We start from the raw sequence: 57,671 nt of genomic DNA, 5'->3' as shown, positions 1-57,671 counted from the left end.
GGAATCAGGCAATCTGAACCTTGTTCTGCATCACAAGAGTCGGGATGAATTCAACTATCTCTATAGGCAATTCAATCGGATGACAGACAGACTAAGAACCCTGATTTACGAGGTATATGAAAAACAGCTGCAAAAGCAGCAGGCAGAATTAAATCAGCTGCAGTCACAGATTAAGCCCCATTTTCTCTATAACAGCCTGTATTTGTTGTATCGCATTACGAAAGATGAAGACTATGAGAACAGCTTGAGGCTTACCAAGTATTTGGGTGATTATTTTCGCTATATTACGAAGGTAGCAGGTGAAGATGTACCGCTTTCCGAAGAATGGCATCACGTGCGCATGTATATGGAGATCCAGAATGTTAGATTTTCCAATCGCTTAAAAGTATCCATTGCCGAGCTGCCCGAAGATAAACACAATCTACTCGTGCCACGATTGATTTTGCAACCGCTGGTCGAGAACGCTTACAACTATGGACTCGAGCATACTTTGGCAAATGGGGAGCTAACCATAACGGTTGAAGCGGGCGAAAAAGTTTTGAAAATCCTAATCGAAGACAACGGAATCGGCATGACGGAGGAAGACATCAAGCTATGGAATCATCGGTTCACTCATCCGACAGGAAATATCGATGTCAGCGGGATCATGAATGTGCACCGGCGGTTGCAATTAAAATTCGGTGATGAATCGGGTATTCAAGTAAGATCGAGGTCAGGTGGAGGCCTATGTGTAATCTTGACGATCCGAATTGATCAGGAGGAGGGGAACCCATGCTGAACTTAATGATTGTGGATGACGAATCTGTCGCGGTCAATTTATTATCCAATGCGCTGGAAGAGTGGGGCAAGTATGAATTAACGATTAATAAAGCCTATTCAGGCAATGAAGCTTTGGAACGGATTCGAGAGCGCCGACTCGATATCTTGCTCACGGATATTCGCATGCCTGGCATGAACGGTCTTGAGTTGGCAGACCATGTGCTGGATTTATGGCCTCGGTGCAAGATTATCTTCCTCTCCGGATACAATGATTTCGAGTACATTCAGAAAGCGATCCGCAAGGGGGGAATGGACTATATTCTGAAAGCCGAAGACGATGAACTCATCTTTCAAGCGATTGAAAAGGCGGCAGAGGAGATTAAGACTGAGCTGCATGAGGGGGGTATTCTTAAGAAGGCCCAGGAGCTTATGCAGCAAGCCTTTCCATCCATGCGGCGCGATTGCTTGATGGAAATGCTGGGCGGGGAGATCGGTTCCGAGGCGGCAAGAGTGAAACGGTTCTCGGAATTAGGTATTCCTTTGGATCCCCTGCAAGATGTGTATCTCGCGGTAGGGAGGGTCGACGACTGGGGAAAGAATCTGTCAACGTCAGATAGAACGCTTTTATCGTACGCTATTCAAAACATTGCAGAGGAGTTTCTGGCAGACAAGTTTCGGTTTGTATTTCTGTTGTACGATCGGTTTCGATTCGTCTGGTTCATTCAACCCAAACAATTTCCACTCTCTCATGGCGAAGAAGCTGAGGTGGCTTGGGAGCGTGTACGGCAATTCGTAAAAGGAACATCTGAATCCATACAAGTGACCTGCAGTCAGCTGTTAAAATTGCCGATTTCTCTCATGCTAAGTTCAAATCCGTGTTCATGGGAGAAGGCGGCAGGTCAATTCGATTCGCTCAAGCTTAATCTTAGCAGCGGATTAATTCGAAGCGTCGAGAAGCTGGTAGTGGAGCCTAGTTCAGACACAGCTGGGCTGGAGCGTTCCAGTAAAACCTTTTTCGCAGAGATGGCAGTGCGCAATCATATGCGGAAACTAGACTTGTTGGAGGCTCATTTGGATAGCGGGGATAAAGCGCAGTTCGTTCAACATTTTCATAAGTTTACTATGCTGAACAACATGGAAGTGTCTGAGATAAAGTTGACATATTTAACCATGGAAATGTTCGCAAATCTATCCTCCTTCTTTCTTTCCTATATGAGTCGGCGAAATCTTATTGAAGAACTTGGTGCTCCAATGAAGTTGGATCAATATGTACAATTCGATAACCACAGCTCTTGGGAGGCTGCATTAGCCTATTTTCGACAGTTAGGAGAGATGGCGGCTGACTACAACGGCAGGCTGCAGCTAGAAAGAACCCATGAAATGATCCGTATTTTACATCAATATGTGCATGATTTTATGAAGGAGGATTTGACACTTACGCGATTGGCCGAGGTCGTCTATCTCAGTCCGCCGTATTTGTCTCGATTGTATAAGCAGCTAACTGGCAATAACCTGACGGATTATGTGACTGAACAACGAATGGTGCGCGCCAAAAAGCTGCTCAAAAATACAAGTATGAAAATCCACGAAATTGCCTACGAAGTTGGCTTTGAATCAGCACCTTATTTTACCCGTGTATTTAAGAAACTGACGAGTTCAACACCAATTGAATATCGCGAAATGAATTAAATGTTTCGTGAATGAACTGCCGCCGGACATGCGAGCCCCCTCGTTGATGTTGATTCGGCGTTTTTTTTTGCGTGAAAGCATAGAGATTTCATGAAGTTCAAGAGAGAAGATAAGGAAGTAGGCAATGTCTCGTATTTTTACATCCCAATACCTTTTATTATGAAAGATAAGCAGGGCATTACGAAGGGGGTGAGAGAAAAGTAATGAATAATCGATGGAATTCCAAGGTATCCTTACATCTTATGGTTTTGCCAGGCATTATAACAGTGCTGATCTTTAGCTATATTCCGTTGTTCGGTTTGGTGATGGCTTTTGAAAAGTATGTGCCCTCGAAGGGAATATTGGGCTCGCATTGGGTAGGATTTGATAATTTTCGTTATGTGATGCATTTGCCCGACTTTTTTCAAGTGATTCTAAATACCATCCTTATTGCTGTTATGAAAATTATAGCGGGGCTTCTGGTACCCATAGCCATTTCGCTGCTCTTAAATGAAATGCGCATTACGTTCATCAAGAGAAGCATTCAAACACTTGTTTATTTACCGCATTTTCTGTCCTGGGTCATCTTGGGAGGCATCCTAGTGGATATCTTGTCCCCATCGGCAGGGGTTGTGAACCAGTTGCTTCAAGCGATTGGCATCGATCCGATATTTTTTCTTGGCGATAATAAGTGGTTTCCTTTTACACTGGTGTTGTCCAACGAATGGAAGGAATTTGGTTTCAGCACGATTGTATATCTAGCGGCTATTGCAGGTATCAATCCTTCGCTCTACGAGTCGGCCGTAATAGATGGCGCCAATCGCTGGAAATGCGCGCTTCATATCACGTTGCCTGGTATTGCGCCGATCATCGTGTTAATGGCTACGTTAAGTATCGGTAGCATCTTGAATGCCGGCTTTGAGCAAGTGTTTAATCTCTACAGTCCAGTTGTCTATCAAAGCGGTGACATTATTGATACGTTTGTATACCGGATAGGCTTGATCGACGCGCAATATGGTGTGGCAACAGCAGTTGGCATGATGAAGTCAGTAGTCTCGCTAGTACTCATCTCCGTGTCCTACTATCTTGCTTACCGGATTGCGAATTATAGAATCTTTTAGAGAGAAGGAAGTTGAACTTGGTAGATCGTTACTCTTGGTCGAGATGGTTGTTCGTTGTGCTCAATTATACGTTTCTGATCCTGCTGGCGGTCTTATGTATCCTTCCGCTGATTCATGTACTCGCTATCTCTCTTAGCTCAAATCTTGCCGTCTCTGCTGGGATGGTCAAGCTTTGGCCGAAAGATTTAACGTTGATATCCTACGAATTTATTCTTAGGAAGTCGGAATTTTTATTGTCTCTGCTTGTTACACTGAAGCGGGTTCTGCTAGGGGTGGCAGTCAATATGTTACTTACGATATTGGCAGCCTATCCACTGTCGAAAGAATCGTCTGAGTTCAAAGGTCGGACTGTGTATGTCTGGATCTTGGTGTTTACGATGCTTTTCTCGGGCGGTCTTATCCCTTTGTATATGACGGTTAAGACGCTAGGCATGCTGGACTCCATTTGGGCGCTGATTCTGCCACATGCCCTTCCAGTTTTTAATGTCGTGCTGCTCCTGAACTTTTTTAGAGGAATTCCTAAAGAGCTAGAGGAAGCGGCTTTCATCGACGGGGCAGGATATATGAGGATCTTATGGAAAGTATATGTTCCGTTATCTATGCCATCCATCGCGACATTAACGCTGTTTGCTACGGTTGGCCATTGGAACGCTTGGTTCGATGGACTTATTTTCATGAATTCGCCGGCCAATTATCCGCTTCAAAGTTATCTGTACACGATCGTCAATAATGTAGATGCGATCATGGGGAACCTGGATCTTGTGAATATCAAGTTATACGAGGAAGTTTCAAGTCGGACGGCCAAAGCAGCACAAATCTTTTTAGGTGCACTTCCCATTTTGCTCTTATATCCATTTCTTCAGCGTTTCTTTATAAAAGGAATTGTTGTAGGCAGTGTAAAAGGTTAAAAGTCGGAGGGGCTATCTACAATTAAATTATTCCCAGGGGGATTGTCCATGAAAATCAAGTATGTTACCGGGCTGAATATGATTCTGATCTCTGCTCTTATGACACTTTCCGCATGCAGCAGCGATACGAATGAACAGGGGAGTCCAAGCCCATCCGAACCAGCGAAAGAAGCTAATTCGCAGTCCGCAGCGCCAACCAATGGTAAGTACACTCCGGCAATCGAAGTATCGACGGTAAGATATACCGATGCCGGGTTTAAATTTAAAGACGGGGAGTCGCTGGATAAGAATATTTGGAACGGTATTTTTGAAGATGAACTTGGCATAAAAGTGAAAAATATGTGGGTTGTGGACAAATCGCAATACAACCAAAAACTAAATGTGACGATTGCTTCGGGCACTTTGCCTGACTTCTTTGAAGTCGACAAGGTGACCATGCAGCGACTCGTAGACGAAGGAGCGCTTGAAGACTTGACCGCTGTCTACGAGAAGTATGCCAGCCCTTTTGCAAAGAAAACGCTTACAGTTGATGGTGGGGCTGCGATTAAAGCCGCGACTGTGAATGGTAAATTGATGGCAATTCCGCATACAGCCTCAAACGGAGGCGTTGCTTCGACTGAAATGATCTGGCTTAGAACCGATTGGCTGAAGAAAGTGAACCTTTCACCGCCTAAGACGATGGATGATGTGATGAAAATTGCAGAAGCATTCAGCAAGATGGATCCGGATGAGAACGGAAAAAACGACACGTACGGTCTGGCAATTAACAAAGAGATGCTGCAAAATTTTGGATCGGTCCGGGGCTTCTTTAACGGGTATCACGCCTATCCAGACTATTGGGTAAAAGACGCATCGGGTAAAATCGTATTCGGTTCGGTGCAGCCAGAAATGAAAGTCGCGTTGCAGAAGCTTCAGGATTTGTATAAAAATGGCGTCCTAGACAAAGAGTTTTCCGTCAAGGACACGAACAAGATTCTGGAAGACGTGAATGCGGAGAAAATCGGCTTAATTTATGGGCATCTTTGGGATCCGCCAGGCAAAACGTATGACATTAATTATCTGAAAGTCAAGGATGCCGCTTATCCGCTTTGGCAGACGTATCCTATCGTCTCCGTAGACTCCGCCCCAGCGAAGGTACAAGCAAATCCAACGGCAGAAACGTTTTTTGTTGTCAGAAAAGGTGCGAAGAACCCGGAAGTTGTTATCAAGCTGCTCAACACTTATTTGAAGAAATATATTGAAACCGATTATTCCGGTTCAGTCAATCCTTTTATTGCGAAAGACGGGATTTTCCCTGCCAAATTTGCTCCGGTGCAACTAGAGTCACCTAATCTTAATCTAGAAGCTTGGTATAAAGTTGTCGACGCGCTCAAGACAGGGGATGGCAGCAAACTTGATTTCCCTGCCTCTGTTCACTTTGACCGTATTTCCAAGTTTAGAAGTGGCGATTACAAGATGTGGTATTCAGATCGGACGTTTGGTCCAGAGGGTGCCTTTAAAGTCATTGATCAGTACGATAAGCAGAAAACATTTGTTTTTGACGAATTTATCTCCTCGCCGACACCAACGATGGTTGATAAACTTTCAACGCTAACGAAAATGGAAATGGAAGTTTTTACTAAAATTATCATGAATGCAGCACCGGTCTCTGATTTTGATAAGTTTGTTGAGCAATGGAAACTGTCAGGTGGAAGTAAGATCGAACAGGAGGCTAACGAAGCGTACAAAAAAAATCAAGGTAACTAGCAAAATTTGCAGGAGGGCAGAAACATTCTGTCCTCCAATCAAACCACATTCCCTTATTATAAAGGAGGAAATGAAATAATGAGATGTAATGGATGGCTTGTAAAAAGGGTGAGAATGACCTTGATGTTGGTGGCTTTCGCGATTACGGCTATGTTTGGGGCATCTTCTGCGTATGCATCTGGCTCAACAGTAACCATAGATACATCTACAATTGTTAACAATGATTTCCTCGGATTCGGTGGGGAGTTTGATCCTACGCAGTTTATGAGCGAAGCTGTAGCCAATGGTTTCAATGATGACTGGTGGGAAGTGGAGAAACAGCGGGTAGCCAAGTTGCATCCGAGCCTTGTTCGCGTGTGGTATCAGACCGATTGGATGGAGCCTGCGAACGATAACAACGACCCTGACGTCACGAACTGGTCGAATATGCAGACGAATAGCGCTAAAATGCAGTCTGTCTACAAAGTGCTTGATTTCCTAAAGTCCGAACAAATTGATGTCATGCTCGTCGCCGGTTGGAAGATGGATGCTGCTGTACAGAGTTGGCTCGCATTCAGCGGATTACCGAGTCCAGTCAATAGCGCCCCGAACGATCTAGATGAGTGGGCCGAGTGGGTATCGGCATCGCTGCACCAACTGATTACGGTAAAGGGCTATGATAACATTAAGTATGTGATGTCCTACAATGAACCAAGTGGTGGTGATTTCGAAACTCCAGCAGGCATTGACCCAAAGGACTATTACAAGGACATGTACCAAGCTATTCACGATCGGTTACTTGCAGATGGCATGCGCTCCACGATCAAGTTAGTCGGGCCTGATGAATCTGGTTCGAGTTCAGAATGGACAGCATATGCAGCGACGTATATGAATGATGTTCTCGATATTTACGATGGTCATGCTTATAACATGGATTACAGCACATTGCCGGTTTGGCTTTCAACTCGCAATAGTTATATCACGCCTACGGGGAAACCACACATCTTGACCGAATTTGCAGCTCGTGGGACCAATGAAGACCGTAATACCTTTCAGTATGGCGTTAATCTTGCAGATTTAATGGTATCCGGCATGCGAAATGGCGTATCCAGTATGCTATATTGGCGTCTTGCCGATCAACAGCTGGTCGATCCGCTGAATTTTATCGATACTACGTTTGGAGCGTGGCCATGGCTGCCGGAATCAACGATGCCCCGGTATTCGTACTATTCGCTTGGCTTGTTTTCTACTTTTACAGGTTCGCATGCGCAGGTGCTATCGACAACGTCGGATGATCCTGACTTGCATGTAACGTCAGTGAGAAGAGCGGATGGCGAGTACACGGTGTATGTTGTTAACAGCAGCCCTTCAGCGAGCAAAAATGTATCCTTTCAGTTTGACTCGAATCTGAACAAGACCGTAAGCCGACATTTGTATACCAGTACGTTGGTGCCTACACCAGGAGCTATAACGATACCTAGCGATGCCTCTTGGACGAGTGTTGGAAGCCTTTTTAGTGATACGAATCTACCTGCGAATAGTGTAGCTGTGTACACGACGGTTGAGGAACCGGAGCAAATCGAGATTACACCTGGTGAAATCTCCGCTGTCTTTGGAAGTACAACGACGTTTAATGATACAGTCATTGGCAGCACGTATGGTACGACATGGTCTGTGCTTGGCGGCGTGTCGCAAGGAGCGATCTCGACCAGCGGGACATATACTGCGCCGAATGCGATGCCGCCTATGCCCCAAACCATTGTTAAGGCAACGAGAGTCGGCGATCCAAGTGTATATGGCTTAGCTGTGATTCAGTTCAAAGTGCTTGGACTCAAAGCAGTTGGCGATTATCCGAATGTGAATTTAAGTTGGCGGCCTTCCCAAGGGGCATCGAGTTATAACGTTAAACGAAGTACGACGCCAGGCGGACCTTACACGGTAATTGCTTCAAGTGTGACGGCAACTACTTATGTAGACTCTGACATATCGGATGATACGCTCTATTACTATGTCGTCTCTGCCGAGGGTGCGTACGGAGAAAATGGAAATTCGAATGAAGTCACACCGAGCAATTATTTTATTGATAATTTTAACGGCACGGCAATTGATGCAACAAAATGGAGAGTCATCAACAAGGGGTTTCGGTCGACAGCTGTGACGGGCATTGGTGCCAGCCAATCCAGTGGATCGCTGACATTTTCCGGTACGACCAGTGTAAGTTACTGGGGTGGCAAAGGGGTACAATCCATTCCATTTTTTCAGGCGACGGCAAGTTCTCCCTTAACTGTGAAAGTAGATCGCGTTTCAGCGAATGGCATTGGTTCGGGGTATCGCAGCGGCATTAAGCTGTGGCGTACTTATACGGAGAATATTCATTTCAGTCAGAATAGCGATACAGGGGTATGGGCTTATAATTTAAATGACGGCAGTGATGTTACCGTGTATGCGAATTCGGATCATGGTGACCATGAAATCAAGCTTGTTCATGACGGCAGCAATGTTCATTTCTTTGTTGATGATGTGGAATATGCAAGTGTTCCGGTTACTTGGAATAATGATTTCAGCATCATGCTGACAGGTGAAGCAAGACAAAACGGGGATACTGTCACCGCTGTATTCGATAATTTCTTTGCGTATTCTTCAACGCAGGTTGTGCCTGCGCCATCAGGTTTATCGGTGGTTGCAGGAGATTCACAGGTGAGTTTAAGTTGGGGAAGTGTACCTGGGGCAACCAGCTATACGGTCAAGCGGCGTACAGTCGCTGGGGGTGCTTATACGCCAATTGCCTCCAATTTGACATCTACTACTTATTCGGATACAGGTTTATCCAATGGAACAGCTTATGATTATGTAGTAACAGCTGTGAACAGCACGTTGGCAAGTCTACACTCCAAAAGTGTGAAAGCCACTCCTGCTGACGGAAGTATTATCGTTGATAATCTGCAAGCAGAGAAAACAGGAACTTGGAACTCGTCAGCTTCACTCCCTAATTATTACGGTTCGGATTATGTGTTTAATGCAACAGGGAGCGGAGCGGACTCCATTCGATGGAAGCCGATGATTCCAGAGGCAGGTAACTACAAAGTGTACTATTACTTGCCGAACGGCAATGGCGATCGCGCTACGAATGCACCGTTTACCGTGCATTACAATGGTGGATCCCAAACGTTCCTGATCAATGAGCAGGTATCTCCAGGCGGTTCTTGGATTTTACTCGGAACCTTCAATTTTGCGGCAGGGAATACAGGGTACGTTGAGCTTACTGACAGTGCCAACAGTAACTATGTTATTGCCGATGCGATCAAATTCAAGAAAGAGTAGCAACTTTGAAGGGGAGCTGATATGGCTCCCCTACTCGTAAGATGTGACTGCATCATGTCATCACAGGAGGTTAGGCTTCCATGGATACAATCATGAGGATGGAAGATGGGGATTGGCAATTCTGGACACCAAGGGAAGAACTATCACCTTCCTATGCGCGGATTGAATTAAACGAAGAGCTTAGACTTGAGATTCACGGGGCAGGGAACCAACGGTGTTATGGAAGTTGGCATAGCCGGAATATTCGTGTTGAAGAAAATCACAGTTATGCGATTCATGCATCGTATACCTGTAGGAGCATTGGACATGAGCATGTAAGTATTTATGCGGTTGCAACTTGGATGGATGCAGAAGGTCTCCTCATTCAGCGAGATTATTTGGACCGCGTAAATGAACATGAAGCGCTAGACTCAATGAGGAAAATGCGCCGTGAATTGGATTCTCCTTCTCGTGCTGCTTATTTGCGGTTGGAACTCTCCTTTCGTTGGAGTGGGGAAGGGAACGTCGTGTGGAAGGACGCAACGGTTCAGGAGCACAAAGAAGCCTATCGAAAAGCTGTACGTGTAGTGACGACGTATGCTAGACCTACTGAAGATCGGGCAACTAATCTCCAGTTGATGCTCAATCTGCTAGATAAAGCTGGTCAGCATCATCCAGATCTCGTTGTTCTGACAGAGACTTTCTATGAGGGCTTCGTACAGCTGCCTTTGGAGGAAAGGTGCCAAACGATTCCGGGACCGCTTACGAGTTTCGTTTCAGAGAAAGCAAAGGAACTTCGCAGCTACGTCCTCTATACGATGTATGAACGAGATGGGACATATATTTACAATACGGCCGTATTAATAGACCGTGAAGGCGAGATTGCAGGGAAATATCGCAAGATTCATCTCCCGCTGTACGAAGCGGAAATGGGTGTAACGCCAGGAGATGAACATGTGGTTCTAACTACCGATTTTGGCCGCGTAGGGATTTTAACTTGTCATGACCAGGAATTCCCTGAATCCGCACGAATCTTGGCCCTTCAGGGAGCGGAAGTGATTTGCATCCCTACAATCGGCAATGGCTTATTGCAAACAAGAGCGCGCGCTCGTGATAATGGGCTGCATGTCGTAGTCGCCGGTTGTGGTGGAGGCGTTAGCTCCAGCAGGATCATTGCTCCCAGTGGCGAACTTATTGGACATGTAGAGAATGAAGAGATTGGTGTTTTCGCTGCTGATCTCGATTTGGATAAACGGTTGTACAAATATTGGTTATCAGTAGGTCCAGGTAACGGAGAACCTCGAAGCTTGTATCTAAAGGAAAGAAGATCAGATACTTACGGGGATTTAATTGACTGGGTAGTGATGGAGGCGGAGAATCATGAACGTAGAGGGTCGTAGAGAGGAATTGCTGGGCTTGCTTGGCAAGCTGCCTCCTCGAACAGCGTCTATTCAGGCACATAAAGTGCAAGAACAAGAACATAGCACTTATATGTTGGAGAAGCTAATATTGGAGCTGAATGACCGTGAGCCTGTTCCTGCCTATTTTCTGCGATCTAAGTTAGCAGGATCCCGCTCGCCGGTGATCATGTACAACCACTCGCATGGTGGGCGATACGCGGTGGGTAAGGAGGAATTGTTGTCACCTGCCCCCTATATGTACGAAGAATCCTACGCGGATAATCTTACTCAGATGGGCTTCTCTGTGCTATGTATAGATGCTTGGGCATTTGGGGAGCGGAGTACCCGCAGTGAAGTAACATTATGTAAAGAGATGCTTTGGCAAGGCAGAACGATGTGGGGCATGAAGGTTCATGACAGCCTTCGTGCTATCGACTATCTCGTTTCTCGCCCTGATGTAGATGCAGATCGGATTGGTACCTTAGGCATGTCGATGGGGAGTACAATGTCGTGGTGGCTTGCAGCGTTGGATCCACGCATTCAAGTAACCGTTGACATCTGCTGTCTAACCGATTTTGAGACGCTGCTGGAGGAGGATGGCCTAGATCGGCACGGGTTATATTACTATGTGCCTGATCTACTGAATCACTTCACAACAGCCCAAATTAATGCATTGATAGCTCCGCGCCTGCATTTGAGCTTGGCTGGTAATCTAGATCCCTTAACCCCGGTCAAGGGATTAGACAAGATTGATCAAGAGTTAACAAGCGTATATCACCAACTTGGATATTCGGAATCATGGAAGTTATTGAGGTTCGACGTTGCACATCTAGAGACGAAGGAAATGCGCCAGAGCGTGCTTGATTTCTTGCAAGAGTGGTTGTTAAAAGCATAAATAAGTAGTATGAAACAGATAAGGATGAACCGATTGTCAGGGTTCATTCTTATTTGTTTTTGACAGGGGGATAAAAGGAAGTGAAGTATTAGAGTGGGGGAGGTGTTTAGTTATTGGGCAGAGTTCTTACATTTTCCCCACCTATCGATGGAACAAAATGTAAGTTTGACTCGTCAATAATGTATACGTGTAAGGGAGGTTCTAAATTGATCAAAAAGTTAATGATATTTGCCTTTGCTATAAGCATATTGTCAGGTTGTTCAAATATAAAAGCTATTGACCAATCTCAAGGAACATTAAAAAATAATGCTGACGTGGTTGATATCCACGGAAGTGTTTCTAATCTCTTTAAAATGGACGACTTTTTGGGAAAAGTTAAAGAAAAAGAAAACGACACTATTAGCATTTCCCATTATACGATTGAAGGTGACCCTATTTATCACAATATCAAGTACCGTGATGGGAAATTCGAACTTCAATATGATACTACGCAAGATAAATTCGGAGCAGGCAAAGTAACAACATACTCATGTGAAAACTTTGAAAAAACTGAAACGAATACAGAATTGAAATATACCTTAAAGGCTTGTTCTGGTGAAGTGAAAAGTATTGATGTACTACACCTTTCATATGACGTATCGAAACAAGACCTGTTCCAATTCCAGCTTAAATATGGAGATAATCAAGCAAATGAGATTAATACGATAGATATGAAATTGGTGAAAGACCTAAAAAATGGTCAAATGCTAGGTGTGAGTGATTTTCAGCTGAATAATGAAGAACGACAAAAAATATTTAAAAAAATGGTGTTATCCAATTATTTAAGGGAAAAGAAATTTGCAACATGCACCGAGAAGCCAGATTTCTATTTAAAAGTCAAAATCAATGGTGCGGTTCGTGAATATAATTGGTCAGATTGCACAAATAATGAGGACAATAAAATAATGACTGATTTGGCAAATACAATTATTGAGATTGTTAATACGAATCAATTTTATGGTAGTTGAATACGGATTGGTTGTAAATAAATACTGTGAAATCAATAACCTAAATGGAGGTAATAAATGCACAGACGTAGAATGATAATTCTAATTCTAGCCTTCTCAATGTGTATAATTATTGGCTCTACTTTAGGGCTAATTATTAAGGGTGGACATGCTACTGACGGAATTGGTAGTCTTAGTGTAAAATCAATGACATCGAATTTAGAGGAAGACTTTTGGAATGTTGATCTTGTTGTTAAGGGAACTGTAATTAGTCAGGAAGAAACTTTTAAAAAGGATGCTGGGGTTGTATCTAAGCGAAGTTTTTCCTTTGATGTGACTCCTGCAAAAATTTATGTTGATAAAGTTTTATATGGAAGTGTTGCCTCCCAAACTATAACCTATCTACAACATGGCTCTTCAACGGATCAAGTACTTAGTAAAAAATTTGTTGAAAAAGGCGAGGAAGTTATTCTAATTCTTTCGAAAACGACAGATGGAGATTATTGGTCTTATAATTTTGGTGATGGGCAATGGAAGATAAAGGATGGGAAAGTTAAGTCGGATGCAGAATCAGAACATATTTCAAAATTTAAAGATTACAATGTGGATCAATTTATGAGTGAAATTTCCGAAGCAGCAAAAAACAAGAGAAAAAATAAAGAGTATGAGCAATAATGTAAATAAAGGGCACCGTATAGATTTAGTCCATCTGTAGCCCGTGTCCCGTTTTGCTCGTTAAACTAACGTAAAACGATAGTTCAATCACGACATGACGGCAGCTGGTATATGATCGAAAAATGTAAGAAGTTATAAGGTAGCTGAGCGTCTTAGCTTTACTTTAGAAGGAGTTCTTGAGGGGTATAAAACTACATATGCCAAATGGGTATTAATAGAAGAAATAATATCAGGGGATAAAATACTGTATCCTAACGGCTTAACAGAATTACTGAATAAAGAGGTTTTCCGCTAGCGCTAGCAGGAAAAGGATTAATCAATTGTCATTCAAAAAGAGAGCCATTAAGCCTCTTTGCAATGAAAGATGAAAGGGTGAGGATTCATGGAAGTGAGTTTGTTAGAACGTTTACCAAATCCAATAATCTTAAAAAAACTAATGAGAATCCAAGCATCTCTAAATATAATTCTTTGTCAAGATGAATGGCTTCGTTACCATAGCTTTGTTCAGGATTGGGATGAAGGTATTTGTTTGGCAAAAATAGATAATGGAGCAGGTGATCATCTAATTATTTTGTTTTCCCCTGAAGGCTCCATAATAAAAGGCTTCGACCATGAATCTGAATTAAGCCCATATGCACAAGAGGAACATAAAGTAGTGCAAGGGATTTATAGTGACGTTCCAAAGGAATTATTATCTTTACTTGAAGACGATGCAGTTGAAAAAGATGATGTGACTTTTTGTATTTGGCGTAAAAACAGTGATACTAACTGGCACAAGGGAAATGTTGTAATTCAAAAGGGAGAAAGCGATGGTTCAGATTTTTTAATAGCTTGTATATTTCATACACCAGAGGATTTTGTGGAATTTGCAAAAGGTTATTTTGATTTGTCACTATCATTAGATATTGTTGCAAAAGTATATGATGATGTTCCCATTACTGTAGAGATGATCAGAAAGTTAAATCCCGACTGTGATGTAGAGGTAGTTCTTCAAGAATTAAAGCCATTTCACTTATAGAGTTAGCGAAAGTAAAACTGATTGAACTAACGAAATTGTAACCTTCATAAATTCCTTAAAGTTTTAGTTTATGAAATTTTTAGACCGAATCAAGGCGTAGAGCAGGCGGAGTTTTTGGCTATGCTTATCCGAGCTTTTCAACCGAGCGATTTTAAGCAAGAATCTGACGCTAATAATTGGGCACTCCCTTATAAAATCTATGCCAGTAACATGGGATGGCATGTTGTTACTCCAACATATTTAGGAGGGCATACTAGTTACATTAATCTAAACAGAGGAATGGTTGCACAACTTATTTCAAATGCTACTGGGAAAAATTTTAATGTGGATGATTCGATCCATTATTTACTTGATATAGGATTAGCTAAAGGTAAGACAGATACAAGTACTGAAGGCTTTAATAAAGGCGATCAAGTCACCCGGGCTGAAGCGATAACGTTTATTGAGCGGTTGAAACAAGTCAATAGTAAATTACAACAAGTGACTTCAACAGAGGAAAAATATGTTCCCTTACTTCTCTCTCGAAATGGTCAAAAGATGGCAGCAAATGGATGTGAATGATACAGGAATATACCGCATGAAACTTGATGGAACCGAAACAAATTATGTTATCTCGGAAAAAGGGATTAATAATTTTTTTATAAATGCTAATCAACTTTACTTTATTCAAAATGACACTAATGAATTATTTCAAGTAGACTTAAGTGGAGCTGGTAAGAAGAAAATTAACGATAATCTCTCAGGCAGCTTCATCATTGAAGATGGATGGAGCTATTATGTTAAAGGACAGAATCTTTATAGATCAAGTCTAGATGGAACTACGACTATATTGCTACATAGCGTTGACCCTATGCGAGATAATGGTCCGATGTATCAGTCACTTCAATATCGTGATGGATGGATCTACTTTTTGCACGGAAGACCTGGACTTGTTTCAGATATTTATCTTAAGAAAATTAGGATTGACGGAACCGGACTCACACGTGTAGCTAATGCTTCTAAAGGAATGCAATTGTATGACGCTGATACCTTATTTTATGTTTGGTCGAATGCAATGAACACCACTGAAATGACAATCCAACCTGCAATAGAGCTGCTACAAGGGGGAGCCAATTAAGTAAAATGAAACGGGAGTAACGCTACTTGCGGCTCCCGTTTTTTCGTGACACGATTTAATGTGACCCAAGGACAAGGAGCAACTCCTCACGGCTGGACGCCTGAGAAGCTGCTCTTTTTAACATGATGCGATAGGGCAATCCCCCGAATAATTTATTAACAAATTGTTTAATGATGCCCAAAAGCAATTTCTAATTGAGAATTATCAACCTGTTGGGCATGTCTTGAAAGTAGAGGGCCAATAAGGATGCAGATAATTGCTACATTTGAGTACTTTCCTCTCCTTGAAATTGCACTTACTGAACTTGAGGAAAAAGGGATCTCGAGCATTTACGTGGTGCCGCTTGATTTGCGGAAAAAAGAACCGCGACTGATGGATAGCATCCATCGTGCAGATGGATTATCGTTTATCGATAAGGGTATGATTTTTGCATTTATGCTTGCTACTATTGGTGCGAGTAAAGGTTTTGTATGGGCAGGGGGACCCATTATTTGGGGGATTGCCGGTGCGATTGTAGGTTTTATTTTAGGCGTAGCAGTCAATTGGGTCATCTATCTAATAAAACGTGAAAAAAATCAACTTGCTATTAAAAAAGGGATTAGGGGAGAGGTCGTAGTCGTAGTTACGTGTGAAGATCATCAGGTATCGGTTGTAGAGGATATACTCTGGGATCATAAAGCTTTTGGATTGGCTATTACGAAATAGGCAGAAACGGATATCAAAATCGCTACAATACAGGAGCTGCGTCTTAATTGCCATCCCAATATCCATCTTTTGATGAAATAAAGGCTGTTGAACAGAAGCTTACTGAAATGAGGAGTCAATATTATTATGACCATGACCTATTTTCAGCTCAATGGTGGCTCCTTCTAGTGCTTGTCATTGCACCTTGGTTCGTATGGTGGAAAATCGTAGATAAATCAAGAATAAAAGAGATTTTACTTTACGGAGTTGTACTATCTACAATTGTTGTTCTACTTGATGATATCGGTGGCGAGCTGGGGTTATGGTCCTACCCGTATCAAGTTTTACGTTTAATTCCCCGACTCAATTCAATTGATTTTTCTGTTCTGCCTGTAATTCACATGATAGTCTATCAGTATTTTAAGAGTTGGAAAGCCTTCTTAGTGGCCAATGTCATCATGGCTTTCCTGTTTTCATTCGTCGCTGAACCCATATTTGTCTGGATTAATATTTATGATTTGGATCATTGGCGACATATTTATTCATTCCCGATTTATATTGGTAAAGCAGTGTTTGTTAAATGGTTGATTGAATTTATTTATGAAAAAAGTAAATCTCACTGACGTGGTTGATAGCCACGGAAGTGTTCTATTAGCATTTCTCATTATACGAATGAAGGTGCAAAGAATAGGCATTAGATTCGGGGAAGTTGAATTAAAAAGTGCCGAAAAAGCTAAATGGAGTGCGAATTGTGTTTAATACGAACATATAAATAGAATATTTTTAAATATATAACCCGCCTCATTCTCCTTATAGAGATGAAGCGGGTTATGTTGTTTCCTGTGTATACGCCTGTTGTAGGAACACGAGCTTGGTATTATGCAGCTGTTGCTTATAGACTCCAAGATGGGGAATGGAGCCTGTAATTTAATTGGAGATTTGGGCTGAATTACTCACTGCGCGCTCCGATATTGGCAATGGGTTATCGATCTTAACAACGTATAGTTCGTCGGGAAGAGGAGGCTTGATACAATTGAAGTAAGCGAAGTGCTGCCCACTATTCGCATACATACTAGGAGGAGAGAAAAGAAGTGAAGAGGATATACGAAATGGAAATCGAAAGTATCATACAGCAAATTGACCGAAATTTGGAAGACTACGGCCATCGTTTTCCCCATATTCATCGGGATGGACGATATGCTGAACATTTCTCGGAGGACGGCAGCTGGACGGGGTCATTTTGGACCGGAATGGTTGCGATGGCTTACCGATACACAAATAACCCGAAGTATCTAAATTACTTGCATGGCTACTTGCCCTTGTACAAAGAACGACTGGAAACCGGATACACGGACCATGACCTTGGTTTCCTGTATCAATTATATGCAGTTGAAATGTACCGGTTGACCGGGAGCTCTACATATAAGGAATTGGCTGTGGATGCGGCCGACAAGCTGCTGGCGCGATACCATGTAAAAGGGGGATTTATACGCGCTTGGGAGCCAGTAGAATCCGATATTCGTCGAGGCAAAATCATCATTGACTGCATGATGAATCTATCACTACTGTATTCTGCTTCCGAGCTGATCGGCGACCCGAAGTACCGCGAAGCAGCACTTTCCCATGCGGAGAACTCACGTAAACACCTTCTGCGCGAGGACTTCTCCACCTATCATACATTTGATTTCGATCCTGAGAGTGGAAATCCTATCGGCGGCTTTTGCGAGGATGGCTATGGAGACGAATCGACATGGTCGAGGGGACAAGCCTGGGGAGTTTACGGCTTTCAGCTTTCCTACCAACTAGTCGGGAAAATGGAATTTCGTGATACAGCTGCTGCGATGGCGGATTATTTTATCAAGCATACACCTGAGAGTCTCATTCCGCCTTGGGACTTCCGTCTGCCTGACGGGGCCATCCAACTCCATGATTGTTCGGCTTCGGCAATCGCAATATCGGGTATGTTCGATTTGGCAGAATCGCTAAACAACACTGTTCAAGCCGATTACTATCGGAGTAGAGCGAACGAAATGCTGCAGGCTCTTATGCCGTATTCAAGTGCGGGAGAAAAGGAACGAAACGGCATTTTATCATCCTGCTACGGAAGAACGGAAGAGGGGCAATTCCATATGTACACCATATGGGGCGACTTTTTCTACATGGAAGCACTCTTCAAAGCGATAGGCCATAACTGGCAGATGTGGTCTTCCAGTAGATAATGGAAGACCCGTAGACAAAGAACATTGCTTCCCATTGGCATAGAAGAAAAAGATAGCATGTAACCATAGGGGGTCAACAAAAGATATGAAATCGAACCGCTTCAAGCTTCCATTCCGCAAACGTTCAGGCAGCATGATGATGATGCTGTTCGGCTCTTACATCGCCGTGCTGCTGATCGCAATTGTCATCGGTTCAATCCTATATTGGAAAGCAAAAACGGTTGTGGAGCATACGGTAAACAACACCAACGCCGCTATGTTGGAACAACTGCGTGAAGTGGCGGACGGACGTTTGAAGGAAATCGAGCAGCTGGAGCAGCAGATTGCATTTCACCCTCGTCTCGGCTGGCTGTTTAATCACGAAGGCTCATTTAGTGATCAGGATGCCTACTCCATCATTGAATTTACGAACGATCTACAGCGTTTCAAAAACCTGAGTAAGCTGGTCCACGACTTTTACATCTATGATATCAATAACCGTCTCATTATCGGTCCTAACGTCAAGTCCACACCAGAAATCGTATTCGATCACGTATACCAGTTCGCAGGTAAAACAAGCGCTGATTGGGTCACAGAGTTAAAGAAACCGGCATTTCGTTCCTATGAACCGGCAGCTTCTGTTCGGATGGACAATGGTAGCACGAAGCCGTTTATTGTTTATCGGCAATCACTGCCGTTCGGCGATTCCGCATCAGTTAAAGGTTCCTTGATTGTCATGATTGATGAGGGCCAATTCCGAAGTTTATTCGACAAGCTGGCATCCGTTAATCGTGGCAAGATTTATATCCTTGACCAACAGAACCGGGTCATTAGCTCAACAGCTGGCACAAGAAGTGGAATCTCCTTAGCATATAGGAATATGGCAAACGATTACGGCAAGCTTGAGGAGATTATGGACGGACAATCACAGATTGTGACCTATACAACATCCGCTGTGAACGGCTGGAAATATGTTTACGTTGTCCCACAGGCTGTGTTCCTCGATCAAGTATACGCTGTCAAGCGATGGGCGATACTCCTGCTTTCGCTCTGTGCGTTGGGAGGTGGAGCAGCCTCGTTATATCTTGCCTACCGAAATTATATACCTGTTCGGGACGTTGTTCGGATTATCCGTAAGTGGAGCGGATCTGAACAGGAAACTGGCCTCGGTGAATTTGAGCTAATTAGATCGACGATTGAGTCGGCACGTCTGACGGAATCACAGTTACGTGACATGCTGGCCCAACAAGCACCAATTCTTCGTGTCAACTTCTTGACGAGACTTATACGGGGATACGTGCAGCCTACTGAATTGGAGCCGGATTCGCTGGCTTTTGTCGGCATTTCATTCATTTCTTCGTCATTTGCTGTAATCCTGATAGATGCAGGTGATATAAGTGGCTTCGCGCAAGGTGGCGGGGAACGGGAATGGCCGTTTGTAGGTTTTATCCTCTCTAATATCGCCGGTGAGCTTGCAGGCGAGCATCATCTGGGCTTTCCCGTCGAGCTCGATCGCGGCAGAGTTGCGGTTCTAATCAACCTGCGTACGGAACGATTGAGCATGGCCAAAGCGGAAATGCAAGAGATGGCAGAGAAGCTGACCGCATTGCTGGAGAGCCGCTTCCGTATTAAGCTGTCAGTCGGGATTAGTGGGATAGCTAAGGATCCAGAAGGAATCGGAGAAGCATTCCGAGATGCGCTTAAACAGCTCGACGAACGGATCGTACTTGCACGGAGAACCGAAACGGACCGCAATGCAGAATTTTCAACGGAAGAATCCTACTTCTATTATCCGCTTGAGGTGGAGCAGCAGCTTGTCAATCTAGTGAAGGCTGGGGAGGCCGACAAAGCGGATAAGCTGCTTGATGCTGTGTATGATGATAATTTCATTACGCGCAGCATCTCGCCTGAACTAGGTCGCTATTTGCTCGTTACTGCAACGGCTACACTGCTACGGATCGTGCAGAGCTATCCGGATCTGAAATCGACGATGGCAGAACGGGTCGCCTCAATCGAACGAGTGTCTGCTAGCGAATCCATGCTTACCGCATTTGCGGAATTGAAACAATCCTATCGAACCATTTGCCTTAATCTCAAGGAAAGGAGAAGCGATACAACCGAACTGTTGCAAAACGGCATCAATCAATATATCGAAGCCAATTTCGGCGAAAATATGCTAAGCGTCAACTCGATAGCCGATCATTTTAATCTGACTCCGCAATACATCTCAGCAGTTTACAAGAAATCTAGCGGGCAAAATCTGACTGACTATGTAGCCGAGGTGCGTATTCGCGAAGCAAAGAAATTGCTCACGCATCCATCGATGACGATCGCGCAGGTAGCTGAAAAGGTCGGTTACGCTAATGATATCGGCTTCATCCGCTTTTTTAAGAAATATGAAGGGATTACTCCAGGCGCATACCGATTAAGTTTACAAACGGATAAGTGATATGCGATTCCGATAGCCCGAAATCTTGCAATTGGTTCGTTAAACTTAGAAATAGATCATACCAAACCTACAGAACGAGGCGATACAATCGAAGCAAGGTCGAAGGCTTTAAGGGGCGGCCCAATTCGAATAAGGGGAGTTCAATCGATGGGGAAAAATGGAATGAGCATTCAAAGTGAATTGCGAGAGGGCAAGAGGGGGCGGAACAGGTCTAGTATCGTAACGGCTTCCATGCTGGTGATATCATTCGCAGTTCTCACATCAGGCTGTAGCGGGGATAAGATGGAGGGAGGAAGCGCTTCATCTAGCGCTGCAGCATCTACAGCTACTCCCGCAGCGCTGCCCGATGGCAAGATCGTATCCTCACCTCTTACGCTTAGCTACTTCGTTCAACTGTCTACGAATCGGCCCAGCGGCATGAACAGTTTAAATGATATGGAAGCATACAAAGAGCTGGAGAAAATCACAGGAATTCATGCGGATTTTAAGCACCCGACAGCAGGACAGGAAGGCAACCAGTTCAATCTGATGCTTAGTTCTGGTGACTATCCCGATGTCATTGAGTGGAATTGGAACAGCTACCCGGGGGGTGGACAGAACGCACTGAAGAGTGGAGCGATCATTAAGTTAAATGATTACATCGATAAATACGCACCTAATTTGAAGAAGCTGCTGGATGCGAACCCGGAAATTCGCAAGCAAATTTCGACGGACAGCGGAGAGATCTATTCGTTCCCGTTTATTCGTAATGATCCCTACTTGCTGACGTACTATGGACTCGCGTTGCGTAAGGATTGGCTTGACAAGCTGAAGCTGGAGGTTCCAACGACCATTGAAGAATGGCATACGGTGCTGAAAGCATTCAAGGAAAAAGATCCGAACGGCAATGGCAAGCCAGATGAAATTCCACTGTTATTCCAAAAAGGCAAATTAAACTGGGGCAACGACATCCTGAACGCTTGGGGAATCCGCAACGACTTCTATTTAGATACGGCGACAGGCAAGGTACAGTATGGTGCTCTGCAGCCACAATTCAAGGAATTTCTCACAACGATGCGCAGCTGGTATAAGGAAGGCTTAATCGATCCCGATTATGCGGCGACAGACGATAAGCAGAAGAATGCCAAGGTAACCGGGGATCTGGTCGGTGCGACCGAAGTGACCGTAGGTGGGGGAATCGGAACGTACCTTGCAGCAATGAATGGCAAACATCCGACATTCGACTTGGTAGGAGCACCTTACCCGACATTGAAGAAGGGCGACAAACCGGTGCTCGGCCAGCAAGAGCCTATCTTCAACGGACTTGGAGCAGCAATATCCAAGAACAATAAACATATTATCGAAACAGTCAAGTGGCTGGATTACAAATATGGTGAAAAAGGCGCCTTACTGTTCAACTTCGGAATCGATGGCAAGAGCTATACGATGGACAACGGCTATCCGAAGTACTCAGATGATGTCATGAAGAATAAGGATGGGCTCGCATTCGGTGTAGCACTGACGAAATATGCGATACCTTTCGGAGCTCCGATCTCCCAGGATAAGCGATATATGGAGCAAAATGCTGCTTTGCCACAGCAAAAGAATGCATTGTCCACATGGATGAAGGCAGACAACCGAGGATGGCTGCCGACCCTATCACTCTCATCGGATGAATCGTCAAAGTTGGCAGCTGTTATGACCGATGTCCGGACGTACAACGATGAAATGTTTGATAAATTCATCATGGGCGCTGAGCCGATTGAGAGTTTCGACAAGTTCGTCGATAGATTAAACAAGATGGGGTTACAGGATGTTCTGAAAATTGAGCAAGCCGCTTATGACCGCTACTTGAAAAGGTAAAAAGCTCGCCTCGGCCGAATGCCGTAAACCGGGGCGTTCCACTTAAGTAATCGAATAGGAGAGCACGGATATGAAAGCGTTATCATTAAGAACTGTGACGAAGGATTTGGCGAGAAACAAATATATTTATCTCATGCTGCTTCCCGTCATTGTCTTTTACATCGTATTCATGTACGCCCCGATGTACGGCCTGCAAATTGCGTTCAAAGACTTCATGCCAACGAAAGGTATTTGGAACAGCGATTGGGTCGGCTTCAAGCATTTCGTTTCATTCTATAACAGCTACTACTTCTGGCGGATTGTACGTAATACGCTTCTGCTGAGCGTGTTTGATCTAATTTTCAGCTTTCCGGCACCCATCTTGCTGGCGCTCTTGCTGAACGAACTGCGTAATAAGCTGTTTCGGAACATCGTGCAGTCGATCAGCTATCTGCCGCATTTCATCTCGATCGTCGTAATTGCAGGCATGATGGTCGACTTCTTGTCGAGTGACGGTTTGATTAACCAAATCACTTCGTGGTTTGATGTGAAGCCGGTATCTTACCTGCTTCTCCCACAATGGTTTCGTACCATATATATATCATCTGGAATTTGGCAGGGTGTTGGCTGGGGTTCCATTATATATTTAGCTGCTATTGCTGGTATCGATCCGTCGCTATACGAGGCGGTAAAGGTCGATGGAGCGGGTCGGCTTCGACAGCTGACAAATGTAACACTTCCGGGGATAATGCCAACCATTATGATCCTGCTTATCCTGCGAGTCGGTCACCTGCTTTCAGGCGGCAGCTTTGAGAAAATTCTACTGTTGTACAATCCAACCACCTATGAGACGTCTGATGTCATATCGACCTTCGTCTACCGGCGAGGACTGCTGCAGTTTGATTACGGCTTCTCTACTGCAATCGGTCTCGTAAATAATCTTGTAAATTTCGTTCTGCTGCTCACAGCCAATGCACTGAGCCGACGTATGAGCGAGCACAAACTCTGGTAGGAGGAGATCCGATTTGATTAAAACTCGACCTTTAGGCGAGCGGGTATTCGACCTAGTTAATGTCCTATTCATGCTGGGGCTGATAGCGGTGACCCTGTATCCGTTTATGTATGCGGTATTTGCTTCAGTTAGCTCCCCGGCTGATCTGATGCAGCATCGCGGTCTATTAGTTGCTCCCGCCGGCTTCAGTCTACAGGCGTATAAGCTCGTCCTGCGCGATCCGATGATGACCATCGGGTACGGCAACACGTTGTTCTATGTCATCCTTGGAACATCGCTTAATCTGTTGCTAACTTCGTTCGCAGCGTATGCCTTGTCTCGCCGCAATGTGCTATTTTCCGGGAAAATTATGTTTGCCATCGTATTCACCATGTTTTTTTCCGGCGGGCTAATTCCGACCTATCTTATTATCAAAAACTTGCATCTATTCGATACACGCTGGGTTATGATTCTTCCGACCGCTATTAATACATGGAATCTGCTCGTCATGCGCACTTCATTCCAGCAAGTGCCAGCAGCTCTTGAAGAGTCAGCTCGAATCGACGGCGCGAATGACTTTGGGATTTTGTTCCGCGTCTTTATTCCTGTATCGTTGCCGATTCTTGCGGTGATGACGCTGTTTTATGGCGTGCAGCATTGGAATTCTTACATGGATGCCATGATTTATTTACGCGATCGCCAATTATATCCGCTTCAGCTAGTGCTGCAGGAAATTCTGATTGCAAACAGTACGGAATCAATGACGACAACAGTCAGCGATTTCGACAAAGGCCTTGTACAGGAAACGATCAAGTACGCAACGATTGTAGTAGCGACAGTGCCAATTCTGTTGTTGTATCCATTTCTACAGCGTTATTTCGTAAAAGGTGTGATGTTGGGCGCGATCAAGGAATGATCGTTAAGCGATTTGATAAATAACTCCATTTGTAAAAGAAAGGATGTGGATTCATGGGACGAGGGACATGGCAGAAGGGACTATTACTCAGTCTAATTATAGCAATCCTTACGATGATAACTTATGTGCCGCAAAGCTGGATTCCAAAAGTGGAGGCTTTTGCAGATACAAGCACGATGAGTGACCAGCAGTTTTTTGGTGTCTGGAACGCCGGAACTTCAACATGGACGACAGCAAGTAAAATCAACTATGCCTATAGCAGCGCATTGCTCGGTGTGGAGAGTGCGGTAAAAGCAGGCAATTATACACTGGCAAAGTCTAATTTGTTATCCTACTACCGGACACGTACGGGTCATGGCGCGTTTCCTTTGACGACGAGCGGGACCTTCTTGGCTGATGTGGTCAAGGACAACATTTTAACAGCTTATGGGGAATATCAGGAAAATACGTTTACAGTCGGCTCTGCAGACGCAATCCTATCGACGGATGTGACTGGCGGTGTCAAATCAGTGCTGAACAATGGCGCCAAAGAAGTCAATTATTACCTCATGGGCCGTTATAAGAATGATACGAAGCTAGCTCAATTCAACAGCAAGGAACAGGCTTTAAACAAACCTGTGCTAGAGCTGAAGATTGATGATGGTTCAACGCAGATACTTACGGTTACAAAAGATACCTATACACGGCCAGGGTCATATGCCGATGTGAATTATGGCAGCGGCAATCTGCTGTATGTACAGGACAGTGGCATTTCGTCGAGCACTTCTTTTGACGTAAACACGAGAAGGGCATACCTATCTTTTGATTTATCAGGTGTTACGGGCAATATTACATCAGCGACACTTAAGGTTTATGGCAAAATGGCGGCAGGCACCGGCTCGATGGATATTCTCGTCATCCGTACCGACAGCTCATGGAGCGAAACAACGCTGAAGTGGAGTAACCAAGCAGCTAATACGTTCTCCTGGAACGGCATCGCGGCCGGCCCGAATTGGACACAGCCTGATAGTGGGGCATTCAACGAATATAACTGGATCATAAGTCGGTTCCAGTTCCTCGGTCCATTGGCTGCTGCCTACGCAAACTCGGTGTCGGTGGGCGCGCCAAATGAGTTGTATGCCAGCGAGACGCTTCGGCTGATGTTGGATTTTATCGGCACAAGCCATACGGTGGAAGGCTTCTCCGATTCCTATAACTATCCGCGCAGTCTGGACGTCTCCTTCCGTACCTTTGTCTGGCCTCGTGTGTATGAGATTATTCGGAGCTCACCCTCGTTGGATGCAGATGCGAATACGGCGATCTTAAAGCAGCTATGGCAGACGGCACATTGGCAGGCGGTTGATCCGGCGGGCTATACAGGCTTCAACTGGGCAGTCAACGAGACGAAAGGACTGTATGCAACGACGGTTTATTTTCCAGAATTTGCTGAATCCAGTCTGTGGAAATCGACGGCTGACCAACGGATGGACAGTCTGATCACGTCACTGCTCACACTTGACGGTGGGTATGCGGAAGGGTCTTACAACTATACAATGGTATCACTGCAATCGTTCTATGATATGAAGAGAATAGCTGATCTAAATGGTACAGAGGTCACGCAGACCATGCGCAACGGTATCTTGAAGCTCGCGCATTTCCAAATGGATTCGACGCTGCCGAATGGATATGATCCTGTCTATGGAGATGGCCATTACGCCAGCTTCGCAGCCACACTCAAGCAGATCGGCAACGACTTTGGCGACGAAGAACTGAAGTATGTGGGCAGCGTGCTTGACTCGGCAAGAATCGGCTCGTTGCCTAAGCATACAAGCAGCTACTATCCGGATAACCTGTCGGTTACGCTTCGTTCCGGCTGGGATGCCGATGATTCCTATATGTACTTCACAAACCGTGCGGGCCCGCACGGACATCCAGATCAGAACGCGGTCATTGCCTATGCGTATGGTAAAGTGCTGCTGACAGATACGGGAGTAAACTCCTATCTGAGCTCCGATCCGGTCTCGAACTGGCAGTTCAACAGCACCGAATCACACAATACAGTTCGTATCAACGGGCTGTCACAGAACAAGTATAAGGATATTTCCAGTGTTAACAACGATACGATCGACCGGTTTCGAACTAACGATTCCTTTGATTTTACTGAAGGTACAACATATGCGACACCTGGCTTTGCACATACACGAAGCGTTCTGTTCTTAAAACCGGGCTACTGGATCGTATCGGACCGGGTGGCAGGCAGCGGCACTAACAGCTACGAAGTGAACTGGCATATGCTGCCTGGTGCGAATCCGACACTCGATCCGGTTACGAAAAAGATCAATTCTCATTTTGCCAGTGAGCCGAACATCCAGATCGTTCCCGCAGATCCAACGGCGCTTACGACTGCTTCGCTGAACGATGGCTATTACGACCGTACAAGTGTCCCAAATATGAAATTCGGCAAATATGGGAAAACCGTCACAGGCGACGCTTCGTTTGATACGGTATTGTATCCGACCGATACTGGGGTTGCCCGTAATGTGCAGGTCACACGGCTCACAACGACGCCTTCGGTTGCGGCTGAGACCGCCAGTGCACTCAAGATCGATCTGAATGCGGGAGCAGGAGGCAATATGGCCTATTATTACTTATCCCATGAGGCTTCAGCAACGAAGGAACGTTCGTTCGACGAATATGCCTATGACGGTAAACTCGCATATATCGAGAAGTTGTCGTCCGGCACATTGTTATCTGCTTCGATTGCAGAAGGCAAAACGTTGAAGAAAGGCGGAGTCCAGCTTATTCAATCTGAGGATCGGGTGGATGATCTGGGTGTGAAGTGGAACGGAACGACACTCGACTTAACCGGCAGCAATCTCGTGCTTGACAGCAGTCCGGTCTCAGCAATCGCGATCTATGCACCTGCCGTATCAAATGTAACCGTAAATGGTAAAACGACAGCTTTTGAGCGGAATGGCGACTATATTTTCGCTGCTCGTGCAGCCACATCCGTTACTTCGGCTGATCGCGATTTTGAAGGCATACAAGGTGCAGACGGCTGGTTCTATGATAAGGACGCGTTTGCTAGTTCGCCGCTTACTTGGTCTACCGCTAGTACAGGAACAGGCACGGTAGGATCAGATTCATTCGCTTCTACTTCGCTGGGCAGCCAGTGGCAATGGGCTAAGCCACCGACGACGAACTGGTCATTGACAGCAGCACCGGGTAAGCTGCGCATTGTTACCGAGCCCGGTGATACATGGGCGGGAAGCAATAACCAAAACAATATTCTGCTGCAGCGTGCTGCATATCCAGATTACATTGCGGAGACGAAGGTGTCCTTCAACAATACGGTCAACTATCAGTCTGCAGGGCTTATCCTGTATGTCGATGATGACAACTATATCAAGTTAGACCGGGCTTACAATAGCACGAACGGCGGGAAAATCATCCGCTTTATCCGTGAATACCAGAAGGATCCACAGACGATTTTCCGCGATTCCGGTATTTTCGCCGCAGACACATTCGGCTCATCGGACGTTTATCTGCGACTTAAGAAGGTCGGTCCGATCTTGACAGCTTTCTACAGTGGAAACGGAACCGATTGGACACAACTTAGCGGCTCTTTCCATATCCCTTTGGATGCACCCCGTATTGGACTTGCAGCTATGAATACGAACACAGCTATTACTGCAAACGCGGATTTTGATTATTTCAATGTCACTCAGTTGCTTACACCACATTGGTCTGGCGACAGCAGCGATCCAATCATTACTTCGAACTATGTTATACCGGGTTCATCAACTGATGCTGTGCAGAAGTGGGTTGCGCCAACAGACGGTACATTACAAGTAATGGCCCATGTAGCGAGTCATGACACCTATGTGCAGGGTGACGGCTTTCGTGTGAAGCTATTAAAGAATACAGGTAATGTATGGCCGACCTCGGGCTGGCAGACGGTCGATAAGGCAGACACAACCGGGTATGCGATATCCGAGACCATCACGGTTGCAAAGGGTGACGTGCTTGCATTCGTCACAAACCGAAACAGTGATACAGCATACGATGTAGCGGATTGGAGCATCGAACTGACGGTGTCACCTGGTATTAAGCCTCTGTCTAGCGACTTCGAAGGTACGACACCTACTATAGGTTGGACGCCGCTGAATACAAGTCGTTGGGCAGTCAGCGCAAATGGTAGTGGCAATGCCTATTCGATTACAGCTACCGGATATGCGGTGCAAAGCGGTGGGCGGCCGGGAGAATATGCACTGCGTAGTGATGCTGCAGTGGATCGGTATAATCTGTCGTTAAAAGCTAAGCTAGGGGATGATGTCATGATATCCCCCAATGCCAATGCTGTTGTCCTATTCGATTATCAGGATGCGAATAATTATTATTTCCTCCATTTGGATAATAGCGCCGCCAGCGTTAGGCTTTATAAGGTCAAAGGAGGTTCAGCTGCCATTTTAGCCGATTCAAACGGCATCGACTGGCTGAGCGACAATGCCTTCCATAACATAGCTATTGAACGTGATGGAAGGAACGGATCTATCATAATCCGCTTCGATAACAAAACGATGATCAGAGCATCAGATTCTGAATTCCAGGGAGGCTTGTATGGCTTTGGCTCTATGAACGGCAAAGCTTCCTTCGATGATATCCGACTCGTCAATATAAACAACCGGACTGATGATTTCGGTCAGACGACTCTCAATCCCGATTGGAGTTGGATACGTGAAGAGCCGGCGAACTGGAGCTTGACCGCTGCTCCGGGCAAACTTCGGATCTCCGCTGTCACCACATCGGATATATGGAAAACAGGCAACACCCAGAAAAACCTGCTTGTTCAGTCGGCTCCTTACGAAGACTTTGCGCTGACAACCCGACTTTCCTTCAAACCGACTGCTGATTATCAAAGTGCCGGTCTGCTGGTTTATACGGATGACGATCACTACATCAAGGTCGAACGTGCTTATAACGTTGCAGAGGGCGGATATGTCTTCCGTCTTATAAGAGAGAACGGCACGACAAGTACAGGAAAACAGATCGCTTCGGATCCCATTAGTAGCAATCTGGTCTACTTGAAGCTGGTCAAAGCAGGGGGCAGTTTTACTGGTTACTACAGCGTGGACGGAATATCATGGACGATTATCGGCGTACCAGAAACTATACAATTGGCGGCCCCTGTGCAGGTGGGACTGCATGCTCAGCGAAGTGGCGGCGCGGCAGCGATCAATGCCGATTTTGACGACTTCCGCATTTCACCGTTAACGAAGTCCGACCGCTTCAATGGTACGGATCTTGGCAGCCAGTGGACCATTTTGAATCCAGTCACCGGTCATACGAGCCTGAGCGCGAAGCCAGGAAGCTTCCGAATTACTAGTGATACAGGGGATCTCTGGGCAACCAGCGGTACGGAGAAAGATATACTGCTTCAAACGCCAGCCTCTAACGACTACACTTTAACTACGAAGCTCGAATTTACGCCAACCATGAATTACCAAAGCGCTGGATTAATTGTGTACTCGGACGACGATAACTATTTCAAGGTTGAACGAGCATACAATACCGGTGATAAGCTACGAATTGTGAAGGAAACTAGTGGTGTCGGCACCCAGCAGACAATAGCTGTACCAACGACAGCGGGAGGCCGCATTTACTTAAAATTAGTGAAATCTGGCACGACATACACGGGCTACTATAGCATCGATGGCTTAGTCTGGACACCAATTGGTTCGGCTGTAACGGGCGTAACACTCCCAAATCCGAGGGTCGGCCTTCACGCGCAGCACAGTGGCTCGGGAACGCCCGCAATCAACGCCGACTTCGATTATTTTGAGATTCAGCCTTAGCGGTATAGGTAAAACCAATAAGATCGTCCTCATTCTTAGCCCTTTCGCTAGGCGGGGGGCGATTTTATTATTCTGTCGATTCAGTTGTCATGATCATCGTTCATGTTGATTATCTCGAGCATCTTCATAAATGGAATTGGAGATGTTAGAACTACGTTTTTAAACTTGAATGCACATTGTGTACTCTTAACTTTGTCTCCAGATAAAAAAATGTAATAATTTTCAAAAATAGAAATCGTCATCTGCTGCGCAGTCTGAACAGTCCCTATTTCATTGAAATAAAGGGCAGCATTTTAGCGTTGCCGCGATGAAGCTTCTTTTTTTATTGAACAGGCAGTAAATCGGAATTGACAAATTGTTAAAAGTTGGTAATTGTGATAAGTTTAGAAGATGCTAGTGGGTAAACTTTTGTCTTATAACAGGAGGTGGCATTATGAGATCAAGATTAGGTTATATAGTTTTGCTGATTTTCTTAATCGGTTGTTCTAATACTGATACCAACGTAGTTATCAAGGAAAGTCCAAATGTAGTTGATGAGTCATGGCAAGTAAGTAGCATATTTAACAACGACGATTATATGATGATAGGCGAACAAGGCAAGATCGGATTTATTTATGACGATAAAGATGTACTTCGGTTTTATCCTGGTAAAAAACAAAAGTATATGTGGCATTTTTGGGCTGAAACACCACAAGAAACACAAAATTTATTTGGCAAAAAAGTAAAGATTGGAGTTAGCAAACAAACTGGAGAAAAAGCGGATATTTTTGAGGGTGGAATTGGTATCCCAAATACTGCTATAAAAGATAATGATAAGGTAGGTAAAATGCCATCAACGATGTCATTATCTTCAAAAGGGTTATGGAGATTAGAAGCTTATGTAGATGAAAAGTTATTCGGCAGCGTGGTTGTAGAAGTACATTGATGCTGTGATTTGACCGTTATTAAACTATCTAGGAACTATAGTTGAGGAGCATGCTTCCTAGCTGCTCTTTTTCGTTTTATATTGAGATAGTAAATGAGTAAGCGCAGCCTAATATAGTTCCAATATATGGTATGATAGATCTGTGATGACAGGGATCTTGACTGTTACAATTATGAAAAGTCAAAACGAATTAGACTGGTACTCCATTACCTTCATCCAAGTATCCGAACATGCCACCTTCCGTATAGAATCTGACAGGGGAGATAAGTTTCTACTACGCATTCACCCCGCGTGCAAACAACACGAGGAATCCATCTATGAATTAGAATGGATGTCGGCATTGAAGCGCAAGGGTTTAATCGTGCCGGACTCCGTATCTAATCGAGAAGGAGCATTCATCACGGATGCAGCGACAAACAGCGGTCAACGGTTTTATGCGACCATGTTGAAATGGATCGAGGGAGAGCGCGTTGAAAGAGGGGGACTTTCAGAGGAGTCCATCCGAAAAATGGGGATGATGATGGCTAAAATTCACGAGGCAAGTGTTGATTTTAGTCCATCCACTAGCTTCCAGCAACTTGAGGTCTCTTGACCAAATATTGTATGCTTGTGGGTGATGGAGCTTGAAACTACGGTTATCCCTAGTGATTTCGGAGTTCTTGATTATTCAGAAGATTGGCTCGATGGCTTTCTTAAGGAGCACCACAACATTAAGCATAAAAAGGAGCAAATTAGCATGTACGAACATCTCGTTGTATTCAAGTTTAATACTAATGTCACGCCAACCAAGCAACAGGAATTGCTGGATCAATTGTTATCGTTTCGGGATCGTATCCCCGGGATAGTTGATATAAGTGCAGGCATCAACGTAACTGAAGAAACGGAAAATATAAAGGGCTATACTCTCGGATTACGGGTAACGTTTGAAGACCTTGCGTCGCTGCGTTCATATGGTCCGCATCCCGTTCATCAGGAATTTGTTAAATCGCTGGATGGTATACTGGAAAATGTTATTGTAGTTGATTACCCATTGGTTTAAACAACCAATACGAGGCTGCCGGTATAGATCGGCAGCCTCGTTGCGCTTCGAGAGAGGAAATCGAGTGTATTAACCTCTAACGAGGAACGTTAAGTTAATCATCCGAAGGGCAGCCGCGTGGGCAAATAACTTGCTCCCTCTTGACCCTAACACTAAAGTCAAGGTTTATAATGAAAGCATCTTAAGCTGAAATCTACAATAAAGGAAAGAGGATACGTTATGGATATTACCCTACAAGAAGAAAACATGATTAAGGCTTTTCGTGAGGCTGCATTACCCCCTTTATTTGTTCTCATACGAATTAGAAATGAGATTTTAAATGACACAGTCAATGTTGAAGAAAGCCGAAGAGATGAGGTAGTAAAGGCATTAGAAAAACACATCACTCCACTATGGGAAGAATATCATGAGGAGAAGAAGTTGCAAGACAAAAATGATCTTAAGTAATTAATCTAAGTATAGATTGGCTGTAAACCTGCACTTTTTACAAGGATTTATAGCATTGGCAATGGAGTGTCGCTTAAGGGAGTCGGCAGCTTCACGATTGGGCAGCATTCTTCAGCCTGATATTCAGTGAAATTGTCCTTTGCAGTCGAACGTATATTCGTTATATTTAATTGGGTATAATTTCCGTAATGGGAGTGGTTAAGTAGTGGTGGAAAAATAAACACCTGTAGAGTGGTCAAAAGAGGATTCTCAGCAGTTGGAACAAGGCATGAAGCGAAGTATTCAGAATACTCAACCGTAATTCCGCAATCATTTGATTCTTTATTAAGTCGTATGGAGGAAATCCAAAATCGAACTGGCGAAAAATTAGCTCTATACCAGCCAGGTAATTATGCACCCGACAACCTTGGAATTTACTATACAACCGCTCAAGTCACAGAGATTGGTTCTATTCCACAAGGAATGGTAAGCCAGATCACGCCTGTTTGCACTTATGCTGTCTATACGCATAAAGGTGAGATATGGAAAATAGGTGATGCTTATGGTTCTATTAACCGTTGGATTGATGAAAATGGCTATAAACATACTAAAGGTTGGGTAGTGGAGTTGATGGACGAAAGATTTAATCCGACTTCACCTGAAAGTGAGCTAGAGATTTATACGCCAATCGAAGAGAAATAGTCGATGATAGAGGAGTGGCCCTGCAAACAATCGTTTGTGGGTCTTTCTAACGTTTTGGCATGAATCGCATATCTTTATTTATTCCACTATTCAGAAACTATAGCGTAATACCGACTATAACCAGGCAGCCAACATCAACTGGCTGCCTATTCCCCGTTAACGAGGATAGTTAAATAAAAGCTGCAACATTCGTGAGGCTTTCCACGTCTCAATTTCAATTAATGGATTTGTAAAGGAGAGATACAATCTGGTGCAAAGGATGATTATTTATGTTGTTATTTGTAGTTTTGCTTTGTTGATTGGTTGCGGTAAAGAACCCCCCAAGCAGAATTCAGAACAGCAGAGTGATACTCAAACAATTGGAAATCCAACTGCACAAGAAGTTTTAAGAATGGATTTGAAAGCTAGTATTTTCATGTATAAAGATACCATTTATATTGCAGGAGTTCCTTGGGTAGATGAGTTAAAATTAACCAAGGACGTCCAAGTAACTGAAATCAGACACCGAAGTAATAATGATAAAGATTTTAAAAACGGAACAGCAAATAAACTGGAAGTGGGAACAAAGTTATTCCGTGTCAAAGAGCGAAATGACATATTGATAGCCGAAACAGAAAAAGGTGACATCAGATTTTATCGATTAGTTGAAGGATAACTAATTGATTAATCACTTCGTGAATACTTCAAGCCCTTAATGAAAATTTGATGGAACCTAACAGGAAAATAGAAAGGTGGGAGATTTTTGTTAGAAACAAGACGTCTTATAATTAGAGAAATGGCGCAGTCCGACTATGATGCATTGTGCAGAATATTGTGTGATGAGGAAGTAATGCGTGCCGCTTATGAAAGTGCATTCAGCTTAGAAGAAGCACAAAATTGGCTTAACAGACATCTTAAAAGATATGAAGAATATGGTTTTGGACTTTGGGCTGTTGTATTAAAAGAAACAAACGAAATGATTGGTCAATGTGGCTTGACAATGCAAGGCTGGAGAGAAAAAGAAATTTTGGAAATAGGATATTTGTTTCAAAAAGCGTATTGGCACAAAGGTTACGCAACAGAAGCGGCAATTGCTTGCAAGGAATATGCTTTTTTAGTTCTTAATGAAAATAGCGTTTATTCTATTATTAGGGACACAAATATAGCCCCTCAAAAAGTTGCTGTTCGAAACGGTATGAATATTATTGATAAAGATACTAAGAATTTTAGGAATATAGATATGGAATTTTTTCTGTATTCTGTAGAGCGAACAAAATGATCATAATACGAAGTAAGAAACAATTAATAATGTAACATGCTTTCAATGCTATTATGAAAGTCAAATTGATAAATTCCAATGCGTCCTCCTGGATGATGGAATTAAAGGGCTTTTGACCCGTAGCGTACTTCCATCGTACAGAGGCGCTCGTTTTTTTACAAAGCTGAAATTTATCCATCTACAGGAATCTAACGGAGAACTTTAGCACAATAAACAGGGAGCAGACTGCTGTGCATGCACCCAGTTTCTAATATTAAAACGAGGATTTATGCGTTTTATTTTTTCAAGGAGGTGAGCTTAATGCTCTATATATTTAGCGGTTTGCCAGGCACCGGGAAGTCCACATTATCATCAGCTTTGGCAAGAGAGTTGCAGGCGACATATCTCCGGGTCGATGTCGTGGAGCAAGCTATGCGGGCCGCTGGAACGTGGGTTGATGGACCTGCTGGATATATCGTGTGTTATGCAATTGCATCGCAGAATCTCCGGTTGGGTCTTGACGTGATAGCAGATACTGTTAATCCCATTCAAGTAACGCGCCAAGCTTGGCGCAATGTGGCGGAAGCTCTTGAAACTCCGTTTGTGGAAATTGAAGTGGTCTGCTCTGATGATTATGAACACAAGCAACGAATCGAAACACGTATTGCCGATATTCCTGGTTTAGTTCTACCGACGTGGGAGAAGGTCAGGAACCGACAGTACGATATGTGGGACAGAGATCACATAGTCATAGACACAGCTCACCAAACTGTGGCTGAAAGCTTGAGATCGTTGTGTTTAGAGTTGGATCGGGAGCGTAGAATATAGTTTGATTGAACTATCTGGGAACTTTAGTTTGACAAACTATAAAGTGAGGCTGTCGCGAAATTGATCGTAGCAGGAATACGCAATAAGCTTTTCCAATCTAACATAACAATAATTTTGGGAGGAACCATCTTTGAAACCCAAAAATGTTCTAAGGCAGAACCTGAAGACCTTTTTTAAAATGAACAACACTAACTTTATTGAAAGGGTTATTGATATTTACTATGAAGGAAGCCTAAGAGAAGACCTTACTGCAAACGGTCACGATAATTTTGACTTACAGATTGAAAGTAAAGTTGTTGCACATTTCTGTACGGGTATGGAAGAATTTAAATTATCGGATATAATTGGCAACGACATGCTGACCGAGTGGTTGATCTTCAAGAAGAATTTATTAAAGGATGAAGAATCGAAGGATATGTATTATATACTACTTAACATTTACAGTAAGTTAAATCACATCAATTAATTGAAGCTGGAATTGCGCTAACGGGAAACTATAGTTCAATAACATCATAGTAAGGCAGCCAACCCAGGTGGATTGGTTGCCTTTTATTATGAAACACTCTGGTTAGTTTAAAAGAAAATTAAATGGCAACCCTTTTTCATTCAAGTAACGGGAGTTTAAGGCAATAACGGATAGGAGAGTAAAGTAACCTTTCGAATATTAACGAAGAACGAGAGCTCAATAACCAACTCAAATGGCACAAACGGTAGCCTTTGTTCAACTCTGGCAACATTCGGAATAAAGGTGATTGTTTTTAAATAAAGAGCAGGTTAAATTAGGAATGGGTTTGGGAAAAGGTGAAAGCGATAATTGATCACAGCTGTTGTTATCGTGATGAACTAGTAATAAGGGGAGCCCATTAGGGGCTCCCTTATTTTCGCTTTTATAGTTGATCTTTGCCCCTGGCCACCGAACGCTGTCGGCAACCTGGCCATGCATAATGAATCAACTCTCGTTTTACGATTTTATGCACCAAAGGAATCGTCTTTCTGGAACAACATCATCGGCATTTTGAATACGTAAGCCACTACGATGAAAATCCCGATGATCATCCCGATCAAAACGAGCACGCTGCTGATTGAAAGCCCGCCTACGCCGGTAATCACGTTGGCTATGTTGCAGCCCGGAGCGATCCGCGAGGCAACGCCCATCACCAGCCCCCCGATCATGGCGGCGGGCAGGCGCGATTTGCGCGGCCACCGGAGCTTGAAGCTGCCGCTAAGCAGCGCGGCGGCCAACGAGCCGATGACGAGGAATATGACGAGTGTTTCCTCCGGCCCGAGTCCGACTTTAGGGAAATCGGCGAATAATGCATTGAGATATGTGTTATTGATTACGAAGTCGTTACCGAACACCTGAGCGACCGCAACTGCGCCGATACGCGTTTCGGGTCCCGTGATGCCGACGTTGGACATAAGCGCAAACTGCACGGTGGCCGTAACTCCGATCAGGAACGCAACAAGACGGATGTCCCAATGCGATTGCTTGAACGGATTTCGCTCCCAGTCGGTTAACGCTTCTCTGAAGCCTTGGAAGAAACCCTTGACGCCGAAGCGCGTTATAGAAATGCCGATCATGACAATCACGATCGCAGTTGGTAAAACCCAAACCGGCAGCGGCAGATTGAACAGCGTATAACCGGATTCGGCAATCGTCAGCGGTTCGAGTACATCGTGTCCCCACGGATCGTACACCAGTGCGAACAGCAGGTTGCCTGCGATCGCGCAAACGAGTACAATCCAGAATTGCACGTAGCCCATCCCGCAACGGTACAGCGTACCGGAGCCGCATCCGCCGGCGACCGTCATGCCGATACCGAACAAAACGCCGCCAAGCAAATTCCCCCAGCTTACCGGTACGGTCCACAGGTCAGAGATTCCTCTCGCTCCGAGCAGCATGACGAGCATCCATCCGAGCAGCGAGGTGCCAATCAGCACCAACACGCCGTTAAGGATGCGCGTATCTCTGACGCTGATCCAGTCGCGGATTGAAGCGACAAAACAAAAGTCTGCCTTCTGCAAAAGAAATCCGTACGCAAAGCCGAAGAAGGCAGCCAGCAAAAAAACGTCCCAAGTATATGCCACCTGTGTCAACCACCTTGTACTTCAAAGTTATGCTTTCTTGATGAAGATGTGATATTCTCCACCTTTTTTTGTTACCCCAAGAAACTCCCCGATTTTGTTCATTTTAACGGCAGCCGGGATCGTTTTGGTCGCGATGCTGTGATCGGTCACTTCTACCACGATTTCACCGGACTTGGCTCTCTTCAACACGTCCAAAGCTAAATTCAACGTATGCGGGCATACTTCTCCGATCGCATCCACAATATGATCCGGTTTTAGGGCCAATAGTTCCTTCTCGCTCAAGCTCATTGTGCGTTATCTCCCTTCTTGATTCGAGGCAGTTCGAAGCTTTCGATCGGTTGCCCCGAACCTTGTGATATCTCATTGCCTTCGGCGATCCAGCTTAACATGCCGCCAAGAAAATTGTGCACCTTGCTGAAACCGTTGTTTTGAAAATATTTGGCCACTTCCAGACTTCTGCGTCCGCTCCTGCAGACGAATATATACTCACGCTGCGGATCCAGATGTTCCGTCCATTCTATGATATCGCCCATCGGAATGAGCGGAAGGCCCTCGATGTGAGCCTCCTCGTATTCCTCCGCTTCACGTACATCGATCACGATAGCCGTTCGCTCTTTAGCCTCCAGCACTTCCTTCAATTCCCACCAGTCCAGGTGAGACACTTCCTCTATTTGCTGTGCCATCTCACCACTCCTTTACTTCACGAGCGGAGCATCGTCCGCATTCGCCCATTCCGCCATGGAGCCCTCGTACGGACGAACGTCCTTAAATCCGAGCAATCTCAAGGTAAAGTAGGTATGGGCGCCGCGAATGTTCGTCTGGCAGTAAGGGATAATCGTTTTTTCTTTATCCGTTATGCCGGCTTTCGTATAAATCTCCGTTAATTCTTTGTAGTTTTTGAACTTCGGCACGCCGTCCGCCGGTTTCTGATCGATAGCCTCGCTCCATTCGGTATTAATGGCACCGTTGACGTGGCCTCCGTTCTTGTTCCCTCGAAGGTCTTCGCCTGTAAACTCCTTGGCGGATCGAGTATCGACAATCGTGCACTGGGCCAGGTTGGCAGCCAGCAGCTGCGCTTTCGTCGTGATCAGCTTATCGTTAGCTTGCGCCGTGAAGTTGCCCTTTGCAGCCGTCGGAACATCCGTCGAAAGCTCTTTGCCAGCGCCAGTCCAAGCTAGGATACCGCCGTTCAGTATCTTGACTTTATCCTTCAAGCCATAATACTCGAGACCGTAAAAAATTCGGGTTGCCCCGTTTCCCGCTCCGCCTTCATCGTAGAGCACTACGACGGAGTCGCTGTTGACGCCTGCTTTCTGGAACAGCTCGGTAAACGCGGTATTCGAGACGATCGTGTTATTCTTGGAATCCTTCAGAAGACCCGCATTCAGCGAAACAGCTCCCGGAATATGTCCCTGTTCATAGCCTTTAGACCGCGCATCAATAATTTTAACATTCGGATCTTTCGCATGCTCTTCGACCCATTTCACGTCGGCCAGCAGTTGGGCATTCGGATAGGTTGTCGCCGATGCGATCGGAGTCGGAGTAGCTACAGTGCCGCTTCCCGTTGCATTTGTAGGGCTGCTCCCGGCCTTGCTGCCGCAGCCAGTTACTAACCCCGCTAATAATGCTAATGAAATAATTGTCAATTTGCCCCTCATGGAAAAATCTCCCCCTCAATTCTTTGTTTGTTTATTTCTTGCCAATGTAGTGAGTTCCACCGTATAATACAACTATTCCTAGTGTATTACAAGGATTATTTTCCAGATTAAGAAAAGCGGGGTATTCAGACCAATGAGAAGATTCACACCGATCACCCTCCTAAGTATTGCCTGTGTCCTGCTACTCGGCGGATGCGCTTTGGAGACAAAGGAACAGGCTGCGGTTCGGCTACAAGCCGGAGGCGGCCCAACCGGAGAGGCATCGTCTGGTTCCGTTCAGGGGGACGCAGGCAAGCTAACGGCGGTACAATTCTATGTACCCAGCGAAAAAGACAACAATCTGTCGGTCATCGACATCCCAACCGGCAAAGTCGTAGGCAAGGTCAAGCTGTCTGAAGCGCCGTCGACTGTGGTCTTTTCCAGTACGATGCGGGAAGCCTATGCGGCCAATATGCACAGCAGCTCCGTCTCTATCATCAATACGCAAACCCTTAAAGTTGAAAAGGAAATTACAGTAGGGCCGATGCCGCACGGTATGGTGCTCTCGCCGGACAACAGGACGCTGTACGTAGCAGCAGTAGCCGACCAGTTCGTTTATTTAATCGATACCAAGGAACGAAAGGAAGCCGGCACAATCGATCTCGGCACGGGCGCCAAAACCAACTATATGAGCTTGTTCGGAGATAAGTTGTACGTCAGCGATCATGAGAATAACAAGGTATATGTCGTCAACGTGAAAACGAAGCAACTATTGCAGACGATCGCCACCGGCAAAACGCCTCGCGCGATCAAAGTCAGCGACGACGGCAAAAGACTGTTCGTCCCGGCTGCTGGCGACGGCACTCTGGAAGTATACAGCACGGAAACAGGCAAGCTGGAATCGAAAATCGCAGCAGCTGCCGGGGCGACCGACGTCGTCGTCACCGAGGAAGGGAATACGGCGATCGTCACCTCAATGGAAGGCAGCGCCGTTACCTTCGTCGACCTAGCAGCAGGCAAGCCGGTTGAGACGATTACCGGGCTGACCGGAGCCCGACACATCTCGTTCAATCGCCAGCAGACGAAAGCCTATGTAACCCTAAGCGGTTCGAACGAGGTTGTCGTGATCGATAAGGCAACCCGTAAAGTGGGTGAGCGAATCAAAGTAGGCTCAACGCCTCACGGTATTACCATCAAGGCACTACCCGGCATCGGGGGAAGCTGTTGACCATACCTAGGACGTTAGAAAAATCCGAAATTCCTCCTGCTAGTCCTTGCTCGTTAGTATTCAGTTTGTTCGTATGCAAGGTCGGCAGGAGGGGGCTGTTAAAAGAGGTCGTTATGAACGAAGCAAGGCCGCATACGGAGCGTTCCTCCATCGGCAGCCACATCTTGCATTATTATTTCTTACCGTTCGCAAGCATACGATCTATCGCAGCACGCATCTGCTCCTCATTCATTGCGCCTATGCGTTTATCCGACACATGGCCTTCCTTATCAATGAAGACCGAGGTCGGGATCGAATTGACTTCGTAAGCTTGCGTGACGTTTTTATCCGGATCCAATAAGATTCGGTATGTATATCCTTTATTTTGCAAATAGCTGCTTACTTCCTTGCGATCTTCTCCAACCGCTATCGCCAGCACGACCACGTTTTGATCCTTGTATGCCTGTTGAATTTTCTCCATGTCCGGCATCTCTTCCACACAAAACAAACACCAAGTCGCCCAAAAATTGATGAATACTTGTTTCCCTCGATAATCCTGCAAAGCCGCCTGGTTGCCTTCCAAATCGGTTAAAGTGAAATCAACCGTTTGGATCTCATGCGAACCTGCAGCCGTGTCGGGCTCACTAATCTTGTAATGACGGGTGATGTATGAGGCGGAGAGGAGCAGCGCTAGGGCGATGCCCCAAATGATTATATTTTTCTTCATCTCTCTACTCTCCTTCATAGATTAAACAGGCTGCCATACTTGCTGAGAACCTCCAGTTTATCCGTGAATACCAGAATACCTATCAAGATCATAATGAGGCCACTGATCAAGGAGATCACTGGGATATATTTGGAGATCTTCTTGATATAACCGGTAATATTTCCGACAAAAATAGCCGCGAGCACGATTGGAAAGGCAAATCCAAGCGAATACAGCACTAGCATCAGCACGCCCTGTCCAATCGTCTCCAAGCTTCCCGCATATAGGAGAATGGAGGATAAGATCGGACCTATGCAAGGTGTCCATCCAACAGCGAATGCCATGCCAAGCAGGAGAGAGCTTACGCTTCCGTTCCCACTTCTGCTTGCCCTGCCCAGTGAAAGCCATCTTTTTTCCATGTACAAAAATTTAAACTTGAGCAACCCGGTCATATGCAGTCCAAAAAGGATAATCAACACCCCACCGACACGCCGGATGTAGTCCAAATAATCCGAAAGCAAACTGCTAATCGTCCCTACCGAAATACCCAATAAAATAAAAACAATCGAAAACCCTGCAGTAAAGAAAATAGATTTCACCAACAACTGCAACTTTACCTTGCCAGAATCGATCTGGGCTACGCTTGTTCCAATCAAATGACTGAAGTACAGCGGGATCAGCGGCAGCACACACGGCGATAAAAAAGATAGGAGCCCTGCGGAGAAGGCCAATACATAATCGATCATATGGACCCCTTTCTCTTTTTACCTTTAAATAAATAATTCCAATATGATTACTCGGTTTAAATAGTATACAATGGATTATCGCTTAGTTCAATACTTAAGGTGGAATACTCCATCACGGAATACGGCATGAGCTTGTCTCTGATTTTGGAATGGTTCATTCACAACACGGCAGCAGGCACAAGATAATAGGTTGCCTTTGTCTATTGAAGTAACGGGCAGGTTAACGTGGTGACTACGCAGAATTATTATTCATCATTTATAGGATGGGACCGTAATGAAGGTGCTAATTAAAGAGGAATTGATCGAGTTAGTAAGGAAAATTATGAACGTACTGGCGAACGATCAGCTGCATTTGTCTTTTGAAGTAACGGGCAGGCAAGCACAACTTCCACCACCCAAATTAGGGATTCTAATAAAGAGAAGTTGAGAATATAACGTCGAATAAGAAAAATCATACTGGCATCTATTTTAGGGGGCATTCGTTATGTCGATTTGTAAAAGTAAGAAAAAGATACTATTGGTTTGTATTATGATAATGTTGATGCTAACATCGGCCTGTAAAAATGTTGAAATGACATCAATTCAAAATACTTCTAGCAAGCCTAAAATTTCCGAATATTGTAATCAAGAAATTATTAATTTGGATAGTGAAACTGAAAAATATTTCTATGGAACTTGGAAAGTTGAGAAGCTTTTAGGATTTGCAAATTCATATAATGATGCTTCTGAATATCCAACAGGGCAAAAATTTATTGGAGATGAAATAATAATTAAAAAAGACTTTTTTTCATCAAAAGGACTTAAAAACTATAATATTTATCAATATGAACTGAAAAATCCATTAAATAAAATTACAGCGGTGTGCGATAACTCTGACTCTTTTTATAGATTATATAAAACAGTTATCCCAGACTTAAATATTAATGATGTAGTAAAAGTAATAAATATAAGTGACCCTTCTACAAAAGTTAATATATAACTCTAACTTTTTTTGTTGTTAATAACAACAGGCTTATTATGTTATCAGAGGCAACTATTTTTGAGCTAAAAAAAATTACTGATTAAATGAATTAAACGAAAATATGTTTATTGCCATTTTTGAGGACTTGAACATGCTTGTCACGAGAAGTATGAATGAAATTCATATTTATCTAGATTGGGATATATATTTTGAAAAATCAGGAATTACTTTTTGGATAAGTTTGAACGATAGTAAGTTAAATTATTATGAAATACAAGTAGTACCTACCATAGGAGTAGGCTTAACAAACAGAAAGAATATTCTTCCCCTCGATATTTCTTTTAATGGTCACGACTTAGCTTTTGACACAATTGAAGAAGCATTAGATTATCTCGATAAGCTTGTTCACAATTAAATTGTTACGAACCTCACGGTGAACGTTACTTCAATCACACGTGTAAATGGTGTTGTTAAAAAAGAGAAGTGGGGCTTATAAAATGGCAATTTGTTTGGAATTTGAATTAGTGAAAATCAGAGGTACGGTTGCAGAGTATAGATTTGGAAATTGCTTAAAGGAGTTAGATGGAGCATTTGAAGTAGATCTGCCTAAGTTGATTAGTGGAGAAACTTCTATGAACACTCCGATGGATGAAGTAGTTAAACTAAAGAACGACAAACAAGCACAATCCATGGCGAACAGGGTTTTCGGAAAGATATATAAACATTATCTTGAACATCATGAGTACCTTTCTAAGGGTGGGTATTACGCGTAGTTGATTAAGCTAACGAAAAACTACAGCCTAGCGATGTACCCGATCCATCGCCTATTTTCAATTTTACTTAAAAATGTGTTCTATATTATTCTGACTATATTCTTTGAAGTCGCAGGATTTTCTTCAAATACTTTCAGATCATGAAAAGGTAAAGGGACTAGTTCTTGGTTATGGGCTTTTGATAAAAAGTGCTCATTATTTTCTGTATTGGAGAAAACTCCGATAGGTCTATTGCTTTTTAAATTATCAATCCAGTAACATTCATCACCAGTTATTAGGTAGTTTTTGCTATCATTTGAAAAGTAAATAACAGATGAACCATGGCTATGTCCACCAATAACCTTAAACTTAAAAAGATTCTCGTAGGTATATTCATCTTCTACGGTTACTGTATTACATTTCAAAAGTTTTTCTTTAATTGAAGACGAACCATTGTTAATTGCAAAATTATAGTCAATTTTAGATATAATAATAGTAGGATTATCCAGTAAATCCAAGTTTTCAATATGGTCAAAATGACTATGTGTTATAAAGACAACATCGACAGCTGCTTTATCTGTAATGATCATCCCTAATTCTTTGTCCACGTCTGTAAAAGTAATTCCCCACTTAGATGCGGTAGTCTCATCTCGAAACCCTGTATCAATATAAATAATTTTATCATTATACTTCGCAATATAATAAGACCACGCAATGGTTGTTTCCTTATCCGACTTACTCATGTCACGATAAATGTACTTATAGTAGAATGGCGATTCTCCATATTTAATTGCATAAAGTTCCATTAATTTTGTTACCTCCCTTTAGTTTTATATAGGATTCGATTTACATGCACTGCCGATTACATTATTTTCAAGTTACCTGTTGAATTAAGGTTAGAGCATGTGGTTCTAAAATGACGGACACCAGAAGGTACTCACGAATACTGTTCATATAATTGTTGCACACTCGGCGAAGGGTGCAGGTCAAGCTCTTGAAGCAGCAATTGCTTATAGTGCTCGTAATGGTTATGCAGGGACTGCTGATCTCCAGTCGCGCCGTAGATATGCAATAGAAGAAGATTGGACTCTTCCTCAAATTCATTGCGAGAAACAAGTCTTCTTGCAATTTGCGCCGCTTCTCTAAATTGTTGCTGGGCAAGTAGCCAATTGGCGAGACGTTTGGCCAAGGAATCGTACAAGATGGCCAGCCGCTCATGTTCCACGGTAGCCCAGACGAACGAATTGTTCTCGAACAGTTCCCCTGTAAACTGTTTCTCCAGTTCGATTGCCACCGCAATATTCTCTTCATTAATATCGGATAATTCTTTCACACCCTGCTCAAATTGAATGAAATCAACATCTGCTTGATCCAAGTCTATACGATACTGTTCTTGTGATGAAATGATCATTTCCTTGAACCCGTGCGGCGACAATACCTTCCGAAGTTGATACACGATTGTATTGAGATATGTCTCTGCATTCTTAAGAGGCCTCTCCGGGAAAATATCTTCCAAAATGCGGACTTTGGTTACGCTTCGCCCCCGGTTAAGGAGCAGATACGCGAATAATTCCATGCTTTTTTTGGAAATCCATTTGACAGCACCCATATGCTTCGTACTGGCCTCGAGGCAACCAATCCCTCGAATCGTCAGCCGAGGAATCAAGAGGTCGACAACCTCATCTGAAGAAACACTATGTCTGCTCGATGCTTGAGCAATTGTCTGGGCCAGCCGGTTTCTTGAAATCGGCTTAACCATATAGTCTAATGGATAGACATCATAAGCATGAAGCGCAAACTCTGAATGTGAAGTAATAAACACGATGTCAAGATCGCCACGAAGCGATCGTAGACGGCTGGCAAGCTCTAATCCGTTATCCTCAGCAATCTTGATGTCTAGAAATGCTAGATCCACATCCCCGTCCCGTACGAAGTCCAGTACTTCCTCTGCATGCTGGAAGCTGCCAACGAGCTCCACACCTTCTATCGTTGCTAGCATTCGCTTCATGACGAACAACATGGCAGGCTCATCATCAACTATGAGTACTTTCATCACGCTGTGCCCCTCTCATGGTGAAGTAAATGATACTTCCTTGTCCGATTTGGCTTTCCACCCACATATTTCCACCACTTCGTTGTACAAACTGTCGGCTTACGAGAAGTCCAAGTCCTGCGCCTTTTTCTCCCATCGTGCCGGGTAATGAATGAATCTGCTTGTCGCTAAATAGCTGACGAGTCTGTTCCTCTTTCATACCAATCCCATTATCGCGGACAGAGATGATTACCATGTTTTCCGATACCTCATCTTGTATATGGATAGAACCGCCTAATCCGGTAAATTTAATCGCATTGGACAATAAATTGCGAATAATTAATCCAAGTGCTTCCCGATCCGCGTACACCCGAGTGCCTAAGGCAATATTATTATGAACCATTATCTGTTTGGCACCGCTTTTAATATGAAGCACTTGGCAACATTCCTCGACGACTTCAGACAAGTCCAAGGAATTTGGACGAAGCGCCATGTCTTCCCGCTGGCTGCGAAACCATTCTAACAAATTAGCAGTCATACCGAGTGTATTACGAATTTGGTCACCCAACATTTCAACAATCTCTCGGTGTTCTGTATTGAAACTGTCTCGATCATCTTCCAGCAATTCAACAAGTTGAAATTGCAAGGCTAGCGGACCACGAATATCGTGCGACACGATCGTAAATAATTGATCCTTTAACTGGTTGAGCTGGGCAATCTGTTCCAGATGGCGCTGCTTCTCCGTAATATCAAAGATTAGCGAAATACTGCCTTCTCCCTGCCTGCGTAGTGTATGCAGTGGATATACGTTCACACTGTAGAATTTTCTTTCTCCGCCCAGCCAAGCATCAATCTCTATATTCCCTTGTTGCATAGATTGGCATAACGCAGCCCAATTGGGCCAAGATGACAATAGCTCCGAGATATTACGCCCCGAAATCGTTACATAACCCAGCTCTGAAAACCAATGGGAAGCCTGTTTATTGCTATCAATAATTTTACCTGAAGCATTCGCAATTAGAATACTCTCCTGAAGTGTATCAAGTACTATATTTCTAGCAAAAGGAGTGAGGGAAAAGAACTTGTAACGCAGTATAATTACTAGTACTAGCATGCCTAAGAAACCACAGTAGACCGACATTGGAAGCAACCATGACGACCATTCCGATTTGAATAATTTCACAATCTCGATGATGAACGTGAATGAGATCAGAAACAGAACCCACATCCCTGGGCTACGCAAATCTTTACGGGTATTCCGTATATACTGAAACAGAAAATAAAAACATACAGCCAAGATACTATAACAAATCATAGCGTACGTGATCGAATAGATGGTTTTCGTTGTTAATAAATGACCATTATAGAGTTCAATTTTACGATAGATTATATGAAGGTCTGCATCTAGCCACATCAGCATGGACCAAGTCGCGAATAAAGCGAACATCACAATCTTCCCTCGTACGCGTAATAACTTATCATAAGCGACCAGTTCAAGTACGAACAAGACAAAGAAAGGGACCATTAAATTTAACGCCGTTTGATGAATATTGCGGAAGAAAAGTTTCCCCATCAAGCTATAACTGTTACCCTCGCAAATCACACCACTTGCATAAATAATTCGGCATACAATTACACCGATTAGAAAGTTGATACCGCGCTCTTTTCTAAACCCATACACAAAGAAAAAGATGATACACATCATAATCACGGAAGCAATCATAAAAATATGTTGCATAGTTGTAGTCATTGAATACGTTCCTTATGTTTGATTTAAAAAGACTCATCTACCAGCGCAACAGCGCCTTCTCTATATATCGACCGTAAAGGTAGTTTCCATAAGGTTTTGAATGGCTAAATAGTTGGCTGACTACTTGCCAGGTGCTATTCCTCTTCATTTCTTTCATAATTCTTTCAGAGCTTACTGTTACTATGAATTGAGACTAATTAAAGATAATTGTTCAATAATGTCGGATGAAGGAGAGAGTACATAGTGTTATCGTTGATTTTAAAATGGAGAAAGATCGTGTATCTTGTTTTGAGCTTGGTCGTGTTGTTCAGCACGATTGTTCCATTCGGTGTGCAATCAGTCTACGCTGCACAAGATGGGTTGAGAAGTTTGGCAGGTATACAAGTCTCAGCAGGAGAAAAGCACTCTCTTGCATTAAAAGCAGATGGCACGGTCGTCGCATGGGGCAACAACACGGAAGGCCAAACAACCGTGCCAGTGGGCCTGAGCGGTGTGATGTCGATTGCCGCAGGATGGCGATATTCACTGGCGTTGAAATCGGACGGCACGGTCGTCGGATGGGGAGATCATTCAGAAGGCCAAAGTACTGTGCCGAATGGCCTGAACGGTGTGATAGCAATATCCGCAGGGTGGCAACATTCGCTTGCGTTGAAATCAGACGGTACGGTCGTTGCATGGGGAAATAATGATGATGGTCAAGCCAACGTGCCGAGTGGTCTAAACGATGTGGTAGCGATATCCGCGGGCCGACTGCATTCGCTTGCGTTGAAATCAGACGGTACGGTCGTTGCATGGGGAAATAATGATGATGGTCAAACCAGCGTGTTGATGGGTCTGAACAATGTGGTGGCGATTGCTGCGGGTGCGCATCATTCGCTCGCACTGAAAACGAACGGCACGGTCGTCGCATGGGGATTAAATCTTGATAATCAATCGAATGTGCCGGCAGGCTTGGACGATGTGGTGTCAGTAGTCGCAGGAGAAAAACATTCGCTTGCACTTAAATCGGATGGTACCGTCATCGGATGGGGGAACAATACGGAAGGCCAATTGACCGTGCCGGTAGGCATGAGCGACGCAATAGCAATTTCCACAGGGGTGAAACATTCACTTGCGTTCAAATCGGACGGCACTGTCGTCGCTTGGGGAGACGGTAGTGATGGTAGAACGACCGTTCCGGCGGGGCTATCTTCGCCAATCAAAGGAAATCGCATCTCCGCAGGGTTGTATCATTCGCTAGCGCTGAAATCAGATGGCACCGTCGCTGGTTGGGGGCTCGATATTGCTGCTCAAGCAACCGTGCCGAATGGTCTGAATAATGTAGCAGCAATTGCCGCGGGTGGCTACCATTCACTGGCGCTGAAATCAGATGGCACCGTCGTCGTCTGGGGAAGTAATGTTGATGGTCAAAAAAACGTGCCTGGCGGACTGAGCAGCGTCGTGGCAATCTCCGCGGGAGCGAGATATTCGCTAGCGTTGAAATCAGACGGTACCGTTGTCGCCTGGGGTGACAATTCGGATGGTCAAAGCACCGTGCCGAGTGGTTTGAAAGATGTGGTGGCGATTGCTGCAGGAGGTGCGCCATCGAGTACTTTTGAGGAGAGTCATTCGTTGGCTTTGAAATCGGATGGCACCGTCGTCGCATGGGGAAGCAACAGTCCTGGTAACCAAAGTATCGTGCCTGGGGGTCTGAGCGGAGTGGTGGCGATCGCTGCAGGAGACTTCCATTCGCTAGCGTTGAAATCAGACGGTACAGTTGTTGCCTGGGGGCACAATGCTAATGGTCAAGTAACTGTGCCTAGCGGGCTGAACGGCGTGGTGGCGATCGCTGCGGGTGTAAACCATTCGCTTGCACTGAAGTCAGATGGTACCGTTGTTGCTTGGGGAAACACCGCTTCTGGACTAAACAGTATTCCTAACGGACTGAACGGAGTGGTGGCGATAGCAGCAGGAGGGTACCATTCACTTGCCCTGAAATCTGATGGCACGATCGTCGGATGGGGGCGTGACAATTATAGTCAACGTACCGCACCAGGAGATGCCAAGTTGAGTGGCTTGACTTTGCAGGAAGGGAACTTTACAGAAGCCTTTAATCCCACCGTCACGGCTTACACGTATTATTATGACGGGCACTCGCACTCCAGTGTCCACGTAACACCAACCCTTGCGGGCACAGGTCAAGCAGTCATTTATGTGGACAATGAGCTGCTGCCGAGCGGAGGCACGAAGACGATCAACATTGCAGGAGCAATCACGGACACGGTTATCCCTGTGCGCGTCGAGCCCAATTTGCTGCCAAGTCAGACGTATACAATTACCCTAGAGATTGATGCAACGCCTCCGAGTGTGCAGTTTGGTACGAATGGACGTACAACAGCAGCGAAAACGGCAGCAACCGAGGTAACGGTTAGCGATACGCAAAGTGGAATAGATACTGCTTCGCTGACATATGTGTGGACGCAAGGAACAGCCGTTCCGACAAGCGGCTGGTCGACCTTCAGCGACTCGGATACGCTAAGTCAGACTAGCGGGGATGGCAACTGGTACTTGCACATTCGTGCAACAGACAACGTGGGGAATGTGAAGGATGCTGTTTCAAGCCCATTTGTGCTGGATAATACGGCACCAACAGTAACATTATCCAGCTCAGCAAGCGGTACTGTAAATGCAGCCTTTCCGGTAACGATTACCTTTAGCGAAGGCGTAAATGGTTTGGCGGAGAATGAGCTTGTCGTCGGAAATGGCACCGCATCAGATTTGGTTTCCGTAAGCGCGGCTACCTACACGGCGACTATTACGCCGATTACGAGTGGTCAGCTTGTGACAGTAGCTGTCGGTGCTGCGGTAGCAGCCGATGCAGTAGGGAATGACAATACGGCTTCGAATACGTTGAGCTTACTGTACGATACGACGCAGCCTGTTGTTGCTTTTGGCGGCTTCACAGATCAACAACAATTTGCTGCACCCCCAGCGGTAGTATCCGTTTCAGTTAGTGAGGCCGTATATTGGATCACTGGAGGAGCCCAGCTCACAGCGGCAAATGCGCTTCCGCTGATCAGTATGAAGAAGGATGGGGGCAGCTTCTCCACCTTTACACCAAGCTATGACGAGCTTTCTCGAACATTTACACTAAGCTTTAATGGCATGCTGGATGACGGTCTCTATGAAGTTATTGTTGCTGGGAATGTGGTTAAGAACGTCATTCATAATACGCTTGACGCAGCCAAAGCCAGTTTTATCGTTGCTGTGCCTGTGGTGACGAGCATATCTGCCAACACCGTAAGCTTACCAAGTGCCGGAGGCAGTACAACGGTTTCAGTGACAGGCAAAAACCTAATCGGGCAGATGCTCAAGGTCTACGTTGACGGGGTTGAAGCAGCGACGGCAACAGTCAGTAGTAATACGAACGCGGAAGCAACCATTACTCTTCCGTCCAATGGGACTCCGTCTGTTAGAAATCATAGTTTAACCGTTTATCTGAACGGCGTAGAAGTTACAGGCCAAGAAGTTAGAGTTGCAGTAAGTGCAGCGCCGCCTCAGGAAATATCTCTATCCAGCAATGCTGAGTTGGCTAAATTAACCGTGTATATCTCAGGCAAGCCACTGGGCCTATCACCTGCATTCATACCCGGGACTATAATTTATACAACAGAGACAGATGCTGAGCAGGTCGAGCTGCACTTAGCTTCATCTGACGCCACGGCAATTATTAAATTGCTGGGTGAACGTGTAGGTGAGACAAGTACCGTTCCATTAGCAATGGGATCCAATGTTCTGAAGATTGCGGTTCAAGCCGAGGATGGAACTGTGAGAAACTATACGCTAACAATTAATCGTATTGCTCCATCAGTTCCCTTAGTTCCATCGACGCCATCGGCCTCAGGGTGTCCGTTTACGGATATTGGGAAGCATTGGGCAAAGGTAGAGATTTGTGAGGCAGCAGGGCTAGGAATTGTGGATGGCATGAGTGCTGATACTTTCGTACCGGATGGTTATGTAACGCGAACTGAATTTGCCGCCATGCTGCTTAGAGCTCTTCGTATTGACAAGAGTAACGAGGAGGGCGATCTTTCTTTCAGCGATAAGAACAGCATTCCCGAATGGGCGCGTACGTCGATCCGAACAGCAGTAGACAAGGGGATTCTCGATGGATATTCGGACGGGACATTAAGGCCGAATCAGACCGTAAATCGGACAGAGATGGCTGCAATGGTCGCTAAAGTGATGAATTGGAAGACGAGTAGTGAGAAAATCCCAGCTTTTGCCGATGAGGCAAGCATTCCAGCTTGGGCTAAGGATTATGTTGAATCAATACGTGAACGAGGTATTCTGCTTGGACGGGCAGGGAATCAATTCGTGCCAAATGGCGTTGCAACAAGAGCGGAGGCTGCCGTCATGCTTCTACGCTTTTGGAAATTTCTTAAGTAACACGGTATGAAATAAGCACGAACCCACAGAGCCCCTTTCCCAATCTGGGAAAGGGGCTCTTTTTACATGATGTAATAATTTCCCTTTAATCTAGAACATTTTCGGATTAGAATGAGGGAAAAAGGAGGTAGGCCAATGTGCTTCTTCGTCAGAAATTTCAGAAATCCATTCAATTTAAATTAACAACGCTATTTCTACTTATCCTGCTTCCCTTAGTGTCGGTTAGTCTGTTCGGTAATCAGATGTCTCAGTCCATCCTGAAACGACAGATCGGTGATCGAGTTCATGCATCCATTTTAACCTCTGTCGGTTACTTGGATTTAATCGTGCAAAATGTAGGACAGATGTCTTTCCTGATTAGTTCAGATAAGAATGTCAATGAGGTTCTCAGTAAAATTACGAAAGAAATATCGAATGAGAGCTTATATGAGCTTAGGAAAGTTCAGCAACAATTATCAGCGATTATTAATGTGAATCATATGGTGCAGGAGATGTCCGTCATACATGGCAGCACGGGGAATGCACTTTCCTATGAAACAGGCATTGTGCATTTTGATCATGTTTACGATCAGCCGTGGTATCAGGAAGCCGTTCAAGCCAACGGAGCTATGGTCGTTTATGTGCCAGATCAGGAAACAAGAAGCCTACAACCCTATTGGAAAGAGGATCGCATCTATTTCATTCGCATCATGGACCCCTATAACTTGGAATCTCAAGAGAAGGATCTTGTCATCACGGCTATTGCAACATCGGCACTAAAGGAGATTGTCGAACCACTTATTCCATCCACTAGAACGGACATGAGTTTGTCATACAAAGGAAAGCCAGTGATTGTTCAAGCTGCAAGCGAGCGGCAGGATGAATCCAAACTGTTTGCCCACTCCTCGGGCGTAATGGCTTCAGGTTGGGAACTTACGATTAAGCAGCAAGAGCAAGAAATACTTAAATCTAATTACCAAATTCGTAATTTTACATACGTGATTATGCTAGTAAGTATTCTCCTAGCCATTTCCATTTCCGTCTTCGTATACAGCGGGATCTCCAGGCCGTTATTCCGTTTGTCTTCCCAAATGAAGCAAGTCAGCATAGGAAATTTAAATGCCTTCGTGCAGCATCAACGGCAAGACGAGCTTGGGTATGTCATGAATTCTTTTAATACAATGGTCGGTAAGCAAAAGGAGTTGATTGAAGATGGCTATGAAAAGGAGCTGCATCTAGCCAAGTCACAGTTTAGGCTTCTTCAGTCCCAAATCAATCCCCATTTTCTCTATAACACACTAGACTGTATTTACACCGTTTCGGAAGAGCATGACGTGCATGAGGTCAGCGAAATGGTGATGAATTTAGCCAACTTTTTCAGAGTCAGTCTTGGCAAAGGTCGTGAGACTTTTACGGTCGAGGAAACGCTTGAACATCTTATGTATTATATTCGTATTCAACAAATCCGACTGCTGGATCGCTTTACGGTTAACGTAACGGTGCAGCCTGAAGCGAGGAAGATTCCGCTGCTCCGACTGTTGCTTCAGCCATTAATTGAGAATGCCATCGTACATGGCTTGGAGAAAGTTGCGGGAAAAGGGAGTCTTACACTCACGATTACGCTTGAGCAGCAACGCCTTCATATTGTTATTCAGGATACGGGCATAGGGTTGAAGAGGGATGCGCTGCACACGTTACAAGAAGAATTGGAAAAAATTAGTGATAGGCAAGCTCGCTTACTCGTCCGAGAAGAGGAGTCGACTTCGGTGCAATTTTTTGCGCTGAAAAATGTCAAATCCCGATTAAAGATGTTCTATGGAGATCAAGCTGATCTACATATCGAGAGTGCCGCAGGTGAAGGAACGAAAGTGATGGTGATTATTCCTGTCGGTGTCAATTCCGTTAAGAGGCAATCTAACCAGATAAATGAAAGCGAGGCATGGGAATGAAGCTGCTTATTGTGGAAGATGAAGTCAGATTGAGAGATCGAATTGCCGAAGGGATTGCGTGGGAAGAGCATGGTATAGAACTAATTGGAGCAGTGGGAACTGGTGAAGATGCCTTACGTTTGGTTGAGAAAATAGGAGCAGACATTGTTCTGACAGATATCCAAATGCCCGTGATGAGCGGATTGGAGCTGGCTCGTTTATTGAAGCAACACCACCGACATATCAAAATGATCGTGCTGACGGGGCATGATGAATTCGATTATGCAAGAGAAAGCATTGAATATGGGGTAAGCAAATATGTCTTAAAGCCAGCAAGCAACGATCGTATCTTGGAGAGTGTTCTCGATGCAGCCAGCAAGCGGAGGTTGGAACTGGAAGAGATCCATCAATATGATTTGCTGAAAGAAAGATGGAGGACGCATCTCCCTCGTCTGCATGAATCTTTTTACAGGAATTGGCTAACAGGTAACTATGCGAGCTGGGAGTTGGATAAGCGGGGAGAAGAGGTGCATCTGAAGCTTCCGGATCAGCTGTATATTCCTGTTATTTTGGATATAGATCCACTCAATGAGGATGATACGCGATTTCTTCCATCTGATAGATCACTTCTGTTATTCTCATTAAACGGCATAGCGAAGGAACGCTTAGCTGAAACGTCAGCATTCATCGTACAAGAAGCGAATGGGACAACGATTGTTTTATTTATGGGAAGTCTGGCTGAAAACAGGATGGATTTCTACCAGTGCGTAAATCATGCGGTTACCGATGTATTAACGATGACGAAGGATAGTTTGAAAATTACGGCGAGCGCAGGAATCGGTCCGATTGTTGACGCCAAAGAGCTGCTGCCTGACGCGTATTTAAAAGCCAAGATGGCCCTGCAGACAAGAATCGTCTACGGACATAACATTGCCATTACGTTTCATGAGGATCAATCTTCTGCGAATAAATGGACGTCGCTTGGGGAGATGGAGAAACAGCTGGAAACTTCGTTTGAGCTAGGGGATGAGATTCAGGCCAAAGAGGTGGCGGGCCAGATGATTCGTTCTGCATTTGCGACGGGCAGCGTGAATGAGGTGCGAGAATTTCTGATTCATATCAGCGGCATGCTATCTAGGTTTATTCATGCTAGACAGTGGCTGCTAGCAGAGGTAACGAGTGACGATTATCCATATTTTGAGAGTCTGAATCAACTGCTAACGAGAGAACAAATTCAGGAATGGATTATTCGCGTCATTGGCCGCATCTGTCTGTTTGTGAATGAAAGCCGCAAAAGCAGCACCAAACAATCCGTCACAGATATTCTCAAACTCATTGACGCCAGATTGCATGAAGATATCAGCTTATACCAAATATCCGAAATTTTATTTATGAACTCCTCCTATTTGAGCCGATTATTCAAAGAAGAGATGGGAATGTCGTTCACAGATTATGTGCTCGAACGCAGAATGGAGCGGGCCAAAGCCTTGCTAGTTCAAGGCGCAAAGGTGTATGAAGCAGCTGAACAGGTCGGTTTCCGGCATGTTAACTATTTCTCCAAGGCGTTCCATAAGTATTGGGGAATGAAGCCAGGTGACCTGAATAAGTAGGTCATTCTATCAAAAGGTTAAGAGATGGAAGTCATGAAAGTTGCATAGGATGTCATGCCAGTAGCATTGGAAACGTATTCAGCTCTCTGTAAGATAAGAGTATCGAAAGCAGCACGATCACTTATCTAGCAAAGGAGGGGCACCATGAACACGAACATTTCATCAGCACGAACCATGCAGCAAACAAGCATCCCAAATAAATTATGGAAAACCATGACCAAACATTGGGACTTATACTTGATGTCCATTCCGGGACTCATCTTTCTAATTATTTTCCGGTACACACCGATGTATGGAGTCGTCATTGCCTTCAAGGACTACAATATTATTCAAGGCGTGATGGACAGTCCATGGATCGGTTTAGAGCATTTTCGAACGTTATTCGCCTATGACGAGTTTCCCAAGGTCATTCGAAATACGTTAGTAATCAGTTTAATGAAGCTGGTATTCGGCTTTCCAGCCCCGATTGTCCTAGCTATTTTAGTCAATGAAATGAGACATGTTTTCCTTAAAAGGACGATCCAAACGATCACTTACATCCCTCATTTCATCTCTTGGGTCGTGGTCGGTGGTATCGCGATTGATCTTTTATCGCCAAGCTCAGGCATCGTAAACTCGCTTATTAAAGCGTTCGGCGTCGAACCGATCTTTTTCATGGCGGATCCTGGTAAATTCCGTTGGGTTCTGGTGTTCTCCGAAATCTGGAAGGAAAGCGGATGGGCAGCGATCATCTATTTGGCAGCCATACTTGGAATTAATACAGAGCTCTATCAAGCCTCCATTATGGATGGTGCCAATCGCTTTAAACAAATTTGGCATATCATGATCCCTGGCATGCGTTCTACAATCATTGTGATCCTTCTGCTTAGAATCGGCCATCTCTTGGACGCTGGTCTGGAGCAGGTACTGATTATGTACAATCCTGCGGTCTACGATGTATCTGATATTATTGACACCTACGTCTTCCGGGAAGCTTTTGGCAAAATGGAATTTGGTCTTACGTCGGCAGCCGGCCTTTTTAAATCCGTGATCGGTTGTATCCTGCTGGTTTGTGCCAACTGGTTTGCTAGGAGAATGGGTGAAGAAGGTGTCTATTAATCAGATGAAGGAAAGGAGATCGCTCCAATGATTTATTCAAAAGGTGAGAAATTTTTCGGGTGGCTGAATTATATGTGCCTATCGCTGCTTGGCTTATCTATGCTGCTGCCATTTGTACATTTATTAGCAAAAGCGCTAAGTGATGAATCCTATGTACTGGCTCATGAGATCACATTTTGGCCGAAAGAAATGCACTTCGATTCATTTGCCTATGTGCTGAATAACCAACAATTTATTAAGACATTTGGCAATTCCGTCTTTATTACGCTCGTAGGTACATTACTTAGTCTGCTTATTACGTTGCTAGCAGCGTATCCCTTATCCAAGGTTGGCTTTCCAGGACGTCGATTCATTCTATTTTTATATGTGCTAACGATGTTTTTCAGTGGCGGTATCATTCCAACGTATCTGGTCGTGAAAGGAATCGGCATGACGAATACGATCTGGTCCATGATCATTCCGACACTCGTTGCGCCTTTTAATTTGATCTTAATGCGAAGTTTCTTTATGGGTATTCCAGATGCTTTAGATGAGTCTGCTAAAATAGATGGTGCTTCGAACACGCGTATCTTATTTTCGATTTATGTGCCTTTGTCGATGTCTTCAATCGCCACGATCTCGATGTTCTATGCAGTCGGCTATTGGAACAACTTCTTCAGTGCCATGTTGTACATCACAGACCGCAATCTCATGCCATTGCAAGTCTATTTGATGTCCATCATTCAAGATGAGAACAATATCAGTATGAGTAATGTAGAGGCCTTGATGAATTCCGCACCAGAATCCATCCGAGCAGCGACGATCATCGCAGCGGTTGTGCCTATTCTGCTGATCTATCCGTTCCTGCAGAAATATTTTGTAAAGGGTGCTTTAGTAGGAGCTGTTAAGGAGTAAGGACGCAGTTGTGGGTTCAAGGGGACGCCCTTCATATAGAACCAGGATCTACTTATTAATAAGGAGGTTGCAAGATGAAGAGAGAAAGAAAAAAAGTATTCGTTTCATTAATTGCCCTATCCATGTTAGCTGTAGGTTGTTCGTCCAATGGAGGCGATAACGCGCAGCCATCATCTTCTGCGGGATCAACAACTGCCACAACAGCATCAGCCTCACCCAAGAATAAAAATGTA

50 protein-coding genes (2 of these 50 only partly in view) are annotated in these 57,671 nt (G+C 44.5%); 41 read left to right on the top strand and 9 right to left on the bottom strand.

The features are described from left to right. The 30 genes from AC58PV_RS01720 to AC58PV_RS01575 form a co-directional block, all read left to right on the top strand. Positions 1-778: the final stretch of a sensor histidine kinase gene (locus AC58PV_RS01720; RefSeq protein WP_497430569.1), read on the top strand. 998 nt of this gene lie to the left of the window's left edge; the window shows 778 of its 1,776 coding nt (coding positions 999-1,776); the start codon falls outside the window, past its left edge; the stop codon is at positions 776-778. Next, entirely contained in the window at positions 772-2,448 is a 1,677-nt protein-coding gene (locus AC58PV_RS01715; protein ID WP_497430568.1) for a response regulator, read from the top strand. Before AC58PV_RS01720 ends, AC58PV_RS01715 begins: the two co-directional genes overlap by 7 nt. Positions 2,449-2,651: 203 nt before the next feature. Then, positions 2,652-3,548: an ABC transporter permease gene (locus AC58PV_RS01710; protein ID WP_497430567.1), complete on the top strand. Its 897-nt coding sequence runs from the start codon at positions 2,652-2,654 to the stop codon at positions 3,546-3,548. 17 nt (positions 3,549-3,565) lie between these two features. Next, on the top strand, positions 3,566-4,456 hold the full coding sequence (locus tag AC58PV_RS01705) for a carbohydrate ABC transporter permease (RefSeq protein WP_497430566.1): 891 nt from the start codon (positions 3,566-3,568) through the stop codon (positions 4,454-4,456). A gap of 48 nt (positions 4,457-4,504) precedes the next feature. Next, positions 4,505-6,202 (top strand): extracellular solute-binding protein, encoded by a 1,698-nt coding sequence (locus tag AC58PV_RS01700; RefSeq protein ID WP_497430565.1) that lies wholly within the window; start codon positions 4,505-4,507, stop codon positions 6,200-6,202. Between the two features lie 78 nt (positions 6,203-6,280). Next, complete coding sequence (locus AC58PV_RS01695) at positions 6,281-9,502, top strand: golvesin C-terminal-like domain-containing protein (RefSeq protein ID WP_497430564.1); 3,222 nt, start codon at positions 6,281-6,283, stop codon at positions 9,500-9,502. A gap of 80 nt (positions 9,503-9,582) precedes the next feature. Further along, entirely contained in the window at positions 9,583-10,881 is a 1,299-nt protein-coding gene (locus tag AC58PV_RS01690; RefSeq protein WP_497430563.1) for a carbon-nitrogen hydrolase family protein, read from the top strand. Continuing rightward, positions 10,862-11,776 (top strand): dienelactone hydrolase family protein, encoded by a 915-nt coding sequence (locus AC58PV_RS01685; protein WP_497430562.1) that lies wholly within the window; start codon positions 10,862-10,864, stop codon positions 11,774-11,776. Before AC58PV_RS01690 ends, AC58PV_RS01685 begins: the two co-directional genes overlap by 20 nt. Positions 11,777-11,982: 206 nt before the next feature. Beyond that, the gene (locus AC58PV_RS01680) at positions 11,983-12,783 is read left to right on the top strand and encodes a DUF4362 domain-containing protein (RefSeq protein ID WP_497430561.1); all 801 of its coding nucleotides are present in this window, start codon (positions 11,983-11,985) and stop codon (positions 12,781-12,783) included. 57 nt (positions 12,784-12,840) lie between these two features. After that, a complete protein-coding gene (locus AC58PV_RS01675; protein ID WP_497430560.1) occupies positions 12,841-13,437 on the top strand; it encodes a hypothetical protein in 597 nt (198 codons plus the stop codon). A gap of 382 nt (positions 13,438-13,819) precedes the next feature. Next, entirely contained in the window at positions 13,820-14,455 is a 636-nt protein-coding gene (locus AC58PV_RS01670; protein WP_497430559.1) for a hypothetical protein, read from the top strand. A 120-nt stretch (positions 14,456-14,575) separates the two neighbouring features. After that, positions 14,576-15,016 carry a hypothetical protein gene (locus AC58PV_RS01665; protein ID WP_497430558.1) on the top strand — a complete coding sequence of 147 codons (441 nt, stop codon included), beginning with the start codon at positions 14,576-14,578 and terminating at the stop codon, positions 15,014-15,016. Beyond that, a complete protein-coding gene (locus tag AC58PV_RS01660; protein WP_497430557.1) occupies positions 15,003-15,572 on the top strand; it encodes a DUF5050 domain-containing protein in 570 nt (189 codons plus the stop codon). Before AC58PV_RS01665 ends, AC58PV_RS01660 begins: the two co-directional genes overlap by 14 nt. A 246-nt stretch (positions 15,573-15,818) precedes the next feature. Then, positions 15,819-16,277, top strand: coding sequence for a hypothetical protein (locus AC58PV_RS01655; RefSeq protein ID WP_497430556.1), 459 nt, complete (start codon positions 15,819-15,821; stop codon positions 16,275-16,277). Positions 16,278-16,324: 47 nt separating this feature from the next. Continuing rightward, positions 16,325-16,879, top strand: coding sequence for a CBO0543 family protein (locus AC58PV_RS01650; protein WP_497430555.1), 555 nt, complete (start codon positions 16,325-16,327; stop codon positions 16,877-16,879). A 486-nt stretch (positions 16,880-17,365) separates the two neighbouring features. Further along, entirely contained in the window at positions 17,366-18,475 is a 1,110-nt protein-coding gene (locus AC58PV_RS01645; RefSeq protein WP_497430554.1) for a glycoside hydrolase family 88 protein, read from the top strand. An 85-nt stretch (positions 18,476-18,560) separates the two neighbouring features. Next, positions 18,561-20,903: an AraC family transcriptional regulator gene (locus tag AC58PV_RS01640; protein ID WP_497430553.1), complete on the top strand. Its 2,343-nt coding sequence runs from the start codon at positions 18,561-18,563 to the stop codon at positions 20,901-20,903. Positions 20,904-21,050: 147 nt separating this feature from the next. After that, on the top strand, positions 21,051-22,745 hold the full coding sequence (locus AC58PV_RS01635; protein ID WP_497430552.1) for a type 2 periplasmic-binding domain-containing protein: 1,695 nt from the start codon (positions 21,051-21,053) through the stop codon (positions 22,743-22,745). A gap of 70 nt (positions 22,746-22,815) precedes the next feature. Further along, positions 22,816-23,736, top strand: coding sequence for an ABC transporter permease (locus AC58PV_RS01630; protein ID WP_497430551.1), 921 nt, complete (start codon positions 22,816-22,818; stop codon positions 23,734-23,736). Positions 23,737-23,752: 16 nt separating this feature from the next. Then, a complete protein-coding gene (locus tag AC58PV_RS01625) occupies positions 23,753-24,631 on the top strand; it encodes a carbohydrate ABC transporter permease (RefSeq protein WP_497430931.1) in 879 nt (292 codons plus the stop codon). A 53-nt stretch (positions 24,632-24,684) separates the two neighbouring features. Then, a complete protein-coding gene (locus tag AC58PV_RS01620) occupies positions 24,685-30,465 on the top strand; it encodes a beta-xylosidase family glycoside hydrolase (RefSeq protein ID WP_497430550.1) in 5,781 nt (1,926 codons plus the stop codon). A 433-nt stretch (positions 30,466-30,898) separates the two neighbouring features. After that, positions 30,899-31,390, top strand: coding sequence for a DUF4871 domain-containing protein (locus AC58PV_RS01615; protein ID WP_497430549.1), 492 nt, complete (start codon positions 30,899-30,901; stop codon positions 31,388-31,390). Between the two features lie 157 nt (positions 31,391-31,547). Beyond that, a complete protein-coding gene (locus AC58PV_RS01610; protein WP_497430548.1) occupies positions 31,548-31,982 on the top strand; it encodes a phosphotransferase enzyme family protein in 435 nt (144 codons plus the stop codon). 24 nt (positions 31,983-32,006) lie between these two features. Then, positions 32,007-32,429, top strand: a complete 423-nt coding sequence (locus tag AC58PV_RS01605) for a Dabb family protein (RefSeq protein WP_497430547.1) — start codon at positions 32,007-32,009, stop codon at positions 32,427-32,429. 219 nt (positions 32,430-32,648) lie between these two features. Next, positions 32,649-32,876 carry a hypothetical protein gene (locus tag AC58PV_RS01600; RefSeq protein ID WP_497430546.1) on the top strand — a complete coding sequence of 76 codons (228 nt, stop codon included), beginning with the start codon at positions 32,649-32,651 and terminating at the stop codon, positions 32,874-32,876. A 231-nt stretch (positions 32,877-33,107) separates the two neighbouring features. Next, positions 33,108-33,557: a GyrI-like domain-containing protein gene (locus tag AC58PV_RS01595; protein WP_497430545.1), complete on the top strand. Its 450-nt coding sequence runs from the start codon at positions 33,108-33,110 to the stop codon at positions 33,555-33,557. 250 nt (positions 33,558-33,807) lie between these two features. Next, positions 33,808-34,212 (top strand): hypothetical protein, encoded by a 405-nt coding sequence (locus AC58PV_RS01590; RefSeq protein ID WP_497430544.1) that lies wholly within the window; start codon positions 33,808-33,810, stop codon positions 34,210-34,212. Positions 34,213-34,299: 87 nt separating this feature from the next. Continuing rightward, positions 34,300-34,815 (top strand): GNAT family N-acetyltransferase, encoded by a 516-nt coding sequence (locus tag AC58PV_RS01585; RefSeq protein WP_497430543.1) that lies wholly within the window; start codon positions 34,300-34,302, stop codon positions 34,813-34,815. A gap of 300 nt (positions 34,816-35,115) precedes the next feature. Beyond that, positions 35,116-35,622: a P-loop nucleotide/nucleoside kinase family protein gene (locus AC58PV_RS01580; protein ID WP_497430542.1), complete on the top strand. Its 507-nt coding sequence runs from the start codon at positions 35,116-35,118 to the stop codon at positions 35,620-35,622. 130 nt (positions 35,623-35,752) lie between these two features. Beyond that, positions 35,753-36,088 carry a hypothetical protein gene (locus AC58PV_RS01575; protein ID WP_497430541.1) on the top strand — a complete coding sequence of 112 codons (336 nt, stop codon included), beginning with the start codon at positions 35,753-35,755 and terminating at the stop codon, positions 36,086-36,088. 503 nt (positions 36,089-36,591) lie between these two features. Here AC58PV_RS01575 and AC58PV_RS01570 read toward each other — a convergent pair. Genes AC58PV_RS01570 through AC58PV_RS01555 form a run of 4 tightly spaced genes read right to left on the bottom strand, consistent with a single transcriptional unit; the run spans position 36,592 to position 39,368 of the window. Further along, positions 36,592-37,710 (bottom strand): YeeE/YedE family protein, encoded by a 1,119-nt coding sequence (locus AC58PV_RS01570; RefSeq protein WP_497430540.1) that lies wholly within the window; start codon positions 37,708-37,710, stop codon positions 36,592-36,594. Between the two features lie 27 nt (positions 37,711-37,737). Next, entirely contained in the window at positions 37,738-37,998 is a 261-nt protein-coding gene (locus tag AC58PV_RS01565; protein ID WP_497430539.1) for a sulfurtransferase TusA family protein, read from the bottom strand. Further along, a complete protein-coding gene (locus AC58PV_RS01560) occupies positions 37,995-38,393 on the bottom strand; it encodes a rhodanese-like domain-containing protein (protein ID WP_497430538.1) in 399 nt (132 codons plus the stop codon). Before AC58PV_RS01560 ends, AC58PV_RS01565 begins: the two co-directional genes overlap by 4 nt. A gap of 12 nt (positions 38,394-38,405) precedes the next feature. Beyond that, a complete protein-coding gene (locus AC58PV_RS01555; protein ID WP_497430537.1) occupies positions 38,406-39,368 on the bottom strand; it encodes a sulfurtransferase in 963 nt (320 codons plus the stop codon). Between the two features lie 199 nt (positions 39,369-39,567). Here AC58PV_RS01555 and AC58PV_RS01550 point away from each other — a divergent pair, with 199 nt between their 5' ends. Beyond that, positions 39,568-40,575 (top strand): YVTN family beta-propeller repeat protein, encoded by a 1,008-nt coding sequence (locus tag AC58PV_RS01550; protein ID WP_497430536.1) that lies wholly within the window; start codon positions 39,568-39,570, stop codon positions 40,573-40,575. A 172-nt stretch (positions 40,576-40,747) separates the two neighbouring features. On the opposite strand, the gene AC58PV_RS01545 is transcribed toward AC58PV_RS01550, so the two are convergent. Both AC58PV_RS01545 and AC58PV_RS01540 read right to left on the bottom strand, forming a co-directional pair. Next, positions 40,748-41,281 (bottom strand): TlpA family protein disulfide reductase, encoded by a 534-nt coding sequence (locus tag AC58PV_RS01545; RefSeq protein ID WP_497430535.1) that lies wholly within the window; start codon positions 41,279-41,281, stop codon positions 40,748-40,750. A 14-nt stretch (positions 41,282-41,295) separates the two neighbouring features. Next, positions 41,296-42,006, bottom strand: a complete 711-nt coding sequence (locus tag AC58PV_RS01540) for a cytochrome c biogenesis CcdA family protein (protein ID WP_497430534.1) — start codon at positions 42,004-42,006, stop codon at positions 41,296-41,298. A gap of 274 nt (positions 42,007-42,280) precedes the next feature. Between AC58PV_RS01540 and AC58PV_RS01535 the strand changes: the two genes are divergently transcribed. The 4 genes from AC58PV_RS01535 (at position 42,281) to AC58PV_RS01520 (ending at position 43,740) form a co-directional block, all read left to right on the top strand. Continuing rightward, positions 42,281-42,433 (top strand): hypothetical protein, encoded by a 153-nt coding sequence (locus tag AC58PV_RS01535; protein ID WP_497430533.1) that lies wholly within the window; start codon positions 42,281-42,283, stop codon positions 42,431-42,433. A 57-nt stretch (positions 42,434-42,490) separates the two neighbouring features. Then, on the top strand, positions 42,491-42,985 hold the full coding sequence (locus tag AC58PV_RS01530; RefSeq protein WP_497430532.1) for a hypothetical protein: 495 nt from the start codon (positions 42,491-42,493) through the stop codon (positions 42,983-42,985). Between the two features lie 133 nt (positions 42,986-43,118). After that, on the top strand, positions 43,119-43,382 hold the full coding sequence (locus tag AC58PV_RS01525; protein ID WP_497430531.1) for a hypothetical protein: 264 nt from the start codon (positions 43,119-43,121) through the stop codon (positions 43,380-43,382). Between the two features lie 82 nt (positions 43,383-43,464). After that, the gene (locus AC58PV_RS01520) at positions 43,465-43,740 is read left to right on the top strand and encodes a hypothetical protein (RefSeq protein ID WP_497430530.1); all 276 of its coding nucleotides are present in this window, start codon (positions 43,465-43,467) and stop codon (positions 43,738-43,740) included. A gap of 80 nt (positions 43,741-43,820) precedes the next feature. On the opposite strand, the gene AC58PV_RS01515 is transcribed toward AC58PV_RS01520, so the two are convergent. The 3 genes from AC58PV_RS01515 to AC58PV_RS01505 form a co-directional block, all read right to left on the bottom strand. After that, positions 43,821-44,525, bottom strand: coding sequence for an MBL fold metallo-hydrolase (locus AC58PV_RS01515; protein WP_497430529.1), 705 nt, complete (start codon positions 44,523-44,525; stop codon positions 43,821-43,823). A gap of 131 nt (positions 44,526-44,656) precedes the next feature. Continuing rightward, positions 44,657-45,772 carry a response regulator gene (locus AC58PV_RS01510; RefSeq protein WP_497430528.1) on the bottom strand — a complete coding sequence of 372 codons (1,116 nt, stop codon included), beginning with the start codon at positions 45,770-45,772 and terminating at the stop codon, positions 44,657-44,659. After that, a complete protein-coding gene (locus AC58PV_RS01505; protein ID WP_497430527.1) occupies positions 45,753-47,501 on the bottom strand; it encodes a sensor histidine kinase in 1,749 nt (582 codons plus the stop codon). The genes AC58PV_RS01510 and AC58PV_RS01505 overlap by 20 nt, the downstream gene beginning before the upstream one ends. Positions 47,502-47,744: 243 nt before the next feature. Here AC58PV_RS01505 and AC58PV_RS01500 point away from each other — a divergent pair, with 243 nt between their 5' ends. The 6 genes from AC58PV_RS01500 to AC58PV_RS01475 all read left to right on the top strand — a co-directional run. After that, positions 47,745-51,929: an RCC1 domain-containing protein gene (locus AC58PV_RS01500; protein ID WP_497430526.1), complete on the top strand. Its 4,185-nt coding sequence runs from the start codon at positions 47,745-47,747 to the stop codon at positions 51,927-51,929. 137 nt (positions 51,930-52,066) lie between these two features. After that, positions 52,067-53,857, top strand: a complete 1,791-nt coding sequence (locus AC58PV_RS01495; protein ID WP_497430525.1) for a sensor histidine kinase — start codon at positions 52,067-52,069, stop codon at positions 53,855-53,857. Next, on the top strand, positions 53,854-55,446 hold the full coding sequence (locus tag AC58PV_RS01490) for a response regulator (RefSeq protein WP_497430524.1): 1,593 nt from the start codon (positions 53,854-53,856) through the stop codon (positions 55,444-55,446). The genes AC58PV_RS01495 and AC58PV_RS01490 overlap by 4 nt, the downstream gene beginning before the upstream one ends. A 144-nt stretch (positions 55,447-55,590) precedes the next feature. Further along, a complete protein-coding gene (locus AC58PV_RS01485; RefSeq protein WP_497430523.1) occupies positions 55,591-56,544 on the top strand; it encodes an ABC transporter permease in 954 nt (317 codons plus the stop codon). Between the two features lie 27 nt (positions 56,545-56,571). Continuing rightward, the gene (locus AC58PV_RS01480) at positions 56,572-57,438 is read left to right on the top strand and encodes a carbohydrate ABC transporter permease (RefSeq protein WP_497430522.1); all 867 of its coding nucleotides are present in this window, start codon (positions 56,572-56,574) and stop codon (positions 57,436-57,438) included. A 74-nt stretch (positions 57,439-57,512) separates the two neighbouring features. After that, a protein-coding gene (locus tag AC58PV_RS01475) for an extracellular solute-binding protein (RefSeq protein ID WP_497430521.1) crosses the window boundary here: on the top strand, positions 57,513-57,671 show its start. 1,359 nt of this gene lie beyond the right edge of the window; the window shows 159 of its 1,518 coding nt (coding positions 1-159); it begins with the start codon at positions 57,513-57,515; its stop codon lies off the right edge, out of view.

It is taken from the genome of Paenibacillus sp. J22FR83 (genome assembly GCF_059691955.1).
This window is presented reverse-complemented; position numbering and strand designations above follow the sequence as displayed.

Coding starts and splice junctions, on each gene's coding strand:
- AC58PV_RS01715 (WP_497430568.1), top strand. CDS start 772: ATGCTGAACTTAATGATTGTGGATGACGAATCTGTCGCGGTCAATTTA.
- AC58PV_RS01710 (WP_497430567.1), top strand. CDS start 2,652: ATGAATAATCGATGGAATTCCAAGGTATCCTTACATCTTATGGTTTTG.
- AC58PV_RS01700 (WP_497430565.1), top strand. CDS start 4,505: ATGAAAATCAAGTATGTTACCGGGCTGAATATGATTCTGATCTCTGCT.
- AC58PV_RS01695 (WP_497430564.1), top strand. CDS start 6,281: ATGAGATGTAATGGATGGCTTGTAAAAAGGGTGAGAATGACCTTGATG.
- AC58PV_RS01690 (WP_497430563.1), top strand. CDS start 9,583: ATGGATACAATCATGAGGATGGAAGATGGGGATTGGCAATTCTGGACA.
- AC58PV_RS01685 (WP_497430562.1), top strand. CDS start 10,862: ATGAACGTAGAGGGTCGTAGAGAGGAATTGCTGGGCTTGCTTGGCAAG.
- AC58PV_RS01675 (WP_497430560.1), top strand. CDS start 12,841: ATGCACAGACGTAGAATGATAATTCTAATTCTAGCCTTCTCAATGTGT.
- AC58PV_RS01670 (WP_497430559.1), top strand. CDS start 13,820: ATGGAAGTGAGTTTGTTAGAACGTTTACCAAATCCAATAATCTTAAAA.
- AC58PV_RS01665 (WP_497430558.1), top strand. CDS start 14,576: ATGCTTATCCGAGCTTTTCAACCGAGCGATTTTAAGCAAGAATCTGAC.
- AC58PV_RS01660 (WP_497430557.1), top strand. CDS start 15,003: ATGGATGTGAATGATACAGGAATATACCGCATGAAACTTGATGGAACC.
- AC58PV_RS01655 (WP_497430556.1), top strand. CDS start 15,819: ATGCAGATAATTGCTACATTTGAGTACTTTCCTCTCCTTGAAATTGCA.
- AC58PV_RS01645 (WP_497430554.1), top strand. CDS start 17,366: ATGGAAATCGAAAGTATCATACAGCAAATTGACCGAAATTTGGAAGAC.
- AC58PV_RS01640 (WP_497430553.1), top strand. CDS start 18,561: ATGAAATCGAACCGCTTCAAGCTTCCATTCCGCAAACGTTCAGGCAGC.
- AC58PV_RS01635 (WP_497430552.1), top strand. CDS start 21,051: ATGGGGAAAAATGGAATGAGCATTCAAAGTGAATTGCGAGAGGGCAAG.
- AC58PV_RS01630 (WP_497430551.1), top strand. CDS start 22,816: ATGAAAGCGTTATCATTAAGAACTGTGACGAAGGATTTGGCGAGAAAC.
- AC58PV_RS01620 (WP_497430550.1), top strand. CDS start 24,685: ATGGGACGAGGGACATGGCAGAAGGGACTATTACTCAGTCTAATTATA.
- AC58PV_RS01615 (WP_497430549.1), top strand. CDS start 30,899: ATGAGATCAAGATTAGGTTATATAGTTTTGCTGATTTTCTTAATCGGT.
- AC58PV_RS01605 (WP_497430547.1), top strand. CDS start 32,007: ATGGAGCTTGAAACTACGGTTATCCCTAGTGATTTCGGAGTTCTTGAT.
- AC58PV_RS01600 (WP_497430546.1), top strand. CDS start 32,649: ATGGATATTACCCTACAAGAAGAAAACATGATTAAGGCTTTTCGTGAG.
- AC58PV_RS01580 (WP_497430542.1), top strand. CDS start 35,116: ATGCTCTATATATTTAGCGGTTTGCCAGGCACCGGGAAGTCCACATTA.
- AC58PV_RS01565 (WP_497430539.1), bottom strand. CDS start 37,998: ATGAGCTTGAGCGAGAAGGAACTATTGGCCCTAAAACCGGATCATATT.
- AC58PV_RS01560 (WP_497430538.1), bottom strand. CDS start 38,393: ATGGCACAGCAAATAGAGGAAGTGTCTCACCTGGACTGGTGGGAATTG.
- AC58PV_RS01555 (WP_497430537.1), bottom strand. CDS start 39,368: ATGAGGGGCAAATTGACAATTATTTCATTAGCATTATTAGCGGGGTTA.
- AC58PV_RS01545 (WP_497430535.1), bottom strand. CDS start 41,281: ATGAAGAAAAATATAATCATTTGGGGCATCGCCCTAGCGCTGCTCCTC.
- AC58PV_RS01540 (WP_497430534.1), bottom strand. CDS start 42,006: ATGATCGATTATGTATTGGCCTTCTCCGCAGGGCTCCTATCTTTTTTA.
- AC58PV_RS01535 (WP_497430533.1), top strand. CDS start 42,281: ATGAAGGTGCTAATTAAAGAGGAATTGATCGAGTTAGTAAGGAAAATT.
- AC58PV_RS01530 (WP_497430532.1), top strand. CDS start 42,491: ATGTCGATTTGTAAAAGTAAGAAAAAGATACTATTGGTTTGTATTATG.
- AC58PV_RS01525 (WP_497430531.1), top strand. CDS start 43,119: ATGCTTGTCACGAGAAGTATGAATGAAATTCATATTTATCTAGATTGG.
- AC58PV_RS01520 (WP_497430530.1), top strand. CDS start 43,465: ATGGCAATTTGTTTGGAATTTGAATTAGTGAAAATCAGAGGTACGGTT.
- AC58PV_RS01515 (WP_497430529.1), bottom strand. CDS start 44,525: ATGGAACTTTATGCAATTAAATATGGAGAATCGCCATTCTACTATAAG.
- AC58PV_RS01510 (WP_497430528.1), bottom strand. CDS start 45,772: ATGAAAGTACTCATAGTTGATGATGAGCCTGCCATGTTGTTCGTCATG.
- AC58PV_RS01505 (WP_497430527.1), bottom strand. CDS start 47,501: ATGACTACAACTATGCAACATATTTTTATGATTGCTTCCGTGATTATG.
- AC58PV_RS01490 (WP_497430524.1), top strand. CDS start 53,854: ATGAAGCTGCTTATTGTGGAAGATGAAGTCAGATTGAGAGATCGAATT.
- AC58PV_RS01485 (WP_497430523.1), top strand. CDS start 55,591: ATGAACACGAACATTTCATCAGCACGAACCATGCAGCAAACAAGCATC.
- AC58PV_RS01480 (WP_497430522.1), top strand. CDS start 56,572: ATGATTTATTCAAAAGGTGAGAAATTTTTCGGGTGGCTGAATTATATG.